At 46.7% G+C, this 57,671-nt stretch carries 41 protein-coding genes (1 of these 41 cut by a window edge); 18 read left to right on the top strand and 23 right to left on the bottom strand.

All coding sequences use genetic code 11. From position 1 onward, the window contains the following. The 13 genes from AC1RJL_RS00945 to AC1RJL_RS00885 all read right to left on the bottom strand — a co-directional run. Positions 1-727 carry the 5' end (the start) of a TonB-dependent receptor gene (locus AC1RJL_RS00945; RefSeq protein ID WP_492910866.1) on the bottom strand. Its footprint begins 2,060 nt before the window's first position, so 727 of the gene's 2,787 nt are visible here — the first part of the coding sequence; the start codon lies at positions 725-727; its stop codon lies off the left edge, out of view. A gap of 615 nt (positions 728-1,342) precedes the next feature. After that, the gene (locus AC1RJL_RS00940; RefSeq protein WP_492910865.1) at positions 1,343-4,144 is read right to left on the bottom strand and encodes a TonB-dependent receptor; all 2,802 of its coding nucleotides are present in this window, start codon (positions 4,142-4,144) and stop codon (positions 1,343-1,345) included. Between the two features lie 99 nt (positions 4,145-4,243). Continuing rightward, a complete protein-coding gene (locus tag AC1RJL_RS00935) occupies positions 4,244-7,669 on the bottom strand; it encodes a LamG-like jellyroll fold domain-containing protein (RefSeq protein WP_492910864.1) in 3,426 nt (1,141 codons plus the stop codon). 394 nt (positions 7,670-8,063) lie between these two features. After that, positions 8,064-8,639 carry a hypothetical protein gene (locus tag AC1RJL_RS00930; RefSeq protein WP_492910863.1) on the bottom strand — a complete coding sequence of 192 codons (576 nt, stop codon included), beginning with the start codon at positions 8,637-8,639 and terminating at the stop codon, positions 8,064-8,066. Between the two features lie 147 nt (positions 8,640-8,786). After that, positions 8,787-9,083, bottom strand: a complete 297-nt coding sequence (locus tag AC1RJL_RS00925) for a hypothetical protein (RefSeq protein WP_492910862.1) — start codon at positions 9,081-9,083, stop codon at positions 8,787-8,789. Between the two features lie 64 nt (positions 9,084-9,147). Next, a complete protein-coding gene (locus AC1RJL_RS00920; protein WP_492910861.1) occupies positions 9,148-10,686 on the bottom strand; it encodes a methyl-accepting chemotaxis protein in 1,539 nt (512 codons plus the stop codon). 485 nt (positions 10,687-11,171) lie between these two features. Continuing rightward, a complete protein-coding gene (locus AC1RJL_RS00915; RefSeq protein ID WP_492910860.1) occupies positions 11,172-12,140 on the bottom strand; it encodes a glycoside hydrolase family 43 protein in 969 nt (322 codons plus the stop codon). A gap of 169 nt (positions 12,141-12,309) precedes the next feature. Continuing rightward, on the bottom strand, positions 12,310-13,662 hold the full coding sequence (locus AC1RJL_RS00910; protein WP_492910859.1) for an MFS transporter: 1,353 nt from the start codon (positions 13,660-13,662) through the stop codon (positions 12,310-12,312). 211 nt (positions 13,663-13,873) lie between these two features. After that, positions 13,874-14,473, bottom strand: a complete 600-nt coding sequence (locus AC1RJL_RS00905; RefSeq protein ID WP_492910858.1) for a beta-phosphoglucomutase family hydrolase — start codon at positions 14,471-14,473, stop codon at positions 13,874-13,876. A gap of 283 nt (positions 14,474-14,756) precedes the next feature. Further along, positions 14,757-16,259, bottom strand: coding sequence for an L-arabinose isomerase (gene araA / locus AC1RJL_RS00900; protein ID WP_492910857.1), 1,503 nt, complete (start codon positions 16,257-16,259; stop codon positions 14,757-14,759). A 266-nt stretch (positions 16,260-16,525) separates the two neighbouring features. After that, positions 16,526-17,218 carry an L-ribulose-5-phosphate 4-epimerase gene (locus AC1RJL_RS00895; protein ID WP_492910856.1) on the bottom strand — a complete coding sequence of 231 codons (693 nt, stop codon included), beginning with the start codon at positions 17,216-17,218 and terminating at the stop codon, positions 16,526-16,528. Continuing rightward, a complete protein-coding gene (locus AC1RJL_RS00890; protein ID WP_492910855.1) occupies positions 17,218-18,954 on the bottom strand; it encodes a ribulokinase in 1,737 nt (578 codons plus the stop codon). Before AC1RJL_RS00890 ends, AC1RJL_RS00895 begins: the two co-directional genes overlap by 1 nt. A 121-nt stretch (positions 18,955-19,075) precedes the next feature. Further along, positions 19,076-20,050, bottom strand: a complete 975-nt coding sequence (locus AC1RJL_RS00885) for a glycoside hydrolase family 43 protein (protein ID WP_492910854.1) — start codon at positions 20,048-20,050, stop codon at positions 19,076-19,078. A 296-nt stretch (positions 20,051-20,346) separates the two neighbouring features. On the opposite strand from AC1RJL_RS00885, the gene AC1RJL_RS00880 reads away from it, so the two are divergent. The 9 genes from AC1RJL_RS00880 (at position 20,347) to AC1RJL_RS00840 (ending at position 29,846) form a co-directional block, all read left to right on the top strand. Next, a complete protein-coding gene (locus tag AC1RJL_RS00880; protein ID WP_492910853.1) occupies positions 20,347-22,110 on the top strand; it encodes an IlvD/Edd family dehydratase in 1,764 nt (587 codons plus the stop codon). A gap of 12 nt (positions 22,111-22,122) precedes the next feature. Next, entirely contained in the window at positions 22,123-22,893 is a 771-nt protein-coding gene (locus AC1RJL_RS00875; protein ID WP_492910852.1) for an SDR family NAD(P)-dependent oxidoreductase, read from the top strand. A 64-nt stretch (positions 22,894-22,957) separates the two neighbouring features. After that, the gene (locus AC1RJL_RS00870; protein ID WP_492910851.1) at positions 22,958-23,902 is read left to right on the top strand and encodes an ABC transporter substrate-binding protein; all 945 of its coding nucleotides are present in this window, start codon (positions 22,958-22,960) and stop codon (positions 23,900-23,902) included. A gap of 229 nt (positions 23,903-24,131) precedes the next feature. Then, complete coding sequence (locus AC1RJL_RS00865) at positions 24,132-25,628, top strand: sugar ABC transporter ATP-binding protein (RefSeq protein ID WP_492910850.1); 1,497 nt, start codon at positions 24,132-24,134, stop codon at positions 25,626-25,628. 55 nt (positions 25,629-25,683) lie between these two features. Beyond that, positions 25,684-26,733, top strand: a complete 1,050-nt coding sequence (locus AC1RJL_RS00860; RefSeq protein WP_492910849.1) for an ABC transporter permease — start codon at positions 25,684-25,686, stop codon at positions 26,731-26,733. Beyond that, a complete protein-coding gene (gene yjfF / locus AC1RJL_RS00855) occupies positions 26,726-27,688 on the top strand; it encodes a galactofuranose ABC transporter, permease protein YjfF (RefSeq protein WP_492910848.1) in 963 nt (320 codons plus the stop codon). The genes AC1RJL_RS00860 and yjfF overlap by 8 nt, the downstream gene beginning before the upstream one ends. A 317-nt stretch (positions 27,689-28,005) precedes the next feature. Beyond that, positions 28,006-28,233 carry a type II toxin-antitoxin system RelE/ParE family toxin gene (locus tag AC1RJL_RS00850; RefSeq protein ID WP_492910847.1) on the top strand — a complete coding sequence of 76 codons (228 nt, stop codon included), beginning with the start codon at positions 28,006-28,008 and terminating at the stop codon, positions 28,231-28,233. Between the two features lie 2 nt (positions 28,234-28,235). Next, positions 28,236-28,526: a NadS family protein gene (nadS, locus tag AC1RJL_RS00845; protein ID WP_492910846.1), complete on the top strand. Its 291-nt coding sequence runs from the start codon at positions 28,236-28,238 to the stop codon at positions 28,524-28,526. A 408-nt stretch (positions 28,527-28,934) separates the two neighbouring features. Continuing rightward, on the top strand, positions 28,935-29,846 hold the full coding sequence (locus AC1RJL_RS00840; protein WP_492910845.1) for a hypothetical protein: 912 nt from the start codon (positions 28,935-28,937) through the stop codon (positions 29,844-29,846). Between the two features lie 150 nt (positions 29,847-29,996). Here AC1RJL_RS00840 and AC1RJL_RS00835 read toward each other — a convergent pair whose 3' ends face one another. The 3 genes from AC1RJL_RS00835 to AC1RJL_RS00825 form a co-directional block, all read right to left on the bottom strand. Then, complete coding sequence (locus AC1RJL_RS00835) at positions 29,997-31,013, bottom strand: LacI family DNA-binding transcriptional regulator (RefSeq protein WP_492910844.1); 1,017 nt, start codon at positions 31,011-31,013, stop codon at positions 29,997-29,999. Positions 31,014-31,290: 277 nt separating this feature from the next. Then, positions 31,291-33,312, bottom strand: coding sequence for a glycoside hydrolase family 97 protein (locus AC1RJL_RS00830; RefSeq protein WP_492910843.1), 2,022 nt, complete (start codon positions 33,310-33,312; stop codon positions 31,291-31,293). A 346-nt stretch (positions 33,313-33,658) separates the two neighbouring features. Beyond that, on the bottom strand, positions 33,659-33,856 hold the full coding sequence (locus AC1RJL_RS00825) for a hypothetical protein (protein WP_492910842.1): 198 nt from the start codon (positions 33,854-33,856) through the stop codon (positions 33,659-33,661). Between the two features lie 167 nt (positions 33,857-34,023). Here AC1RJL_RS00825 and AC1RJL_RS00820 point away from each other — a divergent pair, with 167 nt between their 5' ends. Together AC1RJL_RS00820 and AC1RJL_RS00815 are read left to right on the top strand one after the other, a co-directional pair. Then, a complete protein-coding gene (locus tag AC1RJL_RS00820; RefSeq protein WP_492910841.1) occupies positions 34,024-37,668 on the top strand; it encodes a discoidin domain-containing protein in 3,645 nt (1,214 codons plus the stop codon). Positions 37,669-37,906: 238 nt separating this feature from the next. After that, the gene (locus tag AC1RJL_RS00815; RefSeq protein WP_492910840.1) at positions 37,907-41,080 is read left to right on the top strand and encodes a discoidin domain-containing protein; all 3,174 of its coding nucleotides are present in this window, start codon (positions 37,907-37,909) and stop codon (positions 41,078-41,080) included. A gap of 122 nt (positions 41,081-41,202) precedes the next feature. Here AC1RJL_RS00815 and AC1RJL_RS00810 read toward each other — a convergent pair whose 3' ends face one another. The 3 genes from AC1RJL_RS00810 to AC1RJL_RS00800 all read right to left on the bottom strand — a co-directional run bounded on the left by AC1RJL_RS00810 (position 41,203) and on the right by AC1RJL_RS00800 (position 47,598). Continuing rightward, positions 41,203-42,717 (bottom strand): tryptophan halogenase family protein, encoded by a 1,515-nt coding sequence (locus tag AC1RJL_RS00810; protein WP_492910839.1) that lies wholly within the window; start codon positions 42,715-42,717, stop codon positions 41,203-41,205. A 90-nt stretch (positions 42,718-42,807) separates the two neighbouring features. Continuing rightward, the gene (locus AC1RJL_RS00805; RefSeq protein ID WP_492910838.1) at positions 42,808-44,313 is read right to left on the bottom strand and encodes a tryptophan halogenase family protein; all 1,506 of its coding nucleotides are present in this window, start codon (positions 44,311-44,313) and stop codon (positions 42,808-42,810) included. A gap of 144 nt (positions 44,314-44,457) precedes the next feature. Beyond that, positions 44,458-47,598: a TonB-dependent receptor gene (locus AC1RJL_RS00800; protein ID WP_492910837.1), complete on the bottom strand. Its 3,141-nt coding sequence runs from the start codon at positions 47,596-47,598 to the stop codon at positions 44,458-44,460. Between the two features lie 848 nt (positions 47,599-48,446). On the opposite strand from AC1RJL_RS00800, the gene AC1RJL_RS00795 reads away from it, so the two are divergent. The 3 genes from AC1RJL_RS00795 to AC1RJL_RS00785 all read left to right on the top strand — a co-directional run bounded on the left by AC1RJL_RS00795 (position 48,447) and on the right by AC1RJL_RS00785 (position 51,712). Further along, entirely contained in the window at positions 48,447-49,940 is a 1,494-nt protein-coding gene (locus tag AC1RJL_RS00795) for an MFS transporter (RefSeq protein WP_492910836.1), read from the top strand. A 41-nt stretch (positions 49,941-49,981) separates the two neighbouring features. After that, on the top strand, positions 49,982-51,223 hold the full coding sequence (locus AC1RJL_RS00790) for an RNA polymerase sigma factor (RefSeq protein WP_492910835.1): 1,242 nt from the start codon (positions 49,982-49,984) through the stop codon (positions 51,221-51,223). Between the two features lie 147 nt (positions 51,224-51,370). Further along, positions 51,371-51,712, top strand: a complete 342-nt coding sequence (locus AC1RJL_RS00785; protein WP_492910834.1) for a hypothetical protein — start codon at positions 51,371-51,373, stop codon at positions 51,710-51,712. Positions 51,713-51,719: 7 nt separating this feature from the next. Here AC1RJL_RS00785 and AC1RJL_RS00780 read toward each other — a convergent pair whose 3' ends face one another. Genes AC1RJL_RS00780 through AC1RJL_RS00770 form a run of 3 tightly spaced genes read right to left on the bottom strand, consistent with a single transcriptional unit; the run spans position 51,720 to position 54,793 of the window. Beyond that, a complete protein-coding gene (locus AC1RJL_RS00780; RefSeq protein WP_492910833.1) occupies positions 51,720-53,522 on the bottom strand; it encodes a monovalent cation:proton antiporter-2 (CPA2) family protein in 1,803 nt (600 codons plus the stop codon). A gap of 34 nt (positions 53,523-53,556) precedes the next feature. Continuing rightward, a complete protein-coding gene (locus AC1RJL_RS00775; protein WP_492910832.1) occupies positions 53,557-54,255 on the bottom strand; it encodes a polysaccharide deacetylase family protein in 699 nt (232 codons plus the stop codon). Positions 54,256-54,310: 55 nt separating this feature from the next. After that, the gene (locus AC1RJL_RS00770) at positions 54,311-54,793 is read right to left on the bottom strand and encodes a GFA family protein (RefSeq protein WP_492910831.1); all 483 of its coding nucleotides are present in this window, start codon (positions 54,791-54,793) and stop codon (positions 54,311-54,313) included. 249 nt (positions 54,794-55,042) lie between these two features. Between AC1RJL_RS00770 and AC1RJL_RS00765 the strand changes: the two genes are divergently transcribed. From AC1RJL_RS00765 to AC1RJL_RS00750, 4 genes are all read left to right on the top strand, one after another. Beyond that, positions 55,043-55,408, top strand: coding sequence for a DUF1428 domain-containing protein (locus AC1RJL_RS00765; RefSeq protein WP_492910830.1), 366 nt, complete (start codon positions 55,043-55,045; stop codon positions 55,406-55,408). Between the two features lie 41 nt (positions 55,409-55,449). Continuing rightward, positions 55,450-55,857, top strand: a complete 408-nt coding sequence (locus AC1RJL_RS00760) for a VOC family protein (RefSeq protein WP_492910829.1) — start codon at positions 55,450-55,452, stop codon at positions 55,855-55,857. 63 nt (positions 55,858-55,920) lie between these two features. Then, on the top strand, positions 55,921-56,304 hold the full coding sequence (locus AC1RJL_RS00755; protein WP_492910828.1) for a YciI family protein: 384 nt from the start codon (positions 55,921-55,923) through the stop codon (positions 56,302-56,304). Then, positions 56,279-56,794: a GyrI-like domain-containing protein gene (locus AC1RJL_RS00750; RefSeq protein WP_492910827.1), complete on the top strand. Its 516-nt coding sequence runs from the start codon at positions 56,279-56,281 to the stop codon at positions 56,792-56,794. The genes AC1RJL_RS00755 and AC1RJL_RS00750 overlap by 26 nt, the downstream gene beginning before the upstream one ends. A 143-nt stretch (positions 56,795-56,937) precedes the next feature. On the opposite strand, the gene AC1RJL_RS00745 is transcribed toward AC1RJL_RS00750, so the two are convergent. After that, positions 56,938-57,564 (bottom strand): nucleotidyltransferase family protein, encoded by a 627-nt coding sequence (locus tag AC1RJL_RS00745; RefSeq protein ID WP_492910826.1) that lies wholly within the window; start codon positions 57,562-57,564, stop codon positions 56,938-56,940. Between the last annotated feature and the right edge of the window lie 107 nt (positions 57,565-57,671).

The raw sequence follows: 57,671 nt of genomic DNA, 5'->3' as shown, positions 1-57,671 counted from the left end.
AGATACGCTCATAGGCAGTAAAAGGAGCAACAGGATTATCAGTTGCAAATGGAACCATCGCACCTGCAGTGATGCTTTGGTCACGATAATGGGTTTCCGCAAAAGACAGGTTTACCAAAGCACCAAATTCACCGGCACTGGTATTCCAGCGATTACTCGCAAGACCGCTAATATTTGGATCAATTTCGTCCGCCTGTTCCTGGTTGATTGCACGTGCGGCAAGTACATACTTGCTGCCATCGAAATCAAAAGGACGCTGGGTTTTAATATCAATTACGCCAGCAATACCACTTTCAATCTGGCTGGCAGAACGGGTTTTATAAACATCCACCTGCTTTAACAAACTCGCTGGAATATCTTGCAACGCAACTGACAAACCGGAAGCAGTAAAAATATTGCGGCCATTTACGGTAGTGGTCACATCGGTCAAACCGCGAATAGAGATGCCGGCAACTTCGCCTGAACCACGGTTAGTAACCTGAATACCGGGAACGCGCTGTAACGACTCTACAACGTTATTGTCGGGAAATTTGCCGATATCTTCCGCGACGATTGCATCAACAATTTGGTTCTTCTCGCGTTTTACATCCAAGGCTTTAGCCAAACTGCCACGAATACCGGAAACAACAATTTCTTCAACCTGTTCTTCTTGCGCAATTGCGGCAAAGGAAGAGCCCAATGCAGCAATCATAGTGATAGATAAACTGAGTGTTTTTTTCTGGAACATTGATGATCTCTCCCGTGCTCGATTACACCTGCTACATCACTGGATGCAGGAGCAATCGTTATTATTAAAAGTCGGTAGTTCTTGTAGGGCCTTGTCTCAGTAAAACAGCTAGCGATTTATGGTTATTGGGGCTGGGATGCGGCAAGGCACCACAGCAGGACAACGCAAAGAGGCCAACAAATATACATATTGTAAGACAAATAAATATTATTCTTATGCTTTAAGTGAGTCAACAGAGGGGGATAATTTTTAACGAAATATCCTTAATTGATTCAAGTGACACCAAAATTTGTTACTGGCAGTGACATTCCAAACATTAAAGGCAAAAAAAAGCCGCCACAGAGACTGTAACGGCTGAAAAAGTGGTGTTAACAAATAAATCGCTACACCAATCCAACGACAAAGGGATAAAACTCCAAGCAATATACAAACAAAAACGAACATGGATTACACACACTAAACAACCCATCTATTTATATTATTATACAACAATATAATCGCTGCGCCAGTAGTTTCTGGTAAATAATTTTTGCTCCGCATATAAATGAAAAGTCCCGGCTTTTCAGCCAGGACTCTTCATCAGCATTGCGGTGCTAACCGCATTTCCAATCTACGTTAGAACGAGTAACGCGCCCCCACCGCAAATGTTTTTGAATAGATTGCGTTGCCAAAGTTGTACAGGTTTTGATTTCCTTCGCCGTAATAACTTTGGTAAACGTCATCCAATAAATTGGTCGCATCAAACGTTACAACCAGATTGTCAGTGACATCGTAGCTAAATTGGAAATCCAAACTCTGCTCCGGGCGACTCCAGAATTGAATAGGATTAGCAAAAATTGCTGCTTCATTACCGGTGTAAAATTTCTCGCGCCAGACATAAGACAAACGCGCATCAAATACATCTTTATCGTAAGCGAGCACGATACTGTAAGACGAGTCGGATACACCTGTCATTTTGGAATCTACATATTTGGTGATTTCGCCAGCGGTACTGTATTCAGGTGTTTTTTGCGAAGAATCCAACAAGGTGAAACTTGCTTGTACACCAAGGCCATCCAATGTCTCGGGCAGGTTATCAGGGAAGTAAACCAAACCAACTTCCAATCCGGACAATTCACCATCAGCGGCGTTTACGCCAGTAGTCAAAACGTAATCGCGAGTGATCCCATCATTGCCAGTCCGGTTAATGGTTTTCTTACCACCAATAACCAGGCCATCAATTTCACGTTTGAACACCGCACCATACAAAGAGCTGCCCGGTGCAAAATACCATTCAAGCGATAAATCGTAGTTGGTTGATTCAGTTGGTTTGAGATCCGGATTGCCACCACTACCGGTACCGTAAGGCACTGACGTTAATGGATCTTGAAAGTATTGCAGCGGATTTAAATCCCCGAAGTTCGGCATACGCAATGTTTGGGTGTAAGCAAAACGCCCGACCAGATCGCCGGTAATATTCCAGTTCAACACCAGACTGGGTAATACCTTGTCAGCTTTGCCGCTGCCAGTATCATTGTTATAGATATTAGTGTTAGTGCCAGTTTCCGCCCAGAACTCCATGTCCTGTTCATAATTCACATAACGTACACCGAATTCACCGCTTACATTATCGGTGACATTAAATTTGGTCGTTGCATACAGTGCAGACGATGTTTCCGTTACATCAAATACTTTCGTCGTGCTTTCTTTTTCCAACCCATAAACACGGCGTACAGCATCGGCATTATCCAGGAGATAGCTACCGTCGGCAGTAATGAAGCTATCGAAAATAGTTGCCCGGCCATCGAAATAATCAGAGACAGTAAAGATGAGACCAGAGCCGTCGCCCGATGCACCTGCAGCAACAAGCGCGTCCATTAATTCACTAACTGTCTTGCCACCGGTAGCCCATGATTCCTGACCGCGCGTAAAGTCTTGCGCATTACGCTCTTCATAACGCCCTCCCACTTTAACGGATTGGATAAAATCGCCATCCAACTTCCATTCAACATCGGTGGTAAAGCTGGTGGAATCACCCTGGTTGCCGCCGCCGTTATCCCACATACCGGACGCTTTCCAATTGCCCACTGCTGCTATATCAGATTCATCCAAATTGGCAGTGGCCGGGTTGTCCCAGAACACCAATGACGGAATGCCATCGCGATTGTTGTAATCAACATCCAAACCATAAGCTACACGCTCAAAACGCATTGCAAAAAAGTCGGTGGTGTATTTACTGTCTTGATAAACAATTTCCGAATTAACGGTAACGTTATCAGCCGGCGTCCATTTGGCGCCCAGAGCATATAAATAACTGTCGGTTTTTCCCGTCGAGTAATCACCACTTTGGAAGCCGCCGTTGTCGCGCCCTTGATGCTCTTTAACAACATTGGTGCCTTCATAAACAGTAGGAATAGTGATATTGCCGTTTTGGTGCTCAAGCGTATTGCTAAACCACATTGCATTTTGCGATTCATTGCGGTAACCGGTATAAAAACCTTCTGCGGTTACCTCCAACTCTTCATTCGGTGCCCATTGTAAAGAAACACTAGCCGCAGGACGCTCACGCAAACCGGTATAGGATGTACCAAATACTGCATCGCGCATCAATAAATAATCGTAATCCGCACCACCGACATTTAATGTTGAACCCGCGGCATTAGGAAGACCGGTCTCAAGACCCGCCTGCCAAACCGGCACATTGTTGTATGAGTTTGGAATCATTTGGTAAGGCGCGTAATCCGGATGAGGATTCGCACTGAAGTAAGGAAATACCGCACCGGCAGTCATGGTGTCATCGCGGTAATGTGTTTCTGCGTAAGACACATTCACCAGCGCACCAAACTCACCGCCACTCGATAATTCCCAACGATTGCTAAACAACGCACTTACGTTTGGATCAATTTCATCGGGCTGGTCTGAATAGATACCGCGACCGGCAATTACAATTTTTTCACCATCAAAATTAAATGGACGATGGGTTTTAATATCGATTGAACCCGCAATACCACGCTCAACCTGATCAGCAGACCGGGTTTTATAAACCATCACATTCGATAACAAGCTTGCAGGAATATCCTGCAATGCCACTGAACGACCGGAGCCGGTGAATACATCGCGGCCGTTGACAGTAGTGTGCACATCCGTTAAACCGCGAATCGACACACCTGTTACTTGGCCTGCACCACGACCGGTTGTCTGCACGCCGGTTACGCGCTGTAATGCCTCAACAACGTTGTTGTCAGGAAATTTACCGATATCTTCAGCGACGATAGAGTCAACAATCTGGATGTTTTCACGCTTGATATCCAACGCTTTGGTTAAACTGGCGCGAATACCTTGTACGATTACTTCTTCAACCTGTTCTTCCTGTGCGCTACTGATTTGGGCCAACATCGCGGTAAGTATCGCGGTGGCCAAGGCTGTCTTCTTATACATAGTAAACCTCATAATTTTTTTAAAATTTGAGTTAATTGTGTATGCACTAACTCAAACACAAAGGATTAAATATCGAGGGGGAAATCCCCCTCGAGCCGCTTATTGATTTGCAGGCAATCCTTCTTGGTAGAGAGTGTTAATCTTCTCGGCGCTAATGGTTCCGGTATAAACTTTCAACTCATCAATTGCGCCGTTGAATGGGGTATCCCAATAGTTCACGCCCAGGGCAAACTCATTGGTTTCACCCGCAACGGTCATCACACGAGGGAAGCCACTCGCTTCGAGTTGCTGTACGCCGTTCACATATATTTTGATGGTGTTATTGTTGTCGCCATCGACCATCACAACCACATGCGTCCATTGACCGGCAGGAATACGATTGTTCAATTCAGCGTTATCGTAGAAACCATTCGGTGAATTTGCCCATACGCGCGTTTTTTCTGTGCCGTTCATTGACGGAACCAGGCTCAGCCAAATATTGGCATTCGCCCCACCAAAAAATGCGGTTGTATAATTGGTAAATGCTGTTGGTTTTAACCACAAAGAAATTGCGTAGCTATTGGTAGTAATCAAGTTGTCCGGCAAACGGATACCCGTTGCGCCATTCAGATTTACCGCCTGGCCCTTAACGCCCTCAACATAGCTAATAGCACCGCCAGTATTATGGATAAAGTTGCCAGTCACTTTACCGTCAGCGGCAGTACCGTTAAGCGCAGTTAAATTGCCATCAAAACTGTACTCAGCTGGAGCCAGTGATTTAATGGTTACCTGGAATGTTTTTGTGTCTTTAAAACCTTGATAGTTGATGTGTGCTGTTAAGGTAATTGTCTTATCACCTTCATCGGCGGTAGGTTGTTTAACCACTGCAACACCGTTAGCAGGTTTCAAGAAATTTTCATCGCTGGATGTCCAACTAATACCGGATACAAATGGGCCCACACGAAGCAAATCAAAATCTTCGCGTACAGCAGAGAGATCACCAAGATCCAATGCATCTTTCACAAAACCGGCAAATTGGGATTCATCGGTCAGGTTATTAATTGCCGCCCCATTAATATCCAATGAACTTAATGCGTAGTCATAAACAATAAATTCATCAAGTTGTCCCTTGAATGGATTATCCCAACCAAAGTTCACACCGAAGGCGTAGAAGCCACCTGTTGCAGAGAAAATATTCGCACGATTCATTTGCCCTACGAAGTTACCGTCAATAAAAAGTTTCATTACAGGAACATCATAGGTAATTGCAACATGCTGCCACTGATTTAATGGCGCTGTTGCACCGGCAACGATTTGATTCCAATCACCATTATCAGTCGCGCTAATTCCACCAAAAAAACTCCAAATAAGTGACTGGTTAGTAAACCATGCCTTACCAGGAATATAACTCAACCAATTATCAACATCTTTAGCAGCAAAAAAGGCAGGAGTATGTTCACGTAGCTCCGCGCTATTAGACCAAAATGAAACAGTGAATTGACCAGATGAAATAATATTGTCGGGTAAACGAATACCGCTATTACCATCCAACACCACAGATTGGCCTTTCTTACCGGCGATGTAACTTAAGCTGCCGGCCCCTTTATTATTGAGATCACGGTCGGTAGATTCAGCGTTTACAAAATTATTCAATCCATCAACAAGGTTATTATCAAATGAGTAATGAGCAACTGCGTTCCTAAATGCTGGACGTGCCTTGAGTGTCACATTGAACAATTTAGTAGTGGTTTGGCCACCGAGCGAAAGGTTTGCAGTTAAGGTAACTGTTTGGTCACCCAAATCAGGTGTAGGAATAAATACTTTACCTTTTGAATCGATAAAATATTCGTTGCTACTTATCCAATTAATCACAGTTCCACTTTTACCGACGGTAGGCAGGGAATAGCCTTCATCAGCAAGGGTTAATTCCGTTTTGATATTCAGTGCGGAAGAAACCGCATTCAATGCAGTTGCAGTTCCAGCGATAGAATCAGTGCGGCTACCAAACACCGATGCACCATCACTTGCCATAGCAGAAAACACCGGCACCAATTCTTTGATGCCATCGTCCCACTGCCACTTGACCACACCAAAATAGGTACCGGAATCCAATACCAATTTAATTGAGTCGTCACCCTGGGTGAGCCATGAACCTTTTTCACTGCCGGTGACAGTGCGGTTTTCGTTAAGCGTGATGTAGCCCGATTTAATCGCAGTTTTATTAACTGCTTTACCTTGATTCACAAATTTGTAGTGACCGGGAATTTGCGCAACATCAACCAGATTATTGCCAATGAGCGGAACATAGCGCTGCGGTGATACCACCAACCAGCCATCTTTACTCACAAACATTTCATGCACGCGCACAGCATGTGCTTCAGGATTGGTCGGATAAGCGGTCGCTGTCGCGGGGAAACGCGTATGCGTTACCAATAGATGACGCTTGGTTACTTCATCGTAATAAGCTGAGTTATGACCGGGCGATTGATAACCCCAGGATGGACCTACATCACCCAGAGTTTTGGTGAATTCAAAACCACCTAAAAGTTTGCCACCAATTTCCAATGTACCGCCGATTTTGGAAATATCATTTCCGGCTGGATCAAGGTAAGGACCTTTTGGTGTTTTGGAGCGAGCAATGCGAATGTTGTAGCCATCGTTAGCCGCAAAGCCGGCGACGGAATAAAACAGATAGTAGTAATCAGCTACAGGACTGTAAGTGACAAACGCACCTTCAATTGCGCGGAAATCACCGCCGAGCAAACGCGTACCATAGCCTTGACCCACTTCCGGTTTGCCGGTGGATTCGTCCAGCGCCAATATAAAAATACCGCCTGAATAGGAGCCGTACACCATCCATAATTTGTTGTCTTTATCGTAGAAAGCCGCAGGGTCGATCGCATTAGGATCAACTGCACCATTCCACGATGTTTGGCCGTTATCTAATGGATATTGGATAAATTCGCTTGCAGTTCTGTAACCACTGCGCAGGAAAACTCCTTTATTTTTGTATGGCCCCTCAACCGAATCAGCTTCAGCCAAACCTAAATAAGAGCGATTCCAGCAGCCGCCATTATCCGCTTCGGTTTGGGCGCAATGGTTATAGTAGAACCAATATTTGCCGTTAGGCGCTTTGATGACATCAGCAGCCCAGTTGCCTTTGAAACCATCAGTCCAGGCAATGCCTTCAGAGATTTCGCTTGAGTAAGTATTAAAGAGCCGACTCTCATCTACTTTATCGTTTGCGGATAAAACAGAAATGTATTGCCAGTTGATTAAGTCGCTGGACTTGGCCGCAGCCAGATGCGAACCGAAAATATAGTAATCGTTACCCGCCTTTACGACCGAAGGATCGTGCACGCCGATATCAAGCCAATTCACCGAGCCGTCAGGCGTCAGCGGAATTATGCTCGCGACCGCAGGCTTGCTGTAAGCAGGTTCGGGCGTGGCAGGCGTAGAAGGATAGGTTTTGTTATCACCACCGCCACCGCAACTGCTCAAAATCAGCAGGCCACCGATGACAAGCGTAAGACTTGTTAGCTTCATAGGGTTGTACCTCGTATTGTTATTTCTTATTCAATATGTCGGGCCAAGGCGACCGCACTAGTCCTGCTGTGATCTCCATCAGCACCTTTGTTATAAGTAGCTCTGCCAACGAAAAAATCATTATATAATACAATAATACTATAGTTTCATATTGTCATATTGTTCAACGTGAGTAAAGTCCCGGACGCCGCTTTTCAGAGGGAAATTATCGATAAAGGCTGATACTGAACAGGCAGACTTAAAAGCGGGCTTTGATATGCATTTTGGCCTTGAGAAAAGCAGAACACGACAGAGAGGGATACCCCATCATTAAGATCCGGGAGGAGAGCTATTTATTGCAACAAGACAATAAAAAACCGCCAGTGCGGCTTTTTGAGGAAATAACAGTACAGTATTAAAAATTGAGCAGGGATGCTTCATCCATTACGTACAGCACAATAAAGACAGGTATAAGTGCGGCCCACACATAATTCAGCAGGGTGAACCCACTGTTACTAACACCCGCAGTATCACCGCAAGCCAGGTTGATCATCGACTGCACTTTAAGCAAGAAAATGCCATGTGCAATGTAGCAAACAAGCGGAAGCGTCGAAGACAGCAGTTCTGACGGCAGTTTTTCGCTCAAGCGCTCTAATAGCACGGCAATAACAACCAGCGTCGCCCAGGTGCCCGAATTCCACACCACGTCCGGATTATTGATCTTCAGGCGATAGCGAATCTCGCCGAAAAGACTGTGGGTAAAAAATATCGAAAAAATCGCGCGCATCACCGGCATACAACGTTCGTTGTGCTTACGCTTGTATTGCTGCCAATTGCGATAATGCCAATAAATCGCATAGATCCCGAAGCTCAAAAAATACAGAATTGAAAACTTCAGTTTGGAAACAACATAAAACTCATGGCTTTCAACATCAGGCAAAGGCGCTTGAAGCTCGGACTCGGGCGGAGCATAGATATTATCGTTTTGCATAAAATTGCCGTTTTGAGTAAATACGCCTTATGGGGGTTTTATTAAGTATTTTTATCCAGTAACTTTTATTAAAAAATTTAATGCAACGATAATTATAAAAAAACCCGCTTCTCAGCGGGCTTTCATTTTCTGGCACAACTAAAAATATTAGCCTGCTGATCTTGCTTTAAACGCACGAACAACCTGGTTGAAATCTTCAGCAAACTTTTTCAGGTCATCAAGTTCTTTCTTCTCGTCTGAGCGACCAAGACCGGCACAACCCAAATAGGTTTCCATGTCTTTCACATAGGCTTTCATATCATTGTTAGCTTTCACCATTTGCGCAGTAACTACTGTAGCTGCATCCGGAATTTCCGGCTTGGCTGCAGGTTTTGCACAGGCAGATGCAAATGATGACACCAGGCATGAAGCAAAAAGAGTAACGGCGATAACAAACGATTTCATGATTTTTCCTCTAGAACTAAACAACAGGGTTAAATAAACAACATCCAACTAAAAACTGACAAAATCAAACTCTAAAACGTCCCACTAATTCAGCCATACGTGCAGCCATTTCCGCCAGATTACCGGTGTTGGTAGTAATCCGGCTGGAGCTATCTGCAGTATGGGTAGCAACCGATGAAATACGATCAATATTGCTTTCGATCTGACGCGTTGCAGCGCTTTGCTGTTCGGATGCCGCTGCAATCTGGTTAGTTCTATCGCGAATAACACTGACGATCTCGGTAATATTTTCCAATGCATGACTCGCATCACTGGCTTGAACTACTGCGTTGCCTGCTTGATTAGTACCTGCCGCCATCATCTCCACCGCTTCGCGAGAACCGGATTGCAAACGCTCGATCATTTCGCGAATTTCAGTGGTAGAACTTTGTGTCTTCGAGGCAAGTGTACGCACTTCATCAGCAACAACCGCAAATCCACGCCCCTGTTCACCCGCACGCGCCGCCTCAATGGCCGCGTTCAACGCGAGCAAATTGGTTTGTTCTGCAATACCGCGAATCACATCCAATACCGAACCAATGCTCACTGTTTCTTGACGTAAACGATCAATTACATCTGCTGCGGTTTTGATATCACCCGACAGGTTAGTAATTTGCCCCATGGTATTAACCACCAGGGTTTTACCCGCAGAAGCTGCGCTATCGGCTTGCAATGATTTATCGGCAGTTTCGGTCACACTTACAGTAACATCCTGCACCACACCGGCCATTTCTTTGACCGCGCCCACAATGTGCTGGATTTCAGTTTGCTGCGTGCGAATTTCACGTTCATTTTCACGTGACAATTGCGAGAGATTAACAGCGTTATCACTCACCTCACGCGCAGTGGTTGCTACGCTTGCGATAATGGATTGCAAACGCTCCACAAACTGATTAAAACAACGCGCCAACTCTGATACTTCATCATTGCCAGTAACAGGTAAACGACGGGTCAAGTCGCCCTCGCCTTCGGCAATATCACGCAGCGCTGTTACAACATTGTTCACCGGCCGAACAATACTTAGTTGCACCGCATAAGCTAAAGACGCTGCCGCCAAACTGATAATAAATACCAAACCAAACGCGGAATAAATTGCATCGGTAACAATTACGTCTACCTCGGCCATATCAACGCGCAAACTAATTGCACCTATAGTGGCGCCATCAGACTTAATGGTTTCAGTAATCGTTAATAATTTTCCATTAGTTTCAATACCTGTTGCTCGCGGACTACCGGACAACTCACGCGGTACCGTTTTGGAGTCCGTATTTTTTTCATACCAGGCAAACGGAGTTTTATTGTTATACACAACAGCACTCAACACCCGCGGACTGACACGTAAAGCACCGAGTGATGCCCCCACAGTGGCACTATCATCAAAGGTCATGGCACCGATACTCGCCTCACCTAATACCTGGGCAAGAGTACGTGTGTCTTCAATAATTGCAGCTTCAGTTGTAGCAATACCGGAACGCACAGTAACCAATGTTGTGGCCACAACGGCGGCGATACAGGTAAAAGTTACACTGAGCAAAATCTTCCATTTAAGTGATAGGTTTTTCACTTACACCTCGGTCGGAACTCAAAGAAAGTAATAAAAAGCAAACGTGACATTGATCACAAATTGCGCGTAAGCCTAGCAGACAATTTTTCAAATGCATCTTTTTTTATTCTATTTTTAGAATAATAAGCAATAGATTTATCATTTTCGATTTATTTTGGAATAAAAACAACATTTCAGTCGAAAAAATGGCACCACCAAAAACCAAATGGGATTGACACATCAGAGCGACAAACTTCTGGCGGGGGACGTATTGCAGTTCGCAAATATCACTAATCAAACCGTAAACGATAGGAACCACAGTCAGGAAAATGCGCTCCGTGATCCTTGGTGATGCCTTTTAACTATAGGCACAAAAACCTACTTATGCAGAATATTTATCAGGTTTTTTAACTGGAAATTACACTCTTCAGGCTTTAATCGGAGCAAAAAAAATCCACTCACCAAAAGTTATTGATGAATGGATTTTTTGTCTGGAGCTTTGCTAATTAGTCAGCAAACGAAGGGCGTCCGAACTCTGGCATACCTTGCTCATTCCAACGCAAAGGTTTTACAAAAGTATGGCGATCCGGATTCCACAGAGGATCGCCTTCAATTTCGGTATAGGTACGCGCGTGATACACCAGCATCACCGTATCGCCATCTTCAGCGAAAGTGAAACTATTGTGGCCGGGGCCAAAAATTTGGTTTTCAATATCTGAACGCAACACCGGCTCTTTGGATTTTATCCATGAGGCAGGATCAAGCAGATTGGCATTTTCATCGGCCCAGAGCAAACCCATCGCATAGTTTTCGTCAGTTGCACTGGCAGAATAACTCAGGAAAATTTTGCCATTGCGCTGCACTATCGACGCACCTTCGTTAACCCAAAAGCCGCGAATTTCCCATTCGAATTCCGGTTTGGTCAACATCACCGGTTCGCTCGCCAATTGCCATGGGGTTTTCATCGACGCGATATAAATATTGGAATTGCCTGTGATATTTACATCTTTTTGTGCCCATACGTAATAGAGCACGTCGTTATGAGTGAAGGTAGTCGCATCGAGGCAGAAGGTATCAATACCTGAATCCACCTGCCCCATAAATTCCCATTCACCTTCAAGCGGGTTCGCATTTTTATTGCGGATTGCGTACATGCGATGCTGGAACAGATTGAATTTAATTTCACGGCTCGGTGCTGCAGCGAAATAAACGTACCAGGCATACTCGCCGGATTGCGGATCTTTATTGAAATGAATTTCCGGCGCCCAAACCAATTCACTGTAAGGACCAGTGTCCGGTTTGTGCCATGCATCTACCGTTTGGGCAGTCGCTAATTCTGCAATGGTTTTAGCACGGCGCAATTCTATACGGTCATATAAAGGAACAGACGCAGTGAAATAATAATAGCCATCAGTATGTTTATACACGAATGGATCGGCGCGCTGGGGAATCAGGGGTTTTAATACTTCGCTCACAATTTTCTCCAAATCTTTTTAATTTCACACGTAGGTTGTGGTGAGCTTGCGAACCGCAACATGACAATGTTTCCGCATCAACCAAAAGCCAATTTAATATTCATTCAGGCTTACGACGGTTGGTGCGAGATGGACACGTTGCGGTTCGCAAGCTCACCAGCAACCTACATTAGCTCTCCGCGATATAACCTTTTGTGCGCATTGTATTTTTCAGGTCAGCATAGTAGCTATCATTAATTCGATACTTAAACATAAATAAGCCCATTAACGCATGGAAGAATCCTGGGATAATCGACAACATCAATGCAATGCCCATTAATGCAAATTCTGATTGCGCTTGATTAGGTACGTAGTGGAAATAGGTTAACAACCACCCCACCATCAATCCGGCAATACCCATTCCTGCTTTTTGTCCAACCGATATTCCACCATAGGCGAAACCCGATACGCGCTTGCCATTTTTGACCTGGCCGTAATCAATGGTCTCAGAAATAATTGACCAGAATACCGGCGCATGCAGATCAACAACAAAGGACAACAGGAAATACAGCACAAAGGCTAACAACACATCCTGCGGGCCAACGAGCACATAGATCGCCACACTCAATGCGGCAACAATTAATTGCGTGTAACGGAATAATTTAATCTTGCAGTAAAACTTGGTGATCCAGGTAGAGGCAATCATCGCCAGAATTGCAGCGGCAACACCGGTTGATAAAAAAGCGGATACCATTTTCTCATCGCCACCCAAATAATATTTGGCGTAGTAGATGGCGACTGAACCACGAATCACATAACCAATAGTTCCCGTGACACAAACAGCCACCAAAATTAACCACTGGTCGTTTTTTAATAACTGGGTAAATTGATTCCACAGCGGTTGCGGCTCCACCACATGCACAACCCGCTCGGTAGTATTGAAGTAGCAAAATAAAAACATAACAGCACCGACAGCGGACATAATCGCCATCGCCACTTGATAGCCTACAGCATGATCTGTCCACATTCCTGCAACCAGCGGCACTACAATCGCCACCATAAACGCACCGATTTTCGCGAGGAACAAACGATAGCCGTTAGCTGATAATTTTTCTTTCGGATCGCTGGTTAACGCGCTCGGCAATGAAATATAAGGAATGCCTACACCCGATGTAATCAAGGTCATCATGATGTAAGTAGAGTAAGCCCAAATTAATTTTGCGTCGTATTCCCAGCTTGGAGTAGTGAATACAAAAAATACGCTGACCGCGTAGGGAATTGCCAACCACAATAACCATGGACGGTAGCGACCTTGTAGAAAGGTAAATCTGTCGGTGATTTGACCCATGATCAAATCCGAAATGGCACCCACTATTTTTACCGTGAAAAACAAAATCCCCATATCCATGGGTGACAGTCCAAAGATATCAGTGTAATAAAAGGTGATGATCAACATCATCGACGAGATCACTACGTTTAACGCCATATCGCCAGCGCCAAACCCTATTTTCTCGGTAACCGATAATTTATCGGATGCGTGCATATTATGCGCTTGCATTTATTATAGTGACCTCGTGTTGTTATGAAAAAAAAGCGACAATACCAAACAGAATTCTGCCGTATTGCCGCTTCCTTTATATCTCACCGTTTTGTACAGTTTTACCTTTTCAGTTTTCCGTGGCCTAAAAAACTGGCTCTCTCTTGCTTTGTCTTTACTGCACCATTCAACACTGGATGATGTCAAAACAGAATAATTATAAAAAGTAATCATTCTCCACAGCATGAACCAATAACACATCAATTCCTGCCATGCCTGCACTCGCTGCTGCTTGCAGGCCGAGTTTTGAATCTTCAAATACGACGCATTTGGTTGGATCAACCCCTAAAAGTCCCGCGCAACGTAAAAAAGTATCCGGTGCGGGTTTTGGGTTTTCTACCTGGTCAGCACCTACAACAGCGCTGATATATTTGTCCAGGCCACAAATTTTCAAAATAGATTCGGCCTCTTGAGTGTAGGCGCCGGTGCCAATCGCCATAGGTTTTATGCCGTGATATTTCTGCGCTACTTCAAGTAAGGTAGTTGGCTTTACGTACTTGTGCATATTTTCATGCACAACCTGCTCTTTAAATTCATTCATCTCATCAAGGCTGGCATCCACTTTGATATTGAATTTTTCGAGCAGTATTTCAATCGTTCCTTTTGTCGGGACCCCGGCCAGGGAACGCATTAACAAGCGATCAATCGGAATACCGTATTTATTAAGCATGGTTGACCATGCAAATTCGTGTAGCTGGCCGCTATCGACTAGCGTACCGTCCATGTCAAAAATCAGTGCTTCGTAATGGTCGTACATCTTTTGCTCTCAAGTTTGCTAATAAAATTACTAATTAAAGTGAAATTAGAGCACAAACCAGCCATAAGTTCGAAAAGAAAGACCTGACTTTACCGTTTTTTTGGTATTCACTTAGTATGCAAGATTGTAGTAGGTTCCGGGTTAGGTAGAGGTTTGTGCGACTCGCCGTGAATACATCCATGTAGGCTCGTTGTCGATATCCATGTCGCCAAACGGTCTCACAAACCTCTACCTAATCCCTTTACATATCCGTTCTTTCCAAATTTTTTAAAAGCAAAAGAGCTTACACACCATCTTTCAAATGATAGTAAGCAGCATTGTGGCGCAATTCGGTTTTGAAATTACGTACGGTAGTATCCGCACCAATTACCAGCGCTTCGATACCCGCCATTTCAGCGTAGTCAACGATTTCATCGGCAGTTACACCCTGGGTATAGGCACTGTGGTGGGCGCCACCTGCCTGAATCCAGGCTGCGGCAGAAATTTCAAGATTAGGACGCGGCTCCCACAGTGCTTTCGCTACTGGCAATTTCGGCAATTCTTGTGGTGGATTTACGGTATCTACTTCGTTGATGATCACGCGGAAACGAGTGCCGATATCGATCAGTGAAATACACAGAGCGGGACCTGCTTTGCCGGTGAATATCAAACGGGCGATATCATTGCGGCAACCGATGGTGTGCAAATGCACTTCCAGTTTTGGTTTTGCCGCAGCGATGGAAGGACAGACCTCCAGCATGTGCGCACCCAATACCTGATCCATACCACCGAAGTGATACGTGTAATCTTCCATAAAGGATGAGCCACCTTCGCGGCCTTTGGAGATCACTTTGCAGATATGTACCATTGCCGCCGTTTTCCAATCACCTTCGCCGCCGTAGCCGATACCGGCCGCCATCAAGCGTTGGGTTGCAAGGCCAGGGAGATTGGTCAAACCCGTCAGGTTCTCAAAGCAGTTGGTGAATGCACCAAAGCCTCCATCGGTTAAAAACTTCAACATTCCAAGCTCCAAACGCGCTTCGTTTTTCAGCATTTGGTATTGATGTTCATCATCAAAAATCGCCGGGTTTACATCGTATTCTTTTTTGTAAATTTCAATTTGTGCAGCAACTTGTTCATCGGTTACGGCATCGACAACTTTTTGCAAATCGCCCAAACCGTAGGCATGCACTTCGTAACCAAATTTAATTTGTGCGGCAACTTTATCACCATCGGTTACTGCCACTTGACGCATATTGTCGCCAAAGCGAGCCACTTTCAAATTTTGGCTGGCGTACCAGCCCATTGCAACGCGGCACCAACTGTCGATTTGCTTTTGTACCGATTCAGTTGCCCAATGACCTACAACCACTTTGCGCTCTTGACGCAAACGCGTGCTCACATGGCCGAATTCGCGGTCGCCGTGTGCGCTTTGGTTGAGGTTCATAAAATTCATATTGATTTCAGCAAACGGCAGCTCAGCATTGAACTGGGTGTGCAAATGCATGTAAGGCTTACTCAATGCGCTCAAGCCAGCGATCCACATTTTTGCCGGAGAGAAGGTGTGCATCCACAGAATCAAACCAACACAGTTTGGATTGCTATTAGCCGCTTGGCACACAGCAAGGATTTCTTTCGGTGACTTAACGGTATCTTGCGCAACAACTTTGATTGAGATGTTGTTCGACTCAGTTAAACCTGCTGCAATTTTTTGGCTATTCTCGGCGACTTGTTTCAAAACGCCTGGACCATATAAATCTTGTGAGCCGGTAACCAACCAGACTTCTTTATCGCCATAAATTTTCATTTTTTTTCCTCAGAAAATATTTTTCAATTTTTGTTGGGTATGACCGACTGGGCGGCCCGACCCAACCTACATTCTTTTGCGCAGGGATTGGCTGGTTCTTTTTGAGACCATCTGCTGCATGGACGACCCACATGGATGTGGGAAGTGCCGTAATTTGTATGGAACAAATACGGTTGCAGCAACCGAGCCTACAGGGACGTATTTACGGCCAGTCTCAAAAAGAATTAGCCAATCCATGCCGTTCTACACATTCGAATAACAATGAATCACTTCTGCCCGTAATAGGCATTTTTTCCGTGCTTGCGCAAATAGTGTTTATCCACAATGCCTTGTTTTAGCGGCGCCGTGTTTTGTTGTAGTGTTTTGGTCAAATACGCCATGCGTGCGATTTCTTCCAAAATCACTGCGTGGTAAACCGCATCGGCGCCGCTCTTGCCCCAGGTAAAAGGCGCGTGTCCGGCAACAATTACCATAGGCACTTCTTTCGGGCTGCGATCTTTAAAACAATCGGTGATTTGCACACCGGTTTCTTCTTCGTAATCGCGTTCGATTTGTTCGTCACTCATAACAGCAGTGCAAGGAATTTCGCCATAGGCGTAATCCGCATGAGTAGTGCCATAACAGGGAATTGCTTGCTGGGTTTGCGCCCATGCGGTGGCATAGGTTGAGTGAGTGTGAGTCACACCGCCAATAACATCGAAGTGGCGATACAAATGTGTGTGGGTTTTGGTATCGGAAGAAGGACGCATGTTTCCTTCTACAATGTTGTTTTCCAAATCCACTACGACGATGTCGTCAGGTGTCATCAGTTCATACGCAACACCGCTGGGCTTGATCGCAATCACACCTTTAGCGCGATCAATTTGCGATACGTTACCCCAGGTATACACCACCAGGTTGCGGCGGTTTAATTCCATGTTCGCTTCAAATACTTCGCGCTTTAATTCGGTGTAACCCATTATGTGTTACCTCCAATAGCATCTGAGCCAGTATTTGATGGCGAAGCTAGCGCTGTTTCATTCTTTGATAATCCGGCCAGTGAAGAGACAAACGCGCCGAGTTTTAGATACTGCTGATACAAATCTTCGTAGGCCACAGCCGCTTGTGCATGTGGCTGATAGGTTTTACTTACGCCGGACGCCATGACTTTTTGCGCGCTTTCAACATCGGGATAAACACCGCCGGCAACCGCCGCGAAAATCGCAGCACCTAATGCGCAGCTTTGCTCGCTATCCAATACTTCGATAGGACAATTCCACACATCAGCACAAGTTTGCATTACAAAATCAGATTTTTTGGAGATACCGCCAATCGCCACCACAGAATTAATCGCCACACCTTCCTGCTTAAAGCGCTCGATAATTGCGCGTGCACCGTAAGCAGTTGCTTCAACCAGCGCGCGGAAAATTTGTGGGGCATTGCTGCCCATTTTTAAACCGGCAATCGCCATAGCAACAGATTGGTCGGCATCGGGAGTGCGACGGCCATTAACCCAATCGAGTGCGGTTATTCCCGATTCACCAATCGCCAATTTACTCGCCGCATTGCTTAATTCGATAAGGGTTTTATCTTCAATTTCTTGTGCAAGTTTTTGTTTGGTCTCTTCATCCAGCAGTGATGAATGTTGCAAGATATTGGCAACTGGCCAATTCACCAGATTGCGGAACCACGCATACAGATCACCAAAAGCCGATTGGCCGGCTTCCAAACCGACAAAGCCCGGTGTTACCGAACCGTCAACCTGGCCGCAAATTCCGGCGATACATTTATCGCCAATATCGCCATAGGTTGCGACGGTAATATCACAGGTAGAAGTACCCATAATTTTGGTGAGCACGCCCGGTTTTACTGTTGCGGCAACGGCGCCCATGTGGCAATCGAATGCGCTGAAACCGACCGGTGTATTAACGGGCAAACCCAGTTTGTCCGCCCAGTTTGCGGTGAGGCCACCGCAGATTTTGTCAGAGGTAAATGTCTCTGCCGGTAAACGGTCACGCAGGCCATTTAATAAAGGATCGATGCTCGCAAAAAAATCATTCGGTGGATAACCACCCCAGCTTTCGTGCCACATCAATTTATGGCCAGTCGCGCAACGGCCCATACGCAATTTTCCCGGGTGCGTAGTGTCAGTTAACACTGCTGACATCCAATCACAATGCTCAACCCACAGGTATGCGGCTTTGGCGACGGCAGCGTCTTCACGCAATACGTGTAAGGCTTTCGCCCAAAACCATTCAGATGAATAAATTCCGCCTTCATACTTCAAATAGTTTTCAACAAATTTATTGGCGGCGGCGGTAATTTCTTGCGCTTCTTTAATAGCGGTGTGGTCTTTCCACAACACAAACATCGCGTTAGGGTTTTCAGCAAACTCGGGTTTGAGTGCGAGCGCTACACCTTCACTATCAACAGCAATTGGAGTTGAACCGGTGGTATCAAAACTAATCCCGACAACGCGCTGCGCAGCACCGGCAGGTGCAGTTCGCCATAACCCTTGAACAACTTGTTCGAGGGTTTCCAGATAATCGAGCGGATGCTGGCGGAATTGATCTTTCGCCGGAATGCAATACAAGCCCTTTTTCCAGCGCGGGTAATAGACCACATTGCTGCTTACTTCTTTACCGGTAAGGGCATCTACTAACAGGGCCCTGACCGAATCAGAACCATAATCCAGCCCCAAGGCATAAGAGGTCATAACATTACCCATTTTTATACTATTGCCTCACAAGACTATATTAATATTGTATTACAATATTATTCAGATAAGTGAGCCCCGTGTCAATTGGTTTCACGGGGTGTCCGGTTGCGTTAAATGCTTATTTTTTAGCGGGTTTCACGGCTTTATTGGCAGTTACACCTTCGCTGGTCATAACGATACGCTTGATAGTGCCATCCGGGTTATAAAACAACTCATCTATTGCAACGGAACGGCGATATTGGCCACCATCGGGGCGGCCAGCGCCAGTGTGATAGATAAAGTAGTGCTTGTTATTGAATTCGATAATCGCCTGATGGTTGGTCGGGGTATTGCCCGCCACTTCATTCAGGATACCTTTGTACTCCCAAGGGCCGGTGATACTTTTACTCATCGCGTAACCCAACTTTTCCGGGAAACCCATGGCGTAGGACAGATAGTAATTATCCTTATATTTGTGCACCCAAATCGCCTCGGTAAATTCCGGCAGGGTTGTGATCGGCACGATAGGGCCATCAAGCTCGATCATATTGGGCTTGAGCCTGGCGTAATACGCCTTGGTATTACCCCAGAACAGATAAGCCTGGCCATTGTCGTCAATAAATACGGAGGGATCGATATCATCCCAGTTATTGGAAGTATCCGTGGTCATATCGTTAGTAATCAATGCCTTGCCACGTGCATCCTTAAACGGACCGAGCGGACTATCCCCCACCGCCACACCAATCGCAAAACCCGGTTTGGTGTCGTTGTGGCGCGCAGTGATATACCAGTAGAACTTGCCATTCTTTTCAATTACCTGGCTCGCCCAGGCATCGCCTTTAGCCCACTTGAAATCTTTCACATGCAGACGCGGGCCATGGGATTCCCAATTGACCATGTCATCGGATGACCAGACCAACCAGTCATGCATCTCAAAAAACCTGGTATTGTCTTTCGCCTCATCATGCCCCGCATAAAGATACACCTTGCCCTTGTGTACCAAGGCAGCAGGGTCAGCGGTAAATACATCGGTAAAAATCGGGTTGGCAGCTTGGCCGGATAGCGCGCAACAGGCAGTAATGATTGCAACCAATGGGCGAATAAATGAACGCATGATGATCCTCTTTCTTATTGTGCTCAATGATAAGGCACTGATTGGCAGATTCACCCCACATCGAGAGGGGTTGATTTATATTGATATTATAATACAATTAAATCAAGTGTTTGAACGGAAAGTTTTGTCAGCTTCGCCAACATCCAATTCCTCTGCGTAAACCTGCGTAATTAGGGTTGCTTGCCAAGAGTTGCAGCTCTTATATTGTATTACTTTAATAATAATTATTGCCGTGACTGGGATAAAGTTAGGGCTGACCCTGCCATAGCTGTGGCATTATTAAGATATAGCCCTATATGAACCAAGATAATAAGACAAAAAAAGCGCCTCCCCCAGCGAAAAAGCCGCTGCGAAGTGCCCAATGGTTCGGCACTCAGGACAAGAACGGTTTTATGTACCGCAGTTGGATGAAAAATCAGGGCATTCCCGAACACCAATTCCAGGGCAAGCCCATCATCGGTATCTGCAATACCTGGTCCGAACTCACGCCCTGTAATAGCCATTTTCGCGACCTCGCTGAAAGTGTCAGACGCGGCATTCTTGAAGCGGGCGGCGTTCCGGTGGAGTTCCCGGTTTTCTCCAACGGCGAATCCAACCTCCGCCCCAGTGCAATGCTTACCCGCAATTTAGCCGCGATGGATGTAGAAGAATCGATTCGCGGCAATCCTATCGATGGCGTGGTGCTCTTAGTCGGCTGCGACAAAACCACCCCGGCGTTGGTGATGGGCGCCGCCAGTTGCGACCTGCCCACCATTGTTGTCACCGGCGGGCCAATGCTCAACGGCAAGCACAAAGGTAAAGATGTCGGCTCGGGCACACTGGTGTGGCGCATGAGCGAAGCTTACCAAGCCGGAATAATTTCCCTGCAGGAATTTATGGATGCCGAAGCAGATATGTCCCGCTCGACCGGCACCTGCAACACCATGGGCACCGCATCGACTATGGCGTGCATGGTCGAATCACTCGGCTTGTCATTGCCGCAAAATGCGGCGATTCCTGCAGTCGATGCGCGCCGCAAAACCCTCGCTTATATTTCCGGCATGCGCATTGTAGAAATGGTGCAGCAAGATTTGCGTATCTCCCAACTTCTCACGCGCGACAGTTTAATCAACGCGATTCGCACTACTGCCGCAATTGGTGGTTCTACCAATGCAGTCATCCATTTAAAAGCAATCGCCGCACGCATGGAATTGCCGCTCACACTGGAAGATTGGCAAACCTATGGCCAACAAATTCCCACTTTAGTGAACTTGCAACCGGCGGGTGAATTTTTAATGGAAGATTTTTATTACGCAGGTGGATTGCCAGCAGTGTTAAAACGTTTGGGTGAAGCTAATTTATTGAATAAAGATTGTTTAACCGCGAATGGAAAAACCCTGTGGGAAAATAATCATCAAGCGCCCTGTTATAACGATGAAGTCATTCGCACGCTCGATAATCCGCTATGCAGTAACGGCGGTATTTGTATTCTGCGCGGCAACCTTGCACCGCGCGGTGCAGTATTAAAACCCAGTGCCGCATCGCCACACTTAATGAAACATCGCGGCCGCGCCGTAGTGTTTGAAAGTTTTGATCACTATAAAGAGCGCATTATAGATGAGGCACTCAATGTAGACGCGAGCAGTATTCTGGTATTAAAAAATTGCGGTCCCAAGGGCTATCCCGGTATGCCAGAAGTGGGCAACATGGGTTTGCCTCCGAAATTATTGCGCACAGGTATTACTGATATGGTGCGCATTTCCGATGCGCGCATGAGTGGCACCGCCTTTGGTACAGTGGTGTTGCATGTTGCGCCCGAAGCGCAGGAGTTTGGCCCGCTCGCCGCAGTACACGATGGCGATTGGATTGTTCTGGATGCCGAAGCCGGCTCGCTCGAATTAGAAGTGAGTGATGCAGAAATTACCGCGCGCCTGGACATATTACGCAAACAAAAAATCCGGAAAAAAACCGGTGGTTATTTGCAGCTTTATATTGAGCACGTGATGCAGGCCGATGAAGGTTGCGATTTTGATTTTCTTGTCGGTTGCCGTGGTGCTGAAGTGCCCGGCCACTCCCATTGAGGTGATGCGACCATGACACTCACCAATCAATATCCCAGCCTGAAATACAAAATCGTGTTGATTACCGGCGGAGCATCCGGCATAGGCGCTAATTTGGTTGAAGCATTTTGCCTGCAGGGCGCGCAAGTGTGTTTTATTGACATCCGCGATGACGATGCGCAAAAGCTGGTTGCACAATTAAGCCATCGCACTGACAACACACCACCGCGCTACTACCGCTGTAACTTGTTAAATATTCCCAAATTGCAGGCGACCATCAGGCAAATTTATAACGATGTCGGCCCCATCAATGTGTTGGTTAATAACGCTGCCAATGACACCCGCCACGATTTTCGCGAGGTCACAGTCGATTACTGGAATGAGCGGCTCGCAGTAAATTTGCGTCACCATTTTTTTGCTGCGCAAGCAGTCTACGAACATATGCTCGAGCTTGGCGGCGGCTCCATTATTAATCTCGGCTCCATGAGCTGGTATGCCACACAGGGCGGCATGCCGGGATACACCAGTTCCAAAGCAGCGATAGAAGGAATGACCCGCGGACTCGCACGCGATATGGGCGGCGATAATATTCGCGTGAATACCCTGGTGCCCGGCTGGGTGATGACGGATCGCCAGATGGCGATGCTCACCCAGGATAAATCTGCAAAAAATATTTTAGATAACCAATGTTTAAAAAAATCGGTGATGCCGGAAGACATCAGTGCGATGGCATTATTTCTGGCATCGGATGATAGCCGTTTATGCACCGCCCAACATTTTATCGTGGATGGCGGCTGGATATAAATCCCAAACAAAGAGCGGGGAATAAAGGCAACAAATAAATAATTCAATTACACGAGGACATAATATGAAAACTATTTTCAAGACACTGACACTCGCCGCCGCTATCGGCCTTAGCGCAACCGCTAATGCATTAACCGTTGGTTTTGCGCAGGTCGGTTCCGAATCCGGTTGGCGCACCAGCTTTTCTGAATCGGTAAAAGCAGAAGCGGAAAAACGCGGCATCACGCTGAAATTTTCTGATGCACAACAAAAACAGGAAAACCAGATTAAAGCGGTGCGCAGTTTTATTGCGCAGCGTGTCGATGCTATTTTGATTGCACCGGTAGTGGAAACCGGTTGGCAACCGGTATTGATGGAAGCAAAACGCGCGCGTATTCCGGTGGTCATTTTGGATCGCAATGTTTCCGTTACCGACCAATCACTTTACCTCACCCGCATCGCGCCGGATTTTGAAGTGGAAGGCCAACGCGCCGCACATTGGCTCACCGAAAAAACCCGGGGCAAATGCAATATTCTCGAACTGCAAGGCACTGTGGGTTCAAGTGCGGCGATTGGTCGCATGAAAGGTTTTAACGATACCATCGCTAAATTTCCTGAAACCAAAATCGTGCGCAGCCAGACCGCCGAATTTACCCGCGCCAAAGGTAAAGAGGTGATGGAAACCATGTTGAAGGCGCAAGGTGGTGGCAAAGGCGTGTGTGCAATTTGGGCGCACAACGATGAAATGGCATTGGGTGCAATTCAGGCCGTGCGTGAAGCTGGTTTTCAACCGGGTAAAGATATTTTGATTGTGTCTGTAGATGCGGTAGACGATGCGCTGAAATCTATCGTGGCTGGCGATATTAATGTCTCAGTTGAATTGAGTCCGCACCTCGGTGGCCCGGCATTTGATGTAATCAACGAATATCGCAACGGCAAAAAAGAATTTGATAAATGGATTCGCATGGGTGGTGCTGTGTATACGCAAGAAAATGCGGCTGCTGAATTGGCGAAGCGTGGTGCGAAATGATTTCTGAACAGGAGCACTAGCGAACAGGATTAGACGACACGCCCAGCTTTGGTTAAGGTAAATTTTGGCGTCCATGGAGGCTCGACTTCGGCGGTCTCTTTGCGCTCCCGGCGCGTCGAGACACTTCCCACATCCATGTGGGTCGTCCATGCCTCAGACGGTCGACCAACCCTATTCGCTAGCACCCCGAAAGTATGTGCCACATAAAAAATCAAAAGCGATTTAACAAATGAATACGACTCCGGTTTTACAGCTCAAGGGAATTCATAAAATATTTCCCAGCGTCCATGCCTTGAAAGGTGTGGATCTTTGTTTACGCGCGGGTGAAATACACGCGTTGCTCGGTGAAAATGGCGCGGGTAAATCGACCCTCATCAAAGTGATGACCGGTGTTTACCAGCGCGATGGCGGCGATATTTTATTGGACGGCAAACCGATCTTTCCCAATAACACTGGCGATGCGCAAGCGCTTGGCATTAGCACTGTGTATCAGGAAGTGAATTTGCTGCCCAACCTCACCGTTGCACAAAATATTTATCTCGGTCGCGAGCCGCGCCGTTTTGGTTTGATCAATTGGAAAAAAGTAAATCAGGACGCGGCGCAATTGCTCAAAGGTTACGATCTCGATATCGATGTCACCCTGCCCCTTTCGCATTTCTCCATCGCCGTACAGCAATTGATTGCGATTGCGCGCGGTGTGGATATGTCGGCAAAGGTATTAATCCTCGATGAACCTACCGCGAGCCTTGATGCAGATGAAGTCAAATCGCTGTTCCGCATCATGCGCGATTTAAAAGCGCGCGGTATCGGTATCGCCTTCGTGACGCATTTTCTCGATCAGGTTTATGCCGTGTCCGACCGCATCACGGTATTGCGCAGTGCACAATTAGTCGGTGAGTTTGAAACGGCCAGGTTGTCGCGCAGTGAATTGATCGGCCATATGCTCGGTAAAGAACTTGCGACATTGGGTGAACATAAACTACAAACCAACGCTGGCTGTGGCGATACGTTATTGGATATCCAGGGTCTCGCCCGCAAAGCAACCTTGTCCCCTACCGATATCCATGTGTGTAAAGGTGAAGTGGTTGGCCTGGCCGGTTTGCTGGGTTCAGGCCGTACCGAATTGTGCCGGTTAATTTTCGGCGTGGATAAAAAGCACAGCGGTTCAGTGACCTTTAATGGCAACACGGTGAATTTCAATTCACCACGTGATGCCATTACCGTCGGTATGGGCCTCTGCCCGGAAGATCGCAAACACGACGGTATTCTCGGTCAACTTTCCATTCGCGAAAATATGATCCTCGCTCGTCAAATCAAACAGGGCTGGTGGAAATTTATTTCGCGCAAAGAACAGGAAGCCATCGCCAACCAATATGTTAAGGAATTGAGTATTGCCACGTCGGATATTGAAAAACCGATTGAGCAATTAAGCGGTGGCAACCAACAGAAAGTCATTCTGGCGCGCTGGCTTGCGGCAAATCCATCGCTGTTAATCCTCGATGAACCTACCCGTGGAATCGATATCGGCGCCCACGCCGAAATTATCCGTTTGATCCGTAAACTCTGCGATCAAGGCTTGGCCCTGGTGGTGGCCTCATCTGAACTGGAAGAGCTGGTTGCGTTTAGCAGCAAGGTCATCGTGTTGCGCGACCGCAACAAAGTCGCCGAACTCGAAGGGGATGACATTAACCCGCAACGGATTATGCAGGCGATTGCGGCAAGTTAGTTTCCGTTTTTTGTTACTGGAACACGGTTGGAAAAACATTAATGAAGAGAAATTTATGAACCCCTTTTCTATAAGCAAGAGTAAAAACCAAAACCTGCGCCGCTATTTGTGGCCGTGCGCCGGTTTACTGGTGCTGCTGGTTATCAACGCGATAATCGCACCGGAATTCTTTCATATTGAATTTAAAGACGCCCGCTTTTACGGCAGTCTGATCGACGTGCTCAATCGCGCGGCGCCAGTTGCATTGCTTGCTATCGGCATGGCATTGGTGATTGCAACCGGCGGTGTCGATTTATCCGTTGGCTCGATCATGGCAATCGCCGGTGCTGCCAGTGCCTATTACATCACCAAAGGTGTCGATAACCTCGCGATTATTATCAGTGCGGGTTTGGTGGCCGGATTAATTGCCGGGGCAATCAATGGTGTGTTAGTTGGCTATATGAGCATCCAGCCGATTGTTGCCACGTTGATCTTAATGGTGGCGGGTCGCGGTATTGCGCAGCTGATGAATGAAGGCCAGATAGTCACCTTCGATCACGCCGGTTTTTCATTTTTAGGCACAGGTGATTTTCTCGGCTTACCCTTCCCCGTAGTGCTAGTGATCATTACTGTTATCGTGGTGCAATTATTAACGCGCAGAACCGCATTGGGTTTGTACATTGAAGCGGTTGGTGCAAACCCGTCAGCGAGCCATTACATGGGCTTGAATGCCAGAGCGATTAAAATGAGCGTGTATTGTGTAGCCGGGCTTTGCGCTGCACTGGCCGGGATGATTGCGGCAGCTGACATCAAAGGTTCCGATGCCAACAACGCTGGTTTATGGCTGGAACTGGATGCAATTCTCGCCGTAGTGATCGGTGGGGCATCGCTAATGGGTGGGCGCTTTTCTATTTTTCTCGCGATTATTGGTGCGCTGATTATCCAGACACTAACCGTGACCATTATCCTCAGCGGTATTCCACCGAAATTTAACCTGTTGATTAAAGCCAGCGCGATTATTATCGTGTTGTTAATGCAATCACCGCTATTCCAAAAACAATTAAATCAGTTGAATTTCTGGCCATCGCTTTTTAAGAAAGTAAAGAAGGAGGCCAACCGTGCTTAAGCTGAATCCCAAATTTATTCCACTCACGGTGACCTGCTGTTTATTCTTTTTATTATTCGGCGTTGGGGCCATTCAATTTGAAGGTTTTGGAACCCCGCGCGTCTTTTTTAATTTGCTCAGCGACAACGCCTTTTTAATTATCGCTGCCGTGGGCATGACCTTTGTGATTTTATCCGGCGGTATCGATTTATCCGTTGGTGCAGTTATCGCCTTGACCGGTGTGGTGTGCAGCCTATTGATCAGCAAATACCAGTGGCATCCGCTGGTGGTATTTCCCTTTGTATTGATTGGCGGTACTGCATTTGGTGCGATCATGGGCGCAATCATCCACTACTACAAAATGCAGCCGTTTATTGTCACTCTGGCAGGAATGTTTTTTGCGCGCGGCTTGGCAAGCGTGATCAGCGAAGAATCCATTCCCATCGAACACGAATTTTATAATCAGGTTTCTGCATTCGGTTTTGAAATTCCGGGCGATGCCTGGATCGGTAGCTCCACCATCATTTGTTTGCTGGTCTTAGTAGCCGCGATTGTGATCGCCCACTACACCCGCTTCGGCGGCCGTGTATATGCCGTCGGTGGCGATGCCAACTCCGCTGCACTCATGGGTATTCCTCTCGCACACACTACTATCCGTATTTACGCGATCAGCACCTTCCTTGCCACGCTCGCGGGTATCGTTTATTCCTTTTATACCTTCTCCGGCTACTCTCTCGCTGCCGTCGGCGTAGAGCTGGATGCAATTGCTGCCGTAGTTATCGGCGGAACGCTACTGACTGGTGGCTACGGCTACATGTTCGGCACACTGATGGGTGTATTAATCATGGGCGTAGTACAAACTTACATCTCATTTGATGGCACCCTGAGCAGTTGGTGGACCAAGATTGTGATTGGTTTACTGCTGTTTTGTTTTATTGCGTTGCAGCAGTTGTTGGTAAGGGGCAAGCCGCGATAGGTTTTAACTTCCCGTAAGTGAAAATGCGAAGCCAAGGTGAGAGCCTTAGGCTTTTCGTTATACGCACATTTGTCCGTTTGGAACCGGCTAAAATCAGCCAAAATTGAATATCAAATCAAAATTTTCACTTAATGCATTGATTTACAAAGAGTAAATTAATTGCGCACATGAAAGTTATTCCATCATTTAAAATAGCAAATACTATATGGAATTTATACGCCAATGGCGTACAATGGAGGGAAAATGGTTATTATTGAAACTCGTGTATTTACCAAGCTCATTAAAGAACTATTAAGTGACGACCAATACAGGAGGCCTTGGTAAATCGCCCCGACATGGGAGATTTAATAAAGGATTCTGGTGGGCTACGCAAAGTTCGCTGGCCTTTGGAAGGCACAGGTAAAAGTGGTGGAATTCGAGTTATCTACTACTGGGTTGTCGATAATCACCATATCCGCATGCTATATGCCTACCCAAAAGGTAAGCAGGAAAATCTAACTAAAGAACAAATTGCACAACTCAAAATAATTGTTGAGAGGTGGTAATAATGAAAAAAGAAATGTTTGATGAGCTTCTGGAAAGTATCCAGGAAATGGATGAGATTGTTAAAGGTAATCAAGCTGCTTCTCGTTGTTTTGATTTCCCAGACCCTGAAGTAAAAGCGATCCGTGATCGACTGGGTGTTTCTCAAGAAAAATTTGCAGTTCTTTTAGGTGTAAGCAAACGCACTGTTGAAAATTGGGAGCAAGGCCGTCGACACCCAACAGGCGCTGCCCGTTCATTACTGCGCATTGTAGAAGCTGATCCGGAACATGCATTACGTGCGTTAAGTGCCTAAGCACCACATCAACGCTCTACTACATTCGCTTCATAAGGCTAAAAAATTTCTGTAACGCTAACTTATGTGTTTGCAATCACAAACGGAGTCTGGAGCGCTACTTGCACGCAATGGCTAAACGAAAAGGTTGTGGATGCCTGCAAAACTGAAGCCACTAGCCTTGATATCTATACCTGAGTCTCTACTACGAAACATCTCCTTAATTAAACTGATCACTCCCACTTTCCGCTAGTTTTAAAATCGACAGATGCATGAGGATTAACTGTGGGCTATGATGCAGGCTACTATTTTTTTGCAGCGTAATTATTCGCCTATTTTTTTATAGCATCCGGTACTAATAATAAAAACTGTAGTCAATTTTTGGTATTACCTGACGTGTTGCCGGAGTTTCCCCAAGGAGTTACTCGCTTGAAAAAATTGTCCCGCCCTATTTTGGCGCACTACTGTCATTGGTTAGCAATGACGGTAGTAATGCTAATGGCGGCAACATCACAAGCGGTGCTTGCAAGTGCAACCATTGTTGCTGCTGTTGATGAAGATATCATCGCCGACTACCAATTGTTTGTAGGTGAGCGCGACCCATTACTGATCGATTATTTTGGTGGCCCGGGCGCGCGCCGCGATGTGATTGAAATTGTTCTGTTGCAACAGGCATTGGATTTAGGTGGATTCAAAGGGAAAATAACCCTGCGGCCAGAAAATAGTTATCTGCGTATTTTGAAATTAGTCACCGATGGACAAGTAGCATTATCGGGGGCACTTATGTGGAGGGAAGATATAAAACCTTATACTACTCACCTGTTCAAAACCAAGGCGGTGGTAAAAGAAGGTGAATTTATTGCAGGCCTCTACACCCGTCCGGACAACCAGCGCGCCCTGCAAGCAAATACACTTGAAAAAGTGCAGCATCTCAGCGCAGCGTCCAACCCCCACTGGAATGCCGATGTTAAAACCCTGACCGCACTGGGTATTAAAAAAGTTCAATTTTCAACGTATTGGGTGCAAATCGCGCGTATGGTAGCCGCACGACGTGCCGACTTTACCCTTGCGCCATTTCAAGTTAATCCGGAGATGAAAGTGGTGGTGGGTAATTTGGAGTTGGTACCTATTCCCGGTATTAAAGTCGCACTGCCTGGTAGCCGGCATTGGCCGGTAAGTAAAAACCATCCGCAAGGTGAGGAAATTTTTAATGCGCTGGTAAAGGGTATTGAATTATTGGAGCAGAAAAAAATTATCCAACGCGCTTATGAAGAGTGCGGCTTTTTTCATCCGCAAGTGAAGAATTGGGTTTTGTTAAATCCACCCACTCCCCAGCCCTAGGTCTAATTTCCTTCTCACATCTTCCAATTTCCACTTGGGAATACATAGCTTGACGAAAATGAAAATTTCATTAAATGAATTTTTATATCAGTGAAAATAGTCGTTCCCAGGCAAAGCCCGGGAACCCTGAAAATAAGAGAAAAAAGAGAGTTAAATCAGTTGGGGAGCCAAGCCGGTGCTTTCGCGTACCATTAATGTGTGGGGCAAAATTCGTTTGACTGCCGTCATAGGTTCACCGTTAAGTTGCGGCAACAGTAATTCCATGCAGGCGATACCAATCTCGGTCATAGGCTGGGCAATTGTGGTAAGCGCAGGGCTGCAATATTCGGCGTAGCGAATATTATCAAAACCCATCACCGAAAAATCCTCTGGAATTTTAAAACCCATGTGATGCAGGGTGGCCATACAGCTCATCGCCATCTCATCACTGAATGCAAAAATAGCGGTGGGACGATTGGCTTGATTTGCTAATTTACGTGTTGCTTCCGCAGCACCGGAAAGCGCGTAATCACCAATCTGGATTAATTGTTCATCAAAAGAAATAGCCGCATTTTCCAACGCCTTTTTATAACCGTTCAGGCGAGCGATAGTGCTGGGCGATGTCATATTACCCGCAATGACGCCGATGCGTTTATGACCGAGGCTGAGTAAATAATTTACCGCGTCTTCCGCAGCGGCAGTGTTATCGATATTTACACTGGGAATTCCATCTACATCCACCGGCTCACAGGCATTAACCAATGGCGGCAACTGCTCTGCGAGCGTGCGTTCGGGATCAATATCAAATGGCAGGCGCGAGCAAAACAATAAAATCCCATCCGCCTGGCGCGAGCGCACCATGTTGGCAAATGAGCGCTCGCGGCTCTCCATCTCCTGGGTATCACCAAGGAGAAGTGAATAACCGTTTTGCAGTGCGATACTTTCAATCGCGCGGATTACCGGATAATTAAATACGCTGATCGCGTCGGGAATGATGGCGACCAGGTTATAAGTCCTGGACATACGCAGGCTGACACCGAGACTGTTGGGGGTATAGCCGGTGCGCTTCACCACCTCCAGTACACGGGTGCGTTTGTCTTCAGTAACCAAATCCGGATTGCGCAGGACGCGCGAAACTGTAGCAGGGGAGACTTTCGCCTCTTTGGCGATATCTTTGATTCCTATCATGTCGATGGCCTATTTTTTGTTGTTATGAACTTATCGTCGTGTCTGACAGGTTAAGGCTAGCACTTTTTAACGGCGAATAAAAAGGAAGGCGGCCACAAAGACGTGCAGCCTGATTCCTGAGGCAATGAGAAACCGGATTCCCATGGTATAAAAATAAAAAAGGAGCAGTGTGATACCACAGCAATACAGGAAAGACACATTCCCGGACGGCTATTCACGACTGCCCCAAGCAAGGGAGAGACTACGGTTTAACACTAACTCATGACAAAACTATCAATTACCTGGCGATCAGGCTGATGGCAGCGCCACCTCCAGGAGCCAACTGCAGTGAAATTTCATCGCCACGGGAGACATCCATTTCCCTGATTTCATAACTACCTGGATTCGTTGCGTAATGCGCAGTTTTACCGTCCTGATAAATGCGGGCGGTATATTTTTTACCCGCATCAAGAAAGTCAGTTTTTACTTTCAAACTGCGCGCTTTTTCATTCGTCAATGCACCGACAAACCAATTGTCCCCTGCACGGGCTTTACGGGCAATTGCTACATATTCGCCAATTTCGCCACCGAGGGCTTTGGTTGTTTCCCAATCGACAGCAACATCTTTGATAAAGCGAAATGCATCCGGATGTTGCTCGTAGTGCTCAGGTAAATCGGAGGCCATTTGCACTGGGGAATAGATCACCACGTACAGTGCCAATTGTTTGGCCAAGGTGGTATTGACCTGATTCTTTGGCCGCGACGGCAAGGTCAATTCAAATGCACCGGGCGTAAAATCCATCGGGCCGGACAACATACGAGTGAAGGGAATTATTGCGGTGTGATTGGGTGGATTGCCGCCATCGGCCGACCAGGCATCGTATTCCTGACCCCGCGCTACTTCGCGCGAAATAATGTTGGGGTATGTCCTGCGCTCACCGGTATCTTTTACAGTTTCGTGCGCAATAACCGCAATTTTATGTTTTGCCGCAACATCGATAACACGCTGCGCATGGTTCACATAAAATTGGCCATGGTGATATAAACCATTGACCAATTCCTCACCGGTTTCAACATAACCGGTTTTGACCGCCTTCATGCCGTAACGCTCAAGAAAATCAAATGCATCATCCAACTGGCTCTCGTAATTTTCGATTGCCGCACCGGTTTCGTGATGACCAATTATGTAAACACCTTTTTGCTGTGCGTAGCGACTAATTTCTACCACATCAAAATCTGGAGTGGGAGTATAAAAATTAAAAGCATTGCCGCCGCCTGGCAGCCACCATTCGCCATCCCAACCTTTATTCCAGCCTTCAACCAATACTCCAGCGAAGCCATGCTGTGCAGCAAAGTCGATGTATTTTTTCGTGTTAGCTGTAGTTGCACCATGAGTGGGTCCGGATTTCCAACTGGTTTTTTCCAAATGCAATTCCCACCAGATGCCGACATATTTTGCAGGCTTGATCCAGGAGACATCACCCAATTTATTCGGCTCATTTAAATTCAGCGTGAGGTAATTGGTAATCAAATCTGTTGCTGAGTCTTCTACTTGCAAGGTACGCCAGGGTGTCACAGCAGGAGCCTGGATTTTTACTGCGGTCGGCATATTTTTGGAAATAGGCACCAGGGTCGCACTGATTTTTCCGCCCTCAGCACCGGTTACATTCATAGTGGAATAATTATGCAGCGCAGCTTCATGCAAGGCGATGTAAGTTCCATCCGCTGATTTCATAGTCACAGGTGTATGCACCAATCCCATTTTGCTCACGGGTGACTTTTGATAAAGATATTCGTATTGATTACCCGCTTGTCCCGGTGTCCACCATGCGGTGTGATCGCCAGCCATATTGAATTCCGTCAATTCGCGAACGATATCAATTGACGACAAGGATGCTTGCTCGGGAAATTCATAACGGAAACCAATGCCGTCATCGTACACACGAAAAACCACATCCAGTTTACGCTTTGCGCCGCTGGCTTCACGCAGGGCGACACGCAATTGGTTGTAATGGTTGCGGATAAAACGCTCCTCGCCCCAAGGTTGTTCCCATGTCTGGTTAAAACGAGTGGTTTTAGCCGATATCAATTTAAATCCGCTGGCCAATGCCGGTTGGTTTTTTAATTCAAAACCCAAGCGAGAACTTGCGACCAAATCTTTGCCTTTGTATAAAACCGTGTAACTGGGTTCGCCTGCGGATGATAAATATATATTAATACCAAGGGTGTTGGCAGGTGATGAGAGGCTGGCAACCGGTGTCTGGGCGATTGCAGCAGTAGAAACCCATGAGGCGATCAGAACCATAAGTATTTTTTTCATTGCTTTTAGTCTTGGTGATTAATTTGTTGTTGTGAAAGCAGGAATATCGGCATCATCATTATTAGTTATGCTGAACTGTCCACATAAAAACCTTGTGCATGAACATGGTCTATGTAGCAAACAACTCCTATGCCTTAAACACCCGGTACCGATAGGCGTTTATTCCTGCAGATAACAAACAATTTAATAGCAGGAATTACCCTCTGTCCAGCGCTAAAACTTTGTTTTTAAAAAAGAAATCGTTTTCAAATGACTGAAAACGTTTTCAAAAAACCAATCATGGAAAGCATCGAATCAAGCATTTTTTAGCGGCCTTAACAACGCAATAGTGAACCTCATCGACAATTTAAAAAATGGCAACGTTTTCAAAAAAAGAAATCGATTTCAGGTTTTGTTTGTGTAGTTTTTCATCTAGACATAAACCTTTTTCTGTCATTAAGATAATTTCTGCCCAAGGTATTTTGTTCACCGCTATTTTCTTTGGCGCATAAAAAATATTTCCATTAAAAAATGCAGTAGATCCACCGATTTGCGTTTGGCACATAAACATATACCTCTATTTTTATAACAATAATTTTTTGTATGTATTTGCTGTAGATCAATCGTTAGCCCAGGCCCATACACATCAGCCCATGCCAACGCATTTAATAACCATGCATTTAAACACCATGCATTTAAAAAAGGCATTTAATAACAATGAGGAAATCCACTATGAAAAACATCAAACCAATCCGGCTCTTCAGCCTGCTGAAACAGGGAGCGATCATCAGCATGATCGGCCTGCCCTGCTTGTTCGCTACGAGCGTGCAGGCACAAACCAATCTGGCACAGGGAAAATCCATCAGCGCCACCAGCTTTGTCGATGTCTACAACGCAGGTAATACTGTCGATGGTAACCAGGCAACTTATTGGGAAAGCCAGAACAACGCATTCCCGCAAGCACTTACCGTTGATTTGGGTAGTCCGTATAACGTCAATCGTGTGGTATTAAAATTGCCGACCAATTGGGGGAGCCGCACGCAAAATATTTCAGTGGCGGGTAGTGTGAATGGCTCTACTTATTCCACGCTGGTGAATGCGGCGGGTTACACGTTTAACCCTGCCAATAGCAACAATGTCACCATCAATGTGCCCGGCAGTAACGCGCGTTACTTGCGTTTGAATGTCACCAGTAATACTGGTTGGTCGGCGGCGCAAATTTCTGAAGTGGAAGTGTATGGTGATAACCAGACTCCACCACGGGATGCCTTTGCACAAATCAAGGCAACCTCATTCAACAGCATGAATGGAATACAAACTGAAGCCACTACCGATAGCGGCGGTGGAAATAATATTGGCTGGATTGAAGATGGCGATTGGGTTGCATTTAACAATGTGAATTTCGGCAGCGGTGCAACCAAAGTGAATGCGCGTGTGGCGACTAACACTGCGGGAGGCACAATTGAATTGCGTCTGGGCAGTATAAGCGGCTCACTGATTGGAACTGTGCCGGTGACTAACACCGGTGGCTGGCAAAACTGGGTGACCAAAACCGCTAATGTTTCTGCATCCGGCACACACAATTTGTATCTGGTATTTAAAGGCAATGCGGCGGGCGGTTTGTTCAATGTGAACTGGCTGCAATTCAGTAACGATAGCAATCCCGGTTTACCGGCTGCGCCGCAAAATCTTTCATCGACCGGCAAAACCACATCCAGCATTTCGCTTTCCTGGACTGCATCAACCGGTGCAGAAGGTTATGAAATTTTACGCAATGGAAATTTGCTGACCACAACTACCGGCAACACATTTACCGATAATGGTTTATCAGCCGGCACTGCTTACACTTACAGCGTACGTGCATTTAATAGCGCCGGCAGTTCCGGTGCGAGTAATAGTGTCAGCGTCACAACCGACAGCAATAACCAGAATCCGCAAGTGGTAAAAGTGTCTGCAGGTAAAGCGGTTACCGCAAGCACCGCGATTAGTTTCCTGCCTGCAACTAATACAGTGGATAATAACCAAGCCACTTATTGGGAAAGTAATACCAATGCATTCCCGCAAACGCTTACCATCGATTTGGGTAGCACCCATCGCGTAAGCCGGGTGGTATTGAAATTACCTAACGATCCTGCCTGGGCAACACGCACGCAAAATTTATCGGTATTGGGCAGCAGTAACGGCACTACGTTTAATACATTAGTGAATACAGCGGGTTATGTATTTAATCCAACCTCGGCCAACACTGTGACGATTAATTTTGCCGAAACTGCAACGCGTTACGTGCGCGTTAATATCACCGGTAATACCGGCTGGACTGCAGCGCAATTATCGGAATTTGAGGTGCATGGATATCCTGATCCGGTGCCTCCGGCAGTTCCGCAAAATTTGCGCAGCACCGGCACCTCTGCATCGTCTGTTTTCCTCGCCTGGAATGTTGCCAGTGGTGCAACCGGTTATCGCATTTTGCGCGGCACCACTGTTGTCGGTAACGTAACAACGACAACATTTGAAGATACAGGTTTAACTCCTGTCACCAATTACAATTACCGGGTTGTAGCCTATAACCAATACGGCGATTCAGCGGCAAGCAACCAGATTTCTGCAACGACATCTGAAGAAGGAAACGGCGGTGGCGGTGATGGTTGGGAACCGAATGGCACTCACGGTGCGCAAGTTCCTTACAAGCGTTACGACACCGAACATGCAACCTACGGTGGCGGTGCGCAATTAAAAACCGCACCGACGTTTATCCAATCACTGACTGCGTCTGAAGCATCGGGCCAAGCCTATATCGCGTTACCGTCCAACGGTTCCTATGCACAATGGACCATCAGACCTAACGAAGGTGGTGCCGGTGTAACCATGCGTTTCACTATGCCTGACTCAGCAAATGGAATGGGGCTCACCGGCGGCCTGGATGTGTATGTCAACGGCGTGCGCGCGCAAGCTGTGCCATTAACCTCTTACTATAACTACCAATATTTTAATCCCGGTGGCGGTCACCCTGCCGACACACCTGCCGGTGGCAGTCCGCTGTTCCGCTTTGATGAAGTGCATTGGAAATTGAGCACACCACTGCAACCGGGCGATGTTATTCGCATCGTGAAAGCTAATGGTGACAATCTCGAATACGGTGTTGATTTCCTTGAAATCGAACCGGTCCCTGCTGCACTTGCACGCCCAGGCAATTCTGTTTCTGTTACCGATTTTGGTGCGATTGCAAACGATGGAAATGACGATTTGGCTGCATTCAATGCAGCAGTCACCGCAGCCGTCGCTAACAACCAAACGCTCTACATTCCTGCGGGAACTTTCCATCTGGGCAATATGTGGGTGATAGGTTCGGTCGCCAATAAAATTAATAACATCACCATTCGCGGCGCCGGCATATGGCATACCAACATCCAGTTCACCAATCCAAATGTTGCAGGCGGCGGTATTTCTTTCCGCGTTGCCGGGCAATTGGACTTCGGTCATTTGTATATGAATTCCATGTTGCGTTCACGCTATCACGAAGGTGCAATCTACAAAGGCTTTATGGATAACTTTGGTAAAAACTCCAAAGTCCATAACGTGTGGGTAGAACATTTTGAATGTGGTTTCTGGGTGGGTGATTACGCGCACACACCGGCAATCATCGCGGATGGATTGATTATTGAAAACAGCCGCATCAGAAACAATCTGGCGGATGGCGTTAACTTCGCGCAAGGCACCAGTAATTCAACGGTGCGCAACAGCAGCATCCGTAACAATGGTGACGACGGCCTTGCAGTATGGACCAGCAATGTCAACGGTGCGCCGGCAGGTGTAAACAATGTGTTTACTTACAACACCATTGAATTCAACTGGCGCGCGGCAGGTATTGCGTTCTTCGGCGGTAGCGGCCACAAGGCATCTTACAATTTGATTGTGGATGGCATCGGCAGCTCCGGTTTCCGCATGAATACCGTATTCCCCGGTTATCATTTCCAGAACAACACCGGAATTGAATTTACCAACAGCACTATCATCAGAAGTGGAACCAGTCTGGATACCTGGGGCGGTGAGCGCGGTGCAATTGACCTGGAGGCATCCAGCGATCCGATTCGTAATGTGACTATTTCCAATATTGATATTTACGATACGCAACGCAGCGCAATCCAGATGGGCTACAGCGGTGGCTTCCAGAATGTGGTGTTCAACAACATCAACATTAACGGTACCGGTAAAGATGGTGTAACCACCTCACGCTTTGCAGGCCCGCATTTGGGAGCGGCGATTTACACCTACACCAATAACGGTACTGCAACCTTTAACGGTTTAACGACCAGTAACGTCGCCAATCCAAATACCAACTTTGTACAAACCGGATTTAATTTAATTATCAATAATTAATTTCCGACGCAATAAAAAGAGGAGCCAAATGGCTCCTCTTTTTATCCCGACTTAATTTTTTATAGCGACTCGATTTTTTTATCTCAATCTGAATCGCTTTATTTTTACCCGGTACTCAAGTTCGCTCACCCAGGGAAATCAATTTTCCAGTTTCATGACCCTCTTAAAGACACGCAATTTCTTATAACAATAATTTGTCAATCAACCCACATGCGCCTACAGCGCAAGGAAAACTATTATGAAAATTATCAACACAATCCGGCTTCACAACCTACTGAAACAGGGGGCGATCATCAGCATGATCGGCCTGCCCTGTTTGCTTGCGCTCAATGTACAAGCGCAAACCAATCTGGCGCAGGGAAAACCCGTCACCGCCACCAGCTTTGTCGATGTTTATAATTCCGGTAATGCTGTCGATGGCAACCAGGGCAGTTATTGGGAAAGCCAGAACAATGCGTTTCCCCAATCACTCACTGTTGATTTAGGCAGTTCACGCAACGTCAATCGTGTGGTATTAAAACTGCCCGGCAATTGGGGCACCCGCACACAAAATATTTCTGTCGCCGGCAGTGCAAATGGCTCAACCTATTCCACGTTAGTAAATAGTATTGGCTACACATTTAATCCTGCCAGCAGCAATAATGTCACTATTAATTTGCCAAGCACTAACACACGTTATTTGCGCTTCAATGTCACCAGTAATAACGGTTGGCCTGCGGCACAAATTTCCGAGCTGGAAGTGTATGGCGATAATAATCCTGCCCTGCCTGCCGTACCGCAAAACCTGTCATCCACTGGCAGAACCATCTCCAGTATTTCGCTCGCCTGGACAGCGGCAGCCGGTGCCGATGGTTATGAAATTCTGCGCAACGGTACTTTCCTTACGACCACTCTCGGAACTACCTTTACCGATAATGGCTTATCGGCGGGTACAGCTTACAGTTACAGCGTGCGTGCATTTAACAGTGCCGGCAGCTCAAGCCCGAGCAATAGCATTAACGTGACAACGGATAGCAATAACCAGAATCCGCAGGTAGTAAAAGTCTCTGCCGGCAAGCAGGTCACAGCGAGTTCTGCATTAGGGTTTTTACCCGCGACCAATACCGTTGATAACAATGCAGCAACTTATTGGGAGAGCAACAATGCATTCCCGCAAACATTGACGATTGATTTGGGCAGCACCCATCGCGTAAGCCGGGTGGTGTTGAAATTACCAAACGATCCGGCCTGGGCAACCCGCACACAACATTTATCCGTATCAGGCAGCAGTAACGGCACTGCGTTTACTACGTTGGTAAATGCAGCGGGATATGTATTTAATCCGGCATCAGCGAATACAGTAACCATTAATTTTGCTGAAGCTGCGACGCGTTTTGTGCGCGTTACTATCACCGGCAATACCGGTTGGACTGCAGCGCAATTATCGGAATTTGAAGTGCATGGATATCCTGATCCGGTGCCGCCCGCTACACCGCAAAATCTTGTTGTTGCAGGCGGAACTTCATCGACCTTATATCTCACCTGGAACGCCGCCGACCTCGCTACAGGCTACAAAGTATTGCGTAACAATGTGGTTATTGCCGATGTCACAACCAACTCTTACCAGGATACCGATTTAACTGAAAGCACCAGCTACAGCTACACGGTGCGCGCCTATAACAGTTTTGGAAATTCATCGTTAAGCACCGCAGTAACTGGCACAACACTCGCAAAAAATCAGGACCCGGGCCCGACTGATAAACGCGGTGCCACTATGCCTTATACAATTTACCAGGCAGAAGATGGTGTTATCGGCGGCGGTGCGCAATTAGTGGGACCGAATCGTATTGTCGGTGATCTCGCCGGTGAAGCATCGGGTCGTCGCGCGGTAACCTTAAACAGTAATGGCAGCTACGTGGAATTCACCACCAAAGAAACTACCAATACACTGGTGACACGTTTTTCAATTCCTGATTCGTCCAGCGGTGACGGCATTACTGCAACGCTGAACATTTACGTCAATGGACAATTTGAAAAAGCCATCACCTTGAATTCCAAACACGCGTGGATGTACGGCTCGGAAACCCAACCGGGCAATAGCCCAAGTGCAGGACCTGCACGGCACATTTATGATGAAGCCAATATCATGTTTGACCGCACCATTCCTATCGGCAGTAAAATCCGTTTGCAAAAAGATGCGCAGAACACAGCGCAATATGCCATCGATTTTATTAGCCTCGAACAGGTAGCACCGATTCCCAATCCGAACCCGGGCGCATTTATTACGCCGACGGGATTCACCCATCAAGCAGTGCAAAATGCGTTAGACCAAGCGCGGATGGGTAATGCACAAGGTGTTTATCTGCCGGCGGGAGTTTATCAAACCGCACAAAAATTCCAGATTTACGGCAAATCAATCAAAGTGATTGGTGCCGGCCCATGGTATACACGCTTTGAAACACCGACCAACCAAACCAATACCGATGCGGGATTTTCCGTTAACAGTTCAGCAAACGGCAGCAGCTTCGCCAACTTCAGTTTCTTCGGCAATTACACCAGCCGTATTGACGGACCAGGAAAAGTATTTGATTTGAATAGCGTATCCAATGTAACTATCGACAATATCTGGACTGAACACACAGTGTGTATGTTCTGGGGCGCGAGCGTGCACAACATCACGATTAAAAATTCGCGCATGCGGAATTTATTTGCAGACGGCGTTAACTTCACCAATGGCAGCAGCGGCAACCATGTTGTTAACAATGAAGCACGTACCACCGGAGACGATAGCTTTGCACTATTTGCGGCGACCGATAACGGCGGCGGTGTTGTGCAAAATAATCTGTTTGAAAATCTTACCGCAATGACGCCATGGCGCGCTGCCGGTTTGGCTGCTTACGGCGGACAGGGAAACACCTTTAAAAATATCCATGTGGAGGATGCGCTGGTGTATTCCGGTGTAACTATCAGCTCACTGGATTTTGGTTATCCTTTTACCGGTTTCCAATCCAATCCCACCACTAATTTTGAGGGCATTACTATTCTGCGCTCGGGTGGAACCTTCTGGAACAATCAGGTATTTCCTGCACTGTGGATGTTCTCTGCATCGAAAAGTTTCCAGGGCATTCGCATCCGCGATCTGGACATTATTGACCCGACCTTCCACGGCATTATGTTCCAGACCAATTATGTCGGTGGGCAACGGCAAAATACTTTCCAGGATACGGTGTTCACCAACGTCACCATTTCCGGCGCACATCCAAACCCGGCTTATCCGAATCGCTCCGGCTACGGCATTTGGGCCAATCCACTGCCGGAAGCGGGACAAGGTTGTGCAGCGGGACAAGTTGAATTTAATAACCTGACACTGATAAACAATGGGGTAAACATCAAAAATGATTGCCCTGCTGATTTCAGCATTACCGTGCGTTAATTGATATACATTAAGGAGGTACAAAAAAGCCTGTTGATGGCTCAACAGGCTTTTTTGTTTTTTTGTAATAACAAGTATTTCTGATTAAGTGTTAGCTATTCTGCCGGGCATATATTATTTCTCTAATACGCAGAGCAGTTGTCACGAATAAATTGATCCTGGGTTGGGAGTTTTTTTACGAAAGCCTCCATCATTTCCGCATAATCAATCATCGTTTTCTTTGCGTTTTCATAATCCATCTCTTCAATTAACGGCGAATATTTACGGGGACGAACCCCCATTCCTTCGGCTACCGAGCGCCAGCTCACTGAATGGAAAAGTGCATCAATCATCTCTGGAAGGCTACCTTGAGCCTTGAAATAATCCATAGTGCCCTGCAGCGAGGGAGGCAGCTCCATATTTTTGCACCAGCGCCAGAAAGGTGTGTCTTCTCGCTGGGTCATACAATAATGCAACACAATAAAATCACGAATTTCTTCGTACTCCATAATCATGCGGCGGTTGTATTGACTGATCAATGCCGGATCGCAATCTTTATCCGGAAAGTTACGCAGAAAATGAACCATTCCCCTGACGGTCAAATGAATCGCGGTTGATTCCAGTGGTTCAATAAAGCCCGCGGCCAAACCAATAGAAACACAATTCTTTTTCCAAATTTCATCGCGTACACCGGTACGGAATGGAATGACTCTTGGCTCGATTAAAACCTTTCCATCAAGCGTGCCTTTCAACGTATTCAGTGCTTCATCGTCACTACAATATTGGCTGGCATAAACATACCCCGTACCTATGCGACGCTGCAAAGGAATACGCCAAATCCAACCATAATCAGAAGCAGTAGCACGGGTAAACGGCACTGTCTCATCTACCTTTTCAATCTGCGTTGCTATTGCGCGATCGCAAGGCAGATAATGGGTCCAATCACGATAAGTTGAGCCCAATGTTTTTTCAATTAGTAGTGCACGGAAACCACTACAATCTATAAAAAAGTCTGCCGCCACAGTTTCGCCCGATGCTAATACCACACTGGCAATGGCACCATCCTCTCGCGGCAATACATCAACTACTTTACCTTCAGTGCGTACTACACCGCGTGCTTCCGCATATTGGCGCAGATAATCTGCCACCAGTTTTGCATCCATATGCAATGCATAGCGCGCTTCGCTAATAGGGGAGTTTTCAAGAAGTTGCGGTAGATAAAAGCGGCGATGCCTGGCCATAATGTGGCAGGGTGAAAAGTCTTGCAATTTAAAATTATCGCCTTTGTGTGTACTCTTCAGCCACATTTGATAAAAAATTTGTTCATTCATTCCAGCGCTGATCGTGCCAAAGGGATGAAAATAGCTTTCGCCCTTGTGCCGCCAGTTATCAAACTGGATACCCAGCTTAAAACTCCCTTGGGTATATTTAACAAAATCCTGCTGGTTAATCCCCAGGTTAGTGAGCATTTCCAGAAATGGCGGAATAGTGGATTCACCCACACCAATAGTGCCAATCTCTGCGGACTCAATTAATTCTATTTTGACGGACGAGGGAGAATGATCCGGCTTGGCCAAATGATTGGCCAATATTGAGGCCGCAACCCAACCTGCGGTACCACCGCCGACAATGACGATTTTTTCCAATGGTTTTATCATTTATTGTCCCCTACTGCTTTTGTCAGGAAGATCACTGTGTCTGACTAATTAATTTTATATCCGAATGCGCTTTAACAACGCAGGCCTGATCTATACCATTTCCGTCATTGCACAATGGTGTGCGATAAAATCGCCATGATCCGGTGTATCGGCTACTGTCGCCCGCAGGGATTCACGCATACGTTCCAGATTCAGGGCCAGCATATCCTCATCCAGTTGATCTACTTGCGCGTCATATACTTCAGGCAAATAATTGAAACCTTCAAATATCGACAACCAACTGGATAGCCCAAACATTTCCCAGCGGTAATTCACCACATGCCCGGAAGATTTGAACAGTTCCATTTTATGTTGCAGGGAATCGGGGATTTCCATATTGCGACAATGCCGCCAAAATTCGGTGTCATCGCGCTCATTGAGCTTGTAGTGCAGAATCACAAAATCACGCACCCGCTCAAATTCAAGCATGGTAGTTTCATTAAATTCGCGCGCAATCCGGTCATCATATTGACCAGCGGCCATTAACATACGCAGCTTTTCAATACCGGTTTGGATCAATGCAATACTGGTGCTTTCCAACGGTTCGAGAAAACCCGCAGCCAAACCTATGGCAACACAATTTTTATTCCAGGCTTGTTTACGCCGACCTGGCGTGAACATAATTTTACGCGGTTCATGTAATAACTCGCCCTGTACATTTTTGATCAGCATTTCGCGGGCAATCTCATCGCGCATAAACTGGCTGGAAAAAACATGGCCGTTGCCATCGCGATGTTGCAATGGAATTTTCCACTGCCAACCGGCGGGGCGAGCGGAGACTTTAGTGTGGGAATTTGGTGCCTCTACCGAGCGACTTTGTACCGCAAAGGCACGATCACACAACAACCATTGCCCCCAACCCTCATAACCGGTATTCAGGCTTTCTTCAATCAGCAGCCCTTTAAAGCCGGAACAGTCAACGAATAAATCTGCACTGAGCGTCGCACCATAATCCAGTTGTATGGACTCGATATATCCATCGTTTTCACGACGATTTACTTTGGTAACTTTTGCATCTATATGCCGCACACCATTTGCTTCGGCATGCTTGCGGAGCATGCCCGCAAATAGTGCCGCATCAAAATGCAATGCCCAATCAAATACTGACAGTTCTGACGGCGGTTTTTGGGCAGGAAAAGTAAATTTATTGTGCTGCGCTAATGTAACTCCCAATGAATATTCACCAAGGCTGGCAACACGATTTTTTTGTTTCAGCTTTAACCAATAGTGATGGAAATCCGTGCCGCGCAGGGATTGTCCATAAACACCAAAAGGATGAATGAATGCAGAGCCGGGCTTATGCCAGTCGTGAAATTGAATACCTAACTTGCACGTCCCGCGCGTTGCGCGAATAACGTCGAGATCACTGAATCCCAAATGGTGATAGAAATGACGAATGGCGGGGATAGTCGCTTCACCCACACCGATAGTGCCAATTTCAGAAGATTCGATTAGCGTAATATCAATACGCTGTTTGAAATGGTGCTTGAGGCTCGCTGCGGCCATCCAGCCCGCAGTGCCGCCACCAACAATAATAATGCTATTGACTGGGCGCATATTTATTACGTCATTGTTATGTTTTTATCAATGTGACCGCGTTACTTTTGTTATACAGCGCGGTGATCACGTTGGAATTACTCCGGGAGCTGTGCTGCTACCCGGAGTAATTTATAGCGTATAACTAACAATCAAACACGAGCATCAGAACTTGGCACGAACACCAATCGAATAGCGCGCTTCGTTGTCATACACGAAAGAGCCTTGCTCTACACCATCAGCCAAGCGATAGACTTGTTTTTCGTCTTCGCTGGTGAGGTTGGCAACCTGTCCATAGACAGTTACATCTTGCAACACATCATAGCTGATGTTCAGGTCGACATAAGTAGCCCCTTTGGCAAAAGTCGCATAGCTCAACGGTCCATAATCCTGAACGAAGCGATCATCGCGGCCATTGACTGCAACACGCGCCTGCAACTTGTCTTGTTGGTACCACACAATAAAGTTGTAGGTGTTTTCCGAGTTGTTAGCGAATGGATATTTTTCGCCAGTCACATCGGATGCAAGGCCGGGACGTTCACTCGGTGAATAAGTGTAGTTAACGTCCACCCCGAAATTGCTGAGGAAGTTATCGGTAATATCACTGAACGCAAGCTTCGCGCCCAACTCCAAACCTTTCACTTCACCGCCCTTGCCGACCACAGGTCCATCACCTTTGATGTTGTAGGTTTTACCTCTGGACACTACATCGATATAACTTTCTTTTTGTTCGACAAATGATTCGATCTCGACGAGATACGCACCAATATTCAACATACTCGCTTCACCGAAATAATATTCCGCCGAGATGTCGTAGTTGGTACTCAACCATGGATCAAGATTGATATCGGCCTGCGAGTTCCAACCACTGGGGATACGCTGGGTTGAGTCATCCGGATCCGGGCCGGTGAAAATATTCAAACTGGAACCGTAACGGAATAAATCCAATTCCTGCTTGTTTTTCGCTGCACTCAAACGCAATTTAACGTCATCAGTGACATCCCATGCGAGGTTCAAGGATGGCAATACATCTGTGCGGCTCTTCTTGTTAGTTTCACGTCCGGTATAGTAATGCGAACCGCCGTAAGCACGTTGTACACCCGTACTTTGATAGACATTGGCCGCTATTTCGGACTCAATCACTTTTACACCCACAGTACCTGACACAGGACCGGCAACGAAATTACCGACGAGGTAACTGCTCAGTTCATCCAGGGTAACGGTATAGCTGTTTGCCGGAGCAATAATTTTTTTGATGTCGTTAAATGCCTTGCGGTTAAACGCTTCAGGATTATCGAAGGTGGTTGGATCTACCGCCCAGAACCCGGGGATACCTTTCGCATATTTACCCAAGTCTGTTACGAATTGCAGCTTCTCGCCAAAATGATCCAGTGATTGTGGTGGCAATACGAAATATGGAATAAACGATGCCGGATCATTTGCATCCAGACGTTCACCCGCAGAACACTCGGCACCACTGCCACCGCCATCAAATTTCTGGTCGATGGACCGCCACATCGCGTAACAACCGGTAATGTTACTGGCGTTAGGCAAATCGGGACCTGTGAGACGGTTGTTGGAGTTAACGTAGAATTGCGCCCAGTAATCGTATGCTTCTACATCAACTGAACGGGTGCTGCCACGCAAGCCAACTTCCACATCCGTGATGAAAGAATCTTCAAACTTGTAATTAACGTGAGCACTGAAGGCTCTCATTTTCGCCGCAGTATCGTTGTCTTGCTCCAACTGCTCACCTTCCATAATCCAACTGTCTTTGTTGGCCATATAGGTAGCAAGCGATTTTTCGCCGCCAGCATCCGTTAAACCACCCGCAATTGGTTGGTCAAAACCACTCCAACGCGCGGTGTGGCCCCTGTAATCCAAACCAAGCAAAGGATCTTCGTTATAACCTTTGGGGTTAGGCAATACAAAACGTCCACCATTAACGCCTACCTCACCCAAATGATCAGGGTCGAGCACCAAACCGTATTGCTCTACCACATCTTTTGGATAGAAATGGCCGTACAGACGCTGAACAGTATCGCCACGGAAGCTGTTGATACCGCCCTGCGCAGTGGCAAACAAGACGTTGTTATACGCTTCCGAGCTGATCGCACGCAAACCACCGGTGAGCGCGCCATCGTTATCGAAGTTCAGCTCAACATTGAAGTTTTTGGAGCCGGCATCAATCACGCGATTACCGCCAATCGATTGTAACCACAGCGGCTCTACACTGAACTGGTCAGCAATAATCCACTCACGGCCATCTTTACCGGTAATGGAATCGGAACTGTGGGTAGGAACAGCAATTTGCGCACCAGTCCAACCATTTTGGTATTGGTCATCCCACAAGGCTTTACGTTCATCGCTAAGCGCAGTCATACCTTGCCAGCGGTTGGAAATATTCAAACCGACTTCGCGTTGATATTCTTTCGCCTCGGTATAGAAGCCTTCGACCACTAACTCCAACCCATTACCAAGATCGGCTTGCAACGCTGCGTTCACACCATCGCGGCTGCGCTCGTTAGCGGAGCGGGAGAAGCGATAGCCATGGTTGTGGTTAACAGACCATTTACCGTCAAATGCGCTGCCGGCTCCCATTTGGTAACCACCGGGATCACCCGCGCGGCCCGCGTAGTCGTTAGCCAGATTTTTTTCGCCCGTCACACCGGACAGCATTACACCAAGGTTTTCATTGCGCCAGTTAATCAATGCGTTAAAGGTGCTATCCATCTCATCACTGATTTCACCATTGGAAAGATCGTAACCACCTGCTGCGCTGAATCCCTCTTTGAAATCCATCGGACGGAAAGTTTTGATATCGATAGTACCGGTGATACCCGATACCGAATTGGTTACATCCAGACTTTTATATACATCTGCTGCACGTAACAATTGTGCAGGTACATCGCCAAAGTCCGGTTGCGCACCGGCAAGGTTACCGGCGGCGAGGAATTGCTCGCCATTCATCATTACTGCGACCTGATCCATACCGCGCACACTTAAACGTGCACCCTCACCCGCATTACGCTGGATTTGTACACCGGTAATCCGCTGTAAAGAGTCAGTAATAGTAACGTCAGGCAATTTACCTACGTCTTCAGCAGAGATACCGTCAACAATAGATTTAGCTTCGCGCTTGGTATTGATCGCGTTTTGTTGCGCGCCCTTCACACCAAGAACCACCACCTCTTCGACAGAATCAGCATTATCTTGCGCAAATACCTGCGTTCCTATACCTAATGCAGCATAGGAAGCGATTGCACTTGCAATGAGTTTTTTCTTAAAGCCTCGCTTCATGTTCATGGACTTCTCCGTTCACCGATTTATGGAATTATTTTTTACTCGTGTTTCAATAAATCCCCAATGTAAAACTTGCGTATTTGCAATACAGCTCAAATACACAATCACCCCCCATTGGGAAATGGGTGAATTCATCGTTATTAATTATGTAAATAAATTTCAGTAGCTGGCTTATGAGGTTGCGTCAAGGGAGAAAATTTTATTTTTTTCTGATTGTCGAAGCGTATGCATAAATTAAAACCCGATATTTTATCCATGTGACAACGTGCAACCTTTTAATTTTTATCATCTTAATAACGGCGCCAGAGGAAAGTCCATAGCTAAAAATAGCATAGGCAAAAAGAAATCGTTTTCAATTTTTTGAAATCGATTTCAAGTTAAAAATAATTTTTTATTTAATAAATAAAATGTCGTCGATAATTCTGAAAACGTTTTCAGAAAATTTCATTGCAACGAAAATGATCACAACGGCAAGAGAATTTCAAAGTGCGAAAAAAATCGATCACATCGCTAATGAAAATGAACTGCGAGGATAAATTTCATTGCATTGATGCGAATGCGTAAAAAAATGATGCAACGATATTCGAGAGATATCCAAGAGCAACCATTGGCACTTGAATGAGCGGACAAAGCCTACTGAAATTAAAATATCCACATCGCATTAGGGGCGACGCATTCACCCATCCAACTGCCCATTGATGTCCCAAGCATAAAGGCCCTGCAACATGGAAACCCACGGCGACGAGCTTTTCGCTATAATCGTCCACAACCAGCTCATTGCGCTAATAAATGGCCAACTACATCCGCCGCGTCTGCCGGTGTAGATAATCTCTAATAACCTAGAATTCGCTATGTATAGCAAACCGCAACTCGGTTTCTGGCAGATATGGAACCTCTGCTTTGGCTTTTTCGGCATCCAGTTTGGGTTTGCCCTGCAAAATGCCAACGTCAGCCGCATCTTCCAGATCCTCGGCGCCCCCATTGAAGAGATCCCTATCCTCTGGGTTGCTGCCCCCATCACCGGTCTGCTGGTGCAGCCGGTTATCGGCTATATGAGCGATAAAACCTGGCATCGCAACGGCCGCCGCCGTCCCTATATTTTGTGCGGTGCGATTGCCGCAACCCTTGCGCTGTTGGTGATGCCCAACTCTCCCGAACTCTGGATTGCCGCCGGTATGCTCTGGGTGTTGGATGCCTCGCTCAATATCGCCCTCGCCCCATCCATTGCAATGGTGAGTGATATGCTGCCGGAAAAGCAGCGTTCCGCCGGATTCTCCATGCAGAGTTTTTTTATCGGTGTAAGCGCGGTAGTCGCATCGGCCCTGCCATGGATTTTGAATAACTGGCTGGATATCGCCAACACTGCACCGCAGGGCCATGTGCCGCCATCGGTAACCTATGCGTTTTATATAGGCGCAGCGATTCTCATGCTCAGCCTGCTGTGGTCGGCTTACAGCACGCCCGAATACAGCCCAGAGCAAATGGCCGCATTCCAGCGCTGGCGTAATGAGCAAGCCACTGTAGCGGACGGCCAGCACTACAGCGGCTTCTTGCGCTGGGGGACGATTTTTTTAGCTGCTGGCACCGTCGCCACTGCGTTAATTCCCATCGCCAAACTCGATCCCAAACTCTATGTGCTCAGCCTTGGCATTGTGTTTTTCGGACTGTTGCAACTCACTGCCGGTGCTCTGCAAAACGCCGGGCGTACTAACAATGCGCTCTACCAAATCACCCGCGATATGGTGTTGATGCCGCGTACCATGCGCCAGCTCGCCATCGTCCAATGCCTCTCCTGGTTTGCACTATTTTCCATGTGGATTTACACCACGGCGGCGGTTACTTCACATCACTACCTCAGCACCGATCCCACCTCCCTCGCCTACAATCAGGGCGCCGATTGGGTGGGCGTGTTGTTTGCAGCCTATAACGGCTTCGCCGCACTCGCTGCCGTTGCAATTCCGCTACTGGTGCGCAAAACCAATCGCAAAATTACCCATATGATCAACCTGTGCTTCGGCGCAGTGGGTTTGATTTCATTTCTGTTTATCCGCGATCCCCATTGGCTGCTGCTGGCGATGGTCGGTGTCGGTTTCGCCTGGGCCTCTATTCTCGCCCTGCCATTGGCGATGCTCACCAGCGCGTTGCCACCCGCCAAGATGGGTGTGTACGCGGGCATTTATAATTTTTTTATTGTCATTCCCCAGATACTGGCCTCCAGTATCCTTGCATTAGTGGTGAGTAAATGCTTCGGCGGCCAGCCGATTTACGCTATCGTCTGCGCCGGGGTATTTATGATTCTCGCCGCTATCGCCACTGCATTTGTCGATGACACCAGCAATAGTTAGCAACACTGTCAATAAAACCTTCTTCAACAAGACACGCGCTTATGCCAGCCAGTATCGAAGCATTGATTAATAACCTTTATCGCAGCGAATCGCGGCGTGTATTGGCCACCTTGATTCGCCTGTTGAAAGATTTTGACCTTGCCGAAGAAGCACTACAAGACGCCTTCGCTGCCGCGATGCAGCAATGGCCGCACGAGGGCGTGCCGCAAAATCCGCGCGCGTGGTTAGTCTCGACCGGCCGTTTCAAAGCCATTGACCAGATCCGCAAACGCGCGCGCTTTAATACCTCATGGGAAGATGTTGCCGAGCAACTGGAGGAGGAGTTACACAGTGAGGATAAAGACCACTCCGAAACACATATCGAAGATGACCAACTGCGCCTGATTTTTACCTGCTGCCATCCAGGGCTCGCACCCGAAGCGCAAATGGCGTTGACCCTGCGCGAAATTTGCGGCCTTACCACCGAGGCAATTGCGCGCGCATTCCTCACCACACCCAGCACCCTGGCGCAGCGTATCGTGCGTGCAAAAAATAAAATCCGCGATGCAAAAATCCCCTATGAAATTCCCGGACGCACCGAGTTGCCCGAGCGGCTCGATGCGGTTCTACATGTGATTTATCTGGTATTTAATGAGGGGTATTCCGCCTCCTCCGGCAGCGAATTAATTCGCCAGGAATTAGCGCAGGAGGCGATTCGATTGGGGCGCTTACTCGCGCATTTATTGCCAGAAGCTGAGGTGCTCGGATTACTTGCGCTGATGTTGATACAGGATTCACGTCGCCACGCGCGCATCGACAACAACGGCGATTTGATTCGGCTGGAAGACCAAAACCGCAGCCTGTGGAACCGCGAACAAATTGCCGAAGGTTCAGCACTCATCCAGCGCGCATTAAGTGGTGGCGACGTAGACGTCTATTGCCTGCAAGCCGCCATTGCCGCACTCCATGCCGAAGCCCCCAGCTTTGCCGAAACCGACTGGGATGAGATTTGCGGCTTCTACGATTTATTATTGATCCGCAATCCATCGCCGGTAATTGAACTCAATCGCGCCGTTGCTATTGCAATGCGCGATGGTGCGGCGGAAGGTTTGACACTGATCGATGGTTTACTCGCGCGCGGCCAACTCAAGGATTATTACCTGCTGCATGCTGCCCGCGCCGATTTACTCGGGCAACTGGGGGACATCGCTGCGGCCAAACACGCCTATGAGCGCGCATTGCTGCTTACTGAACAGGAACCGGAACGGCGATTTTTGCATAAAAGAGTGGCAGAACTTGGCTGATGTCATCTGCGTTTAATATCAATGCTTTAAACTCGAGCAGGATGAAATCGCCACGAAGGGATAAACCAAGATGGAACAATAGCCGCCAAACAATGTCCTTCTAATACACAAGTTAATACAGACCTAACCGCTGAAGGGGGAGCAACAATGTATATATTCAATACACCTATTTTTGAACTTATCCCCTATGCAACATTCAGCATTCTGTTTTTACTGGTTGTTTCGACAGCCCATTTGCGCAGAGTAATACTCCGTTATTCCGAGAAAAAACTGCCACGCACGTTTGTAGAATTCAAATTGTACGAAGAAAAACAAGACGAATCTGCAACCCTCTCGCTATATCACTACATCAATTCAAAATCATTTGAAAAAACCGACGACCCCTTTTTTATTGGCATCTGTCGTCGCTATATTCGCTGGGGGCAGCTTTTTATTATCGCGTTCACTGCCGCAATAGCGGATATCGGTTTTATTCTTTATGCCGTTTAGCCGATGGTTACAAGCGGCTATCCTTATTAAATAACTCTTTCAATTCCATACGGCTTTGTTTAACCAGCAGTGCCAACTCTTTTGGATCTTTACTAATCGCAATTGCTTGATGTATCAAGCTCTGGTCATGCTCGCGAAAAATATCAATCGCATGTTGCGATTGCCCTTCGGTATATCCCACCTCGGTGAGTGTACGTATAGCAGCACTCAAGCTGGATTCGTAAATTTCGCGAATCGGATTCTCTACTCCCAGCTCCACCAACTGATAAGCATGGGCACGGTCGCGCGCGCGAACAATAAGTGTGATGTGTGGGAAATGCGTTTTCACTAAGCGGGTTACTTCCAGTGAAGCCTCAATATTTACCAATGCAATAACCAACACTTTTGCATCGCGTATACCTGCAGCTTCCAACAACTCGATGCGAGTAGCATCGCCATAATAACTTCGCACACCGTAATGTTTTAAAAACTCGATGTGATCGGGATTTTTATCAAGTGCGTTAAAAGGGATATTACTGGCAGTAAGAATCCGGCCGATAATTTGACCAAAGCGACCAAATCCGGCAATGATGACCTCCGCTTTATGCCCATCCGGTTCATTCAATGCCTTTAGTGAATTTTCAGCTTGCTTCGTTTCTTGCTGCGCACCTGCTTGCATGGTGTGCTTGCGAGTCACAAACTCATACAGCATCACCAATGGGCTGGTCAGCGCCATGGAAATACCCACCACCAACACGACATAATTCCCTATCTCCTTGGGAATAAATGCAGATTGCTCAGCAGTCGCCATCACCACAAAAGCAAACTCACCGCCCTGCGCGAGCATCACGCCCATCAACAATCCATCCTTCAATGGGAATTTGCGGATGCGCAGGATTAATGCGACCACAGAAACCTTTATCAGCATCAAAGTCACTGCAAGTACTACTATCAAAAAGGGTTCGGCAAATAACAAACGCAGGTTGAGCGACATTCCTACCGCGATAAAAAACAGGCCCAACAGCAATCCTTTAAAAGGTTCTATGTCGGCAGCAAGCTGATGGCGAAAACTGGATTGGGCAAGTAGCATACCGGCAAGAAAGGCCCCCATACTCATAGAGAAACCAACCAACTGCATTAAGTAAGCAACACTCAACACAATCAACAACCCTGCGGCGGTAAGAATTTCGCGGCTGCCATATTTAGCGACTACTTGCAGCAGCGGATTAAAAATTCGCGCACCGGCCAATAATAAAAAAGCGACAGTGCACAAGCCCATCCACCAAGGCACATGATGTTCCGCATTTGCTGAAGGAGCCCAGTGGGCGAGCAATAATAAAATCGGGATAACCGCGAGATCCTGCAGCAGCAAAATTGAAAAACCTTTACGACCAATTGGTACCCCCATGATTTTATGCTCCTCCATCAAAGGCACTGCAAATGCCGTTGATGAGAGCGCCAGTGCAAGGCCAATCATAAAACCCTGTTGCCAGATCAAATCGAAAAATACCGCGATCAATCCCATAATCGCGAATGCCGTCAGCAACATTTGCGCACTGCCCAGCACGCCGACGTCCACTCTCATCTTCCATAACTGTTGCGGATTTAACTCCAGACCAATAACAAACAGCAGCAACACCACACCCAATTCAGAAAATTGAAATGCTGCTTCCGGTCGATAAATCAAACCCAATTCATAAGGGCCGATGATCGCACCCGCAACCAAATAGCCAAGAATTGCGCCCAAGCCGAGGCGCCGGAATAAAGGCACGGCAATGGTAGCGGCGAGCAGATAATAAATTGCGTGAAGCAGTGTTTCGTGCTGATCCATTAAATTGACTCTTGAATAAAAAGCGCTGGTCGAATTACAAATCCAACAATTCGTCGACAGTGACAAAAGTATAACCCTTGTCTTTTAGTCCGTGAATAATAAGGGGAATAGCTGCCATTGAGGCGTGGCGGGAATCAAACATCACATGCAATAGAATAATCGAACCGGGCTTAACCCGTTCGATTACGTGTCGTGCGATAGCCGCACTATCGTTCGCAATTATTTTATCCGTCTCCGGCTCTACATCCCAGGTAACACTGGTGATCGCTTGTTGCTGCAAATACCAGGGCAATACAAATAATTTTTTACCATACGGTGGACGGAAATAGATTTCTCCTTCATATCCCACTGAGCGAATCAACTGGTTGGTTTTTTCTATTTCATCGACTGCAGTTTGATAACGGATAAATGCCATGCGCTGATGCGAGTAGGAGTGATTTGCAATTTGATGCCCGGCTGCGAGAAGTTGCCGCGCCTCCTCTGGATTTTGCTCAATTCCCTGCCCGGTTAAAAAGAAAGTGGCTTTAACATCGTCCTGCTCAAGCAAGCTGATAATTTTTCCGGTTGCCCTTTTGGTTGGACCATCATCAAACGTCAGTGCGACTGCTTTTTCAGCAGTTTCCACCCGGTTAACCAACGTGCCAAAAACTTGATAGTCACGGCTCCGGCTCAACTGGAACAATAGGGCCGCAATCACCAGCATACACACAACGGCAAAAAGAATTTTCTTCAACTGCTATTCCCTATTAAATACCAACCTGAATTTCCATGAGCGGGTGTCATGATGATTAATGATCGCGCCCATTAAAATGATTGACCGGAATTTTTTCCAGCTCGATATTTTCCACGCAGCGGATGTTGAGCGCTATTGTAAGGTTGCCCTTCGGATCAGTGCCTTCTGCATAAGGACTCACGCCACAAATCTGGCAAAACTTGTGATGGATAACATGCTTGTTAAACGTGTAGTCGCCCACATTTTCGCCAGATCCCAACAAGGTAAATTGCCCTGCGGGGAAAAATGACAACAGCGTTCCCTTGCGTTGGCATATGGAACAATTGCATGACAACGCACTATCAATATTTCCTTCCACCTCAAATTTAATATTGCCGCAATGGCAGCTACCTTGATAATTCATATACGCTCCTGCAAATGATAAAAGATAAAAATGGAAAAGCTGTGGTCTGATTAGTGGCGACTGACTATAAAGCGATTCCAGCGAATAAAAAAGAGGCACCTCAGATTGCCCGGGAGCGCCGCTGTCATTATCCAAAGGGTAGCTCGTCAGGCGTCAAACAGAACTTATCAAAAAAAGAAAAATATTTTACTCCATCTTGTCGATTTTGAGTTTCGTTATACGACTAACTTATGAAAAGCGGCAAAACTTCACTGGAGGGAGCCTGTATTGTGTGAAAAATTACTCACTTTTCAATGATTTAACGATAAACACAAGTTATCTATCCAACTGAAAACCTGGCTAGCTGAAAACCTGGCCAACTACAAACCCGGAAGGAGAATCAAAATGACTCATTATGCTGACTGTTTTTTACTACCTATAGCGCCGGAAAAAATTACCGAATATCAACAAATGGCAAACAAATCCGGTGCCGTTTGGAAAGAGCACGGTGCAATTGCCTACTGGGAATGCCTTGCCGAGGACCTTGAGTGCCACGACATGACATCTTTCCGCACGTCAGCCGGCTGCAAGGATAATGAAACCGTAGTGATCGCCTGGATTATCTACCCCTCGCGCGAAGAGCGTGACCGCATTAATGCACTGGTGATGGCAGACCCTCGCCTGAATGAAATGTGCAACAAGGAAAATCCGCCGTTTGACTTCAAGCGTATGGCTTATGGTGGTTTTAAAAGCATTGTGCGTTACGAATAATTCACGTTGACACTTTTATAACATTGACAAAGGATAAGATCATGCCAACCCAAGTATTTGTTAATTTTCCGGTAAAAGACCTGGAAAAATCCAAAACATTTTTTACGCAACTGGGTTACACATTCAACCCGCAATTTACTGATGAAAATGCGGCCTGCATGGTTATTAGCGATACGATTTATTCCATGCTGGTAACTGAGCCAAAATTTAAAACATTTACCTCAAAAGAAATTGCCAATGGCCACGCAACCAAGGAAGTTATTGTTTGCCTGTCGTGCGAAAGCCGTGCAAAAGTTGATGAGACCATTAGCAGAGCTGTAGCTGCTGGCGGCAAAGCCTGGCCCACCGAGCCGCTTGATTATGGCTTTATGTATTACCACGGCTTTGAGGACCTGGACGGCCATCACTGGGAGATTATGTTTATGGAACCCTCTCACATCCAGACATAAATCTTTGCAATAATAAGCCCGCGCAAACACAGACTTTATTATCCACAATTAGCGAGGAGCACGATGAAATATTTATGCATGGTTTATTACGATGAAAATATCATCAACAATATGACCTCCAATGAGTGGAAAGCACTGAATAGCGAATGCGAAGCCTGCGGCCAACACCTGCGTGACAGCGGAAAAATGATTGGCGGCAATGCATTGCATCCTTCAACCACCGCTACCAGCTTGCGCATTCGCGATGGCAAACCACTGATTACCGATGGCCCGTTTGCTGAAACCAAAGAGCAATTGGCCGGATTTTATTTACTGGATGCACGCGATTTAAATGAAGCCATACAACTCGCCAGCAAGATACCGCCAGCGCGCATGGGCACCATTGAAATTCGTCCGATCCGCGAATTGGATTCAACAAAAGATGAGCGACTCCAACATTTTGCCTGATATAACCAGCAATTTTTCCTCACCGCGCATCGAACAAGCCGGCCCATTATTAGTGGCCGGATTACGTGAACCTGTAGATGAGCAAGCGGCAGAAAAAATCCCGCAATTATGGCAACGCTTTGTTGCCTGTTGGGACGAAATCCCACAACGTGTTGGCCCGGCCGATTATGGTTTATGTATTCGCCTGGATGAATGTGAATATTACTACATGGCCGCCTGTTCAGTGTGGGACTTTACCGGGCTGCCCGGGAAATTCAGCCCATTCATTATTCCGTCGCAAACCTATGCCGTATTTGAGCACAAAGGTTCGGTGCAGTTTATTCGGAACACCATTGACTTTGCATTCGATCAATGGCTGCCGCAATCAGGTTATCAACATTCCGCTCCACAAGAATATTCGCTGCATTTTTTTGAACGCTACGGCGAACGATTTAATCCGCACACCGGCGAAGGTGATATTGAAATTTGGCTGCCTGTTAGCGGCCGATAAATAAAAGAGGAGACTACTTGGTCTCCTTTTTTATTTCATTGCTATATCAAAGAGCATATCAAAATTCCCACTCCGCATATCCGTGGAAAGCATCATATTCATATATGAAACTATATCATTCCTCTACTCACAACGTCGTGACATTAAATATCAAACACACAAGCAACCAAACTTTCTATATCGTTATGTTTTGCAGCGGGATTTAACGCTCGCTCAAAGATATGAAAATCATTTGGTGCTTTTTCTTTCATCCAGATAAATGATTTTTTTGGACCTTGATACCATAGCTGCCGAAGCTCGAAGTAATCCTCCAGCAATGCTGTGAGTAGCCAGACGCCTCTATAATTACCTTCGATATCATTGCGCTGTATACGCGCCAGCATTTTTCCTGCCCATTGCGAGCGCACCTCTATTTCCTCTGCCGTGAGTACCGCAGGACCCGCCTCATAAATACTTTTCAATCCTGTCAAAAATGCTTCCGTTTTCGCTGAAGCCTGAACAATAATTTGGCTATCTCTCAATTTTAAATATTCTTTTGTCGGCGATGCTAAAAGTACCTCCGGGTAGACAAATACATCCCAAAAAGCATTTTCAATTAATTGATTGTTCCGAATTTCATCATTTATCGGCGCGAATGCGGCAACATCATAATCGCTATCCGGTGTTGCAGAACCATCCGCACGCGAGCCATACAACAAAATAGTGTGTGCACCATAGTTGGCAATAAGATAATCGACAATCTGCGCTAACACAGGATCAGTTAAATGCATGATGATTGGCCTGATATTGAGGGGACGGGCAATACGATAGTAAAGTAAGGTACAGTTTACAATAAAAAAACGGAGAGGCATTCCTCTCCGTTTTTTGTTCCGGCAAA

It is taken from the genome of Cellvibrio sp. GW822-FHT04B05 (genome assembly GCF_058800985.1).
Note: the sequence above shows the minus strand (reverse complement) of the source record. Positions and strands in the feature narration are given on the sequence as shown.

Coding starts and splice junctions, on each gene's coding strand:
- AC1RJL_RS00885 (WP_492910854.1), bottom strand. CDS start 20,050: ATGCGTTCATTTATTCGCCCATTGGTTGCAATCATTACTGCCTGTTGC.
- AC1RJL_RS00880 (WP_492910853.1), top strand. CDS start 20,347: ATGAACCAAGATAATAAGACAAAAAAAGCGCCTCCCCCAGCGAAAAAG.
- AC1RJL_RS00875 (WP_492910852.1), top strand. CDS start 22,123: ATGACACTCACCAATCAATATCCCAGCCTGAAATACAAAATCGTGTTG.
- AC1RJL_RS00825 (WP_492910842.1), bottom strand. CDS start 33,856: ATGTGCCAAACGCAAATCGGTGGATCTACTGCATTTTTTAATGGAAAT.
- AC1RJL_RS00780 (WP_492910833.1), bottom strand. CDS start 53,522: ATGGATCAGCACGAAACACTGCTTCACGCAATTTATTATCTGCTCGCC.
- AC1RJL_RS00865 (WP_492910850.1), top strand. CDS start 24,132: ATGAATACGACTCCGGTTTTACAGCTCAAGGGAATTCATAAAATATTT.
- AC1RJL_RS00810 (WP_492910839.1), bottom strand. CDS start 42,717: ATGATAAAACCATTGGAAAAAATCGTCATTGTCGGCGGTGGTACCGCA.
- AC1RJL_RS00870 (WP_492910851.1), top strand. CDS start 22,958: ATGAAAACTATTTTCAAGACACTGACACTCGCCGCCGCTATCGGCCTT.
- AC1RJL_RS00745 (WP_492910826.1), bottom strand. CDS start 57,564: ATGCATTTAACTGATCCTGTGTTAGCGCAGATTGTCGATTATCTTATT.
- AC1RJL_RS00795 (WP_492910836.1), top strand. CDS start 48,447: ATGTATAGCAAACCGCAACTCGGTTTCTGGCAGATATGGAACCTCTGC.
- AC1RJL_RS00815 (WP_492910840.1), top strand. CDS start 37,907: ATGAAAATTATCAACACAATCCGGCTTCACAACCTACTGAAACAGGGG.
- AC1RJL_RS00925 (WP_492910862.1), bottom strand. CDS start 9,083: ATGAAATCGTTTGTTATCGCCGTTACTCTTTTTGCTTCATGCCTGGTG.
- AC1RJL_RS00860 (WP_492910849.1), top strand. CDS start 25,684: ATGAACCCCTTTTCTATAAGCAAGAGTAAAAACCAAAACCTGCGCCGC.
- AC1RJL_RS00930 (WP_492910863.1), bottom strand. CDS start 8,639: ATGCAAAACGATAATATCTATGCTCCGCCCGAGTCCGAGCTTCAAGCG.
- AC1RJL_RS00790 (WP_492910835.1), top strand. CDS start 49,982: ATGCCAGCCAGTATCGAAGCATTGATTAATAACCTTTATCGCAGCGAA.
- AC1RJL_RS00835 (WP_492910844.1), bottom strand. CDS start 31,013: ATGATAGGAATCAAAGATATCGCCAAAGAGGCGAAAGTCTCCCCTGCT.
- AC1RJL_RS00905 (WP_492910858.1), bottom strand. CDS start 14,473: ATGTACGACCATTACGAAGCACTGATTTTTGACATGGACGGTACGCTA.
- AC1RJL_RS00800 (WP_492910837.1), bottom strand. CDS start 47,598: ATGAACATGAAGCGAGGCTTTAAGAAAAAACTCATTGCAAGTGCAATC.
- AC1RJL_RS00895 (WP_492910856.1), bottom strand. CDS start 17,218: ATGGGTTACACCGAATTAAAGCGCGAAGTATTTGAAGCGAACATGGAA.
- AC1RJL_RS00935 (WP_492910864.1), bottom strand. CDS start 7,669: ATGAAGCTAACAAGTCTTACGCTTGTCATCGGTGGCCTGCTGATTTTG.
- AC1RJL_RS00940 (WP_492910865.1), bottom strand. CDS start 4,144: ATGTATAAGAAGACAGCCTTGGCCACCGCGATACTTACCGCGATGTTG.
- AC1RJL_RS00820 (WP_492910841.1), top strand. CDS start 34,024: ATGAAAAACATCAAACCAATCCGGCTCTTCAGCCTGCTGAAACAGGGA.
- AC1RJL_RS00890 (WP_492910855.1), bottom strand. CDS start 18,954: ATGACCTCTTATGCCTTGGGGCTGGATTATGGTTCTGATTCGGTCAGG.
- AC1RJL_RS00785 (WP_492910834.1), top strand. CDS start 51,371: ATGTATATATTCAATACACCTATTTTTGAACTTATCCCCTATGCAACA.
- araA (WP_492910857.1), bottom strand. CDS start 16,259: ATGAAAATTTATGGCGATAAAGAAGTCTGGTTGGTTACCGGCTCACAA.
- AC1RJL_RS00765 (WP_492910830.1), top strand. CDS start 55,043: ATGACTCATTATGCTGACTGTTTTTTACTACCTATAGCGCCGGAAAAA.
- AC1RJL_RS00750 (WP_492910827.1), top strand. CDS start 56,279: ATGAGCGACTCCAACATTTTGCCTGATATAACCAGCAATTTTTCCTCA.
- AC1RJL_RS00755 (WP_492910828.1), top strand. CDS start 55,921: ATGAAATATTTATGCATGGTTTATTACGATGAAAATATCATCAACAAT.
- AC1RJL_RS00805 (WP_492910838.1), bottom strand. CDS start 44,313: ATGCGCCCAGTCAATAGCATTATTATTGTTGGTGGCGGCACTGCGGGC.
- AC1RJL_RS00910 (WP_492910859.1), bottom strand. CDS start 13,662: ATGCACGCATCCGATAAATTATCGGTTACCGAGAAAATAGGGTTTGGC.
- AC1RJL_RS00760 (WP_492910829.1), top strand. CDS start 55,450: ATGCCAACCCAAGTATTTGTTAATTTTCCGGTAAAAGACCTGGAAAAA.
- nadS (WP_492910846.1), top strand. CDS start 28,236: ATGAAAAAAGAAATGTTTGATGAGCTTCTGGAAAGTATCCAGGAAATG.
- AC1RJL_RS00830 (WP_492910843.1), bottom strand. CDS start 33,312: ATGAAAAAAATACTTATGGTTCTGATCGCCTCATGGGTTTCTACTGCT.